Source organism: Plantibacter sp. CFBP 8798, from assembly GCF_014841195.1.
GTDB lineage: Bacteria > Actinomycetota > Actinomycetes > Actinomycetales > Microbacteriaceae > Plantibacter > Plantibacter auratus.
The window spans coordinates 573,043-630,713 of sequence record NZ_JACYTS010000002.1 but is presented as its reverse complement, the minus strand read 5'-3'; the positions used below and the strand labels follow the sequence as shown (position 1 = coordinate 630,713).

Sequence of the window (57,671 nt, the reverse complement as noted above, 5' to 3'; positions counted from 1 at the left end):
CACACCATCGCGATGCCGGCACCCTTGTCGGGCTGGGCGAGGTGGTGGGCGAGCACGGGCACCTCGACGCCGAACACCGGCGTGGTCACGGTCGTGCCGAACAGCGGCTTGAAGCGCTCGTCGTCGGGGTGGGCGACGAGGGCGACGCAGGCGGGGAGGAGCTCCGGCCGTGTGGTCTCGATCTCGATGGTGCCGCCGTCTGGGCGGTGGAAGGAGAGCCGACGGTAGGTGCCCGGCTGCTCCTTGTCCTCGAGCTCCGCCTGGGCGACCGCCGTGCGGAAGGTGATGTCCCAGAGGGTCGGCGCCATGGCCTGGTAGGCCTCACCGCGGTCCAGGTTGCGCAGGAACGCGAGCTGGCTCGCCGTGATCGACTCGTCGCCGATGGTGCGGTAGCTCTGCGTCCAGTCCACGGAGAGGCCGAGCGCACGCCAGACGGCCTCGAACTGCTGCTCGTCCTCGACGGTGAGGCGCTCGCACAGCTCGATGAAGTTGCGACGCGAGATCGGGATCTGGTCGGCGGCCTTGGTGCTCTTGTTGTCGCCACCCTCGAACGGCGGGGTGAAGTCGGCGTCGTAGGGGAGCGTCGGGTCGCACCGGACGCCGTAGTAGTTCTGGACGCGGCGTTCGGTCGGGAGACCGTTGTCGTCCCAGCCCATGGGGTAGAAGACGCGCTTGCCGGTCATCCGCTGGTAGCGGGCGATGACGTCGGTGTGCGTGTAGCTGAAGACGTGACCGATGTGCAGGGAGCCGGATGCGGTCGGCGGCGGGGTGTCGATCGAGTAGATGCACTCACGCGTCGCGCCGTCGCGCTCGAACCGGTATGTCCCCGCGGACTCCCAGGAGGAGCCCCACTTCTGCTCGAGACCTTCGAGGGCCGGCTTGTCCGGGATGCTGGCAGCGGTCATGAGGCGATCTCCTGCTGATATGTGCGGCACCGTGTCTGCGTGCCTGAGTGTGTGGGAACATCCCATGCTATCGCAGGGGAGCGGGAGGACGCCGGACCGCAGGCCGTCATCCTCCGCCGATAGCATCGGACCGTGTCGACCAGAGCCGCCTCCGGCCCCGTGAGAGCCGACCTCCAAGGCCTTCGCGCCGTGGCGGTCTCGCTCGTCGTGGTGTTCCATCTCTGGCCGGGGCTCGTGCCGGGCGGGTTCGTCGGCGTCGACGTGTTCTTCGCGATCTCCGGGTTCCTCATCACGGCGCACCTCCTCGCCGAGGTCGAGCGGTCCGGTTCGGTCCGACTCGGGCGGTTCTGGGCGCGGCGCGCACGACGGCTGCTCCCCGCTGCGCTCACCGTCCTCACCGCGACCCTCGTCGCGAGCTGGTACCTCGCGCCACTCGGGGACCTGCCCCGGTTCCTGCGCGAGATCGCGTGGTCGGGCCTGTACATCGAGAACTGGGCGCTGGCCGGATCCGCGGTCGACTACCTCGCGGCGGCGGATGCTCCGTCGCCCGTGCAGCACTTCTGGTCGCTGTCGGTCGAGGAGCAGTTCTACCTCATCTGGCCGATCCTGGTCCTCGTCGCCGGCTGGCTCGCCGTGCGGTTCGCCCGACGCTCGGCTCCGCCGACGGTACGGCGTCGGGGCGTCGCGATCGCGATCGGACTCGTCTGCATCGCGTCGGCCGCGTGGTCGGTCGTCTTCACCGCGCAGGACCCGTCTCCGGCCTACTTCGCGACGACGACGAGGGCCTGGGAGTTCGCCGCCGGGGGACTGACGGCGATCCTGGTGGCCGAGGGAGCCCGGCGCGGGTGGGCGCTGCGGGCGGGTGCGCGCACGGTCATCGCCTGGCTCGGGTTCGCCGCGATCGGGGCGGCTGCCGTCTGGTATTCGGGGGAGACGCCCTTCCCGGCGTTGACCGCGGCGCTGCCGGTGGGCGGGACGATCGCCGTGATGGCGGCCTGGGCCCCGGACGTCCGGTGGTCGCCGACCGCGCTGCTCGCCCGGGCGCCGATCCAGTGGCTCGGCGACCGCTCCTACGCGGTCTACCTCTGGCACTGGCCCCTCATCGTGTTCGGCGGGATCGTGCTCGCTCGGTCGGCCACCGTCCCCGAGCAGCTCGTCCTCCTCGTCATCACCGGCGTCCTGGCGGAGGTGACGACGCGGTTCGTGGAGCGCCCGATCCGGTTCGGGCACATCGCCGGTTGGCGGCCCCGACGGGTCATCGGCGCGACCGCCCTCGCGATGAGCGTCCTGTTGGCCGCCTCGATCGGGGTACTCCCCGGTGCCGAGGCGCGCATCGCGGCCGAACAGCAGCGCATCGAGACCCTGGTCGCGACCCCGTCGAACTGCCTCGGTGCCGCGGAGCTCGTCGATGCTGCGGCGTGCCCGCGAAGCGGCGGAGCGCCATCGGACGGTACGGACGGTTCTGGTGGCGAGACCTCGCGCGACGGTTCCTCGGCGTCGCCCGGGGACGAGACCCGCGGGGTCGTCATTCCCGACGCGTCGCTCGCCGACCTCCCGCCGGACCGCTGCATCACCGACATCCGGGCTGCAGCGTTCGAGGTCTGCGCTTACGGCGCCAGCGCGGAGCGGGCGACGAGGACGGTCGCGCTCATCGGGGACTCCCACGCCGAGCAGTGGTTGCCGGCGTTCGCGACTGCTGCCGAGACGAACGGGTGGCGGCTCCTCGTCGCGGCGAAGAGTTCCTGCCCGTTCAGCGACGCCGAGCGCACCGAGCCCGGGACCAGCGCGGCGGTGCTCGCCGAGATGCGCGCCGGGTGCCTGAGCTGGAACCGCGACGCCCTCGAGCTGCTGCAGGACGAACCGGAGATCGACACGCTCGTCGTCTCGGCGCGCGCTCGGAACCCGGTCGTCGCCGAGGGGGACCGCGACTGGCGGGAGGTGGCCGCGGAAGCCTATGCGGAGCGCTGGGCGCTCGTGCCCGCGACGATCGAGCAGATCGTCGTGCTGCGCGACACCCCGACGATGTCGGACGACGTTCTGGAGTGCGTCCGCGACGACGCTGACCCGGAGGATGGGTGCGCCCGGAACCGGAGCGACGCGCTCACGGAGGATCCGCAGTACGAGGCCGCCCTCGCGAGCACCGACCCACGGGTCCGACCCGTCGACCTCTCGGACGCCCTGTGCGCGTCCGATCGGTGCTCGCCGGTGATCGGCGGTGTCCTCGCGTACCGCGACCACCACCACCTGAGCTGGGTGTACGCCGAGACCCTCGCGCCCGTCGTCCAGGCGGTGCTGGATCGGATCCCGACGCCGGAGTCAGACGGCGTCGCGCCCTGACGCCGCACCGGGCGCGATGAGGCGCGGAGCGTCGGCTGCGAGTCGGGCGGTGTAGGGGTGGGCCGGGGCGGTGAACACCTGCTCGGCGTCGCCATGCTCGACCACCCGTCCGTGCTGCATCACGGCGACCCGGTCGCTCATGTGCCGGATGACGCCGAGGTCGTGGGAGATCAGCAGGTAGCTCAGGCCGTGGCGTCGCTGCAGCTCGTCGAGGAGGTCCAGGATCCTGGCCTGGACGGTGACGTCGAGCGCGGAGACGGGTTCGTCGAGGATAAGCGTCGACGGTCGACTCGCGAGTGCCCGGGCGATCGCCACGCGTTGCCGCTGCCCGCCAGAGAGCGTCCGCGGGCGCGCGCGAGCCAGCGAGGGATCGAGGCCGACGTCCGCGAGGAGACGGGTGATGTCGCGAGGTGCGGCTTCGCGTCCACGAACGGCGTCGGCGAGGATGGCCTCGACGCGCCAGCGTGGGTCGAACGAGCTCAGCGGATCCTGCGAGACCCAGCCCAGACGGTTCCGTCGTGGACGACGCGCTTGCTCGGGGAGCTCCGACCACGGTTCGCCCTCGAAGAGCACGGCTCCCGACTGCGGCGCCGTGAGGCCGAGTGCGATGCGGGCGAGGGTGGTCTTGCCCGAACCGGACTCGCCGACCACGCCCAGGGTCGTCCCCGGGTCCAGGCGGAGCGAGACGTCGTCGACCGCGAGGATCGCCGAGGCGCCGCGGCCGCGTTCGAAGCTCCGGGTGACGGATCGGAACTCGAGCGCGGGTGCGTCCGATCGGTCCTGCGTCGTCGGGCGGGTGCCCGTCGCCGGCTGTTCTGCCATCGGGGCCGAGTCGACCGCCGGGTCCGCGCTGAGGCGCGTCCCTCGAGCGCGGTCGGTGGGGACCGCGGCGATGAGGGCTCGGGTGTACGGGTGTGTCGGCCCGGTCAGCACCTGCTCGGCCGGCCCCTGCTCGACGACGACACCGTGCTGCATCACGACGAGGTGGTCGGCGATCGACGAGACGACGGCGAGGTCGTGGCTGATCAGGAGGAGGCCCGCGCCGCGCCGCTTGACGTCGTCGAGGAGGCCGATGATGCGAGCTTGGACGGTGACGTCGAGCGCGGTCGTCGGTTCGTCGGCGATGAGGAGGTCGGGGTCCAGTGCGATCGCCGACGCGATGAGCGCGCGCTGGCGGAGCCCGCCGGAGAGTTCACCGGAACGTTGGCCGATGCGGGAAGCCGGGTCGGGCATGCCGACGGATTCGAGGAGTTCGAGCACCCGCCGGGTGCGGGCGGTCCGGTCGAGGTCGGTGCCGAGTCGGAGTGCGTCGTCGATCTCGCGCCCGATCGGTCGCAGGGGGTCGAGTGACACGAGGGCGTCCTGGAGGACGAGTCCGATGCGACGCCCGCGCAGGCGTCGCCAGGCCGATGCTCCGAGTCCGCGGAGGTCGATGCCGTCGAAGTCGAGTCGAGCGGCCGTCACCCGCGCCGATGCGCCGGCGAGGCCGAGGAGCGATCTGGCGGTCACGCTCTTGCCGGAGCCCGACTCGCCGACGATCGCGACGCAGGTGCCGCGCTCGACGTGGAAGGAGACGCCGGAGACGACGGCGTCCCCACTGCCGAATCCGACCGTCAGTGCTTCCACCTGGAGCAGTGGAGTGGAGTCGCTCATCGGCCGTCCTCCCGAGATCGGCGCTGGAGACCCCGGCCGAGGACCGTGGTGGACAGGGCGGTCGCGACGATCATCAGACCGGGGAACGCCGTGAGCCACCACGCCGTCGCGAGATACGTGCGTGCTGCGGCGAGCATGGCACCCCACTCCGGCGCGGGTGGTTGCGCCCCGAGCCCGAGGTAGCTCAGGGCGGACGCCCAGACGACCGCCTGTCCGATGCCCAGGGTCGCGAGGACGAACAGCGGGGCGACGGCGTTCGGGAGGATGTGTCGGAACAGGATCCGGGCCGGCCCGTGCCCGAGCACTCGCGCGGCCTCGACGAAGTCGGAGGAGCGGACCTGGAGCAGTTGACCGCGGATGAGGCGCGCGTAGCCCGGCGCCGTCGACAGGCCGACCGCGATCGTCGCCGTGACGGGACCGGGCCCCGCGATGACGATCACGAGGAGCGCGAGCAGCAGGCCGGGGAACGCGAAGAGCACCTCGAGGACGCGTCCCACGGCGAAGTCCGCGATCCGGCCGCCGACTGCGGCGATCGTCGCGAGGACCGCTCCGAGGATCAGTCCGATGGCCGTCGCGGCGACGCCGATGAGGAGCGAGGTCCCCGCACCGTGCACGACCCGGCTCCAGACGTCGCGGCCGGACTCGTCCGTGCCGAACCAATGGGTGAGGGAGGGCGGCGAGAACGCGGCCCGCGGGTCGACCGCCGTCGGTGATGCTGTCGCGAACAGCTGGGGGACGAGCGCACAGCCGAGCAGGAACAGCACCACCGCGGCCGCGACGATCTCGGGTGCGCCGAATCCCGACGACCGGCGCCATCCGCGGCGGATCCGGGCGTCGGGGCTTCCGGATGCCGGGGTGATCGCGAGCCCGCTCATGAACCGGACCGCCGGATCCGGTCGCGTGGATCGAGCAGTTCCGCCGCGAGGTCCGCGAGGAACATGACGACGACGTAGGCCACCGCCGAGCTCAACACCACGCCGGTGACCACCGGGACGTCGCGCACGGTCACCGCTTGGAGCAGTGTCCGTCCGAGACCGGGCCGGGCGAAGATGGTCTCCACCACCACCGCACCGCTGATGAGGTACCCGAAGGCCCATCCCGACAGGTTCACCGCGGGCACGGCGGCGTGGCGTAGGCCGTGTCTGAGCAGCAGGCCGGTCGTCGATTCACCGCGGGCGGCCGCGGAGACGGCGAACGGCGCGCTCCCAGCGTCGAGCAACGGTTCCCGCATCACCTGGGCCAGGAACCCGGCGACCGGGATGGCCAGGGTCAGCACCGGGAGGATGAGACCGACCGCATCACCCGTGCTCACCGGAGGGAGCCATCCGAGCCAGGTGCTGAAGAGCGTGATGAGGACGGTCGCGAGCCAGAACTGGGGGAGCGACGCCGCCACGAGCTCGACGGCCGATCCGAGGGCCGCGGACACCCGCCCACCACGGGTCGACCAGACCGCGAGGCCGAGCGCGAGGAGCCAGGCGACGGCGAGCGACGCCGTCGCCAGTACCAGCGTCCCGCCGAGCTGTTCGGCGAGCACCTGGGCCACCGGCGTGCGGAGGGACGCCGACTCGCCGAGATCCCCCTGGACCAGTCGGACCAGTTGCGCGAGGTACTGCACGAGGAGCGGCTGGTCCAGGCCGTACTGATCGCGCACCCGCTCGAGCGCTTCAGCCGACGCCTGGGAGCCGGGGCCGCCGAGATAGGCCTGCGCCGGATCGCCGGGGATCAGCCGGACGGCGAAGAAGGTGACCGTCGCGACCGCCCAGAGCACGAACACCGCACCGGCCAGACGCGCCCCGATCCGCCCGGCCAGGCGGCGGAGGTCGCGTCCCGAGCTGCCGACGGACGTCACTCCACGAGCCAGGCGTCCCCGAAGACCGGCGTCGACACCGTCGGCAGCGCGCGGACGCCCTGCAGGGAGGTGCTCAGCAGGAAGTGGTTCTGCTGGTCGTAGAGCGGCAGGATGTAGTAGCCGTCGAGGATGATCTGCTGCGCCTGCTCGTAGAGGAACGCCCGCTCCTCGGGATCGAGGGTGTCGCTCGCCTGCTTCAGGATCTCGTCGAGTGCGGGGTCGTCCAGCTGGGCGTGGTTCGCGAAGTAGCCGCTCGGCGCCGGGACGATGCCCGAGGAGTCGTAGAGCACGCGGAGCACGTCCGGTCCCACCTTCGTGTACGGGGCGCTGACGGCCTCGTAGGCGTTGGATCCGAGCGCCTCGTACCAGCTCGAGAGGTCGAGCAGCTCGAGCTGCACGTCGAAGCCGGCGTCGCCGGCTCCGGCCTGGATCTGCTCGAAGAGCGACTGCTCGGCCGGGATCGACTGGTTCGTGCTGACGGGGAACCGGACGGTCAGCCGGACGCCGTCCTTCGTCCGCACGCCGTCCTCGTCCTTCTCGGTCCAGCCCGCCTCGTCCAGCAGCGTGTTCGCCGCATCGAGGTCGTAGCCGAACAGGCTCTCGTCCGAGTAGGCGGTGGCCTCGGCACTCGACAGCGGCGAGTAGGAACGCTTCGCCGTGCCGAAGAACAGTGACTCGATGCCGGCGTTCACGTCCGTCGACCGCACGAAGGCCTCACGCACGCGCTGGTCGTCGAACGGCGCCTGTCCTGCGTTCAGCTCGATCCGGTTCGAGGCACCGGGGCGCGGTGCGTCCAGGTCGACGATCGTCTTCGAGTCCTTCGCCTGCGCGATCGTGTCGGGCTGCGCGTTGTCGATGATGTCGACGTCGCCGCTCTGGAGTGCCGCGAAGCGCGACGCGGAGTCGGGGATGAAGCGCCACGTGATGCCGTCGAGGTACGCCGGCCCGTCGTTCGCGGCGTCGCCGGGTGCCGAGTCGTACGCATCGTTCCGGACGAGCGAGACGTGATCCTGCTTCACCCACTCGTCGACGACGAACGGTCCGGTACCGACCGGCGCATCGCAGTTCGCCGCTTCACCGCGGGCGATCCCCGTCGGGGACTCCATCGCCGTCCACGGCTGCGACAACGACTCCAGGAGCGCGCTGTCGGGAGCGGAGAGGATGAACCGGGCCGTCGTGGCGTCGACCGCCTCGACCGACGCGACCTTGCCCACCGCGAGGTAGCCCGTGGACGACTTCGTCGCCGGGTCCTGCAGGTGCTCGATGTTCGCCTTGACCGCCGCCGCGTCGAAGGGGGTGCCGTCGGTGAACGTCACGTCCGACCGCAGCGTGAACTCCCAGGTCAGACCGTCCTCCGACGTCGTCCAGGACTCGGCGAGCCACGGGATGATCTCACCCTTCGCGTCTCGGGAGACGAGCGGCTCGAGGAACTGTGCACTCAACAGGGCCTGTGGGTAGTTGCCGCCGACGTGCGGATCGAGACACGTGGGCTCGGCGTCCCCGCTGGCGTAGACGAGGGTCCCACCGGCCTTCGGCGTGCTCGACGCGGCCGGCGTCCCCGGTGCACACGCTGCGAGCAGGACCGCGAGCGGAACGAGCGCCGCGGCGACGCGCAACGGACGACGCGAGGACGCAGGGCGTCGACGGGCAGGGGAGGGGGATGCGGGCACAGGGACTCCAGAAGGCGATCGACCGGGTGCTGAGGGCCCGGTGGCGGCGTCGGACGAATTATTGGACGCCGTCTCGGAACCAGCATAGAGCCTCGGCACCACGCCCCGACCCCTCGCACGACGGCTAGGCTCACAGGCGGCGGAAGGAGCCCCCATGGCGAGACCACCGGCACGGAACGCCGTCGGCAGACCCCGACGATCCTCCCGACGCGTCCTCGAGGAGGCGGCCGCCGAACTCTTCCTCGAACAGGGATACCCCGGCACCACCGTCGATCAGATCGCGAGCCGCGCCGGCGTCAGCCGCAACACCTTCTTCAACTACTTCGGCTCCAAGAGCGACGTCCTCTGGGTCGACGTCGACGCTGCGCTCGCCGGACTCGAACGGGCGCTCGCCGCAGCCGGGGACGCCCCCGCGACGGATGTCGCCGACGCCATGCCGTCACTGCAAGCCGCGCTCCTGGGCATCGCCGAGGAGCGCTCGAACGGCGCCGTGCCCTGGGCGCTCACGCAGATCGAGTTGATGGACACCGCGTGGGAGCTGCAGGCGTCCGGCCTCGAACGTCTGCTGCGTCTCCAAGCCGTGCTCCGGGTCTCGCTCGCGCGCCTCGCCGTCCGCGCCGACGAGCTGACCATCCGGTCCGCCGCAGCGGCGCTCGCCGGCGCGATCGTCGCCGGCGCCGGGGCCTGGGCGGCCGCAGGTGTCGGCCGGGGCGAGCTCGGCGACTACCTCCGCCGCGCGATCGCTCCGGTGGTGGACGGGTACGGCCGCGCGCTCGCCCGGATCGACGGGCCGAGTTCCTCGTAGCCGACCCTCCTCGGAGCCGCTCCGCAGGCTGTACGATGGGACCATCGACATCGATCCGGCCATCACCGGGGAGTCCTCGGCAGAACAGCGACCGCTCAGCGGGAGCCCAGTAGAACCGAGCGGGTCAGGCCCGTCACAGCCGATGCAGAGCGGCCGTTCCAGTGGAGCGGCAAGCGGGGTGGTACCGCGTCGGCAACGCCGGCGTCCTCGCAGGACCCACGAGACCTGCCAGGAGAACGATGAGCTACCCGAAGTCCCAGGAACCGACCCCAGCCGAGTCGGCGTCGAACGGCGCGGCGTTCGGCGTGACGCCGTCGCCCAGCTTCCCCTCGATCGAGGAGGGGGTGCTCGCCCGATGGGCCGCCGACGGCACCTTCCAGGCCTCCATCGATCAGCGCGAGGGCGCTCCGGAGTGGGTGTTCTACGACGGCCCACCCTTCGCGAACGGACTCCCGCACTACGGCCACCTCCTCACGGGCTACGCCAAGGACCTCTTCCCCCGGTTCCAGACGATGCGCGGCAAGCAGGTGCACCGCCGGTTCGGCTGGGACACCCACGGCCTCCCCGCCGAGCTTGAGGCGGAGCGCCAGCTCGGCATCACCGACAAGCGCCAGATCGACGAGATGGGGCTCGCCGCGTTCAACCAGGTCGCACGTGACTCCGTCCTCCGCTACACGGAGGAGTGGCAGGACTACGTGACGCGCCAGGCGCGCTGGGTCGACTTCGAGCACGACTACAAGACCCTCGACGTGACCTACATGGAGTCGGTCATCTGGGCCTTCAAGCAGCTCCACGACAAGGGCCTCGCCTACGAGGGCTACCGGGTGCTGCCCTACTGCTGGCGCGACCAGACGCCGCTCTCCAACCACGAGCTGCGGATGGACGACGACGTCTACCGCTCCCGCCAGGACCAGACCGTCACGGTCACCTTCCCGCTGGTCGGTCCGAAGGCCGAGAGCCTCGGGCTCACCGCCGTCCGCGCGCTCGCCTGGACGACCACGCCCTGGACCCTGCCGACGAACGCCGCGCTCGCCGTCGGGCCCGACATCGAGTACGCGGTCGTCCCGGCCGGTCCGAACGGCACCCCCGACGCCACGGTGCTCCGCGAGGAGGGCTCCTCCCACGCCGACACCGAGGTCCTCGGCGGCGAGTACCTCATCGCCTCGGCGCTGCTCGGCAACTACGCGAAGGACCTCGGCTACGACTCCGCGGCCGAGGCGCAGGCCGCCGTCTCCCGGACGATCGTCGGGCGCGAGCTCGAAGGCGTCTCCTACGACCGCCTCTGGGACTACTACGCCGACGCCGAGTGGGGCATGGAGCAGGCCTGGCGCATCCTCGTCGCCGACTACGTGTCGACCGAGGACGGCACCGGCATCGTGCACCAGGCCCCCGCCTACGGTGAAGAGGACCAGAAGGTGTGCGAGGCCGCCGGCATCCCGGTGATCGTCTCCGTCGACGACGGCGGGAAGTTCCTCCCCGAGGTGTCCGACGTCGCCGGTCTCCAGGTCTTCGACGCCAACAAGCCGCTCACCCAGCTGTTGAAGGCACAGGGACGCCTCCTGCGTCAGGCGAGCTACGAGCACTCCTACCCGCACTGCTGGCGCTGCAAGCAGCCGCTCATCTACAAGGCGGTGTCGAGCTGGTTCGTCCGCGTGCCCGAGTTCCGCGACCGCATGGAGGAGCTCAACCAGGAGATCACCTGGGTGCCGGAGAACGTGAAGGACGGACAGTTCGGCAAGTGGCTCGCAGGTGCGCGCGACTGGTCGATCAGCCGCAACCGGTACTGGGGTTCACCGATCCCCGTGTGGAAGAGCGACGACCCGGCCTACCCGCGCATCGACGTGTACGGCTCGCTGGACGAGCTCGAGGCCGACTTCGGTGTGCGCCCGACCGATCTGCACCGCCCGTACATCGACGAGCTCACGCGGCCGAACCCCGACGACCCGACCGGCCGGTCGACGATGCGCCGCATCACCGACGTCCTCGACGTCTGGTTCGACTCCGGATCGATGCCGTTCGCCCAGGTGCACTACCCGTTCGAGAACCGCGAGTGGTTCGACTCGCACAGCCCCGCGGACTTCATCGTCGAGTACATCGGCCAGACGCGTGGGTGGTTCTACCTCCTGCACGTGCTGTCGACCGCGCTGTTCGACCGCCCGGCGTTCACGAGCGTCGTGAGCCACGGCATCGTCCTCGGCAGCGACGGCCAGAAGATGTCGAAGTCGCTGCGCAACTACCCCGACGTCAACGAGGTCTTCGACCGCGACGGTTCCGACGCCATGCGCTGGTTCCTCATGTCGAGCTCGGTGCTGCGCGGCGGCAACCTCGTCGTGACCGAGGAGGGCATCCGTGAGGGCGTCCGTCAGGTGATGCTGCCGCTGTGGAACACCTGGTACTTCTTCTCGCTGTACGCCAACACGGCGGTGCCTGGTGGCTACGACGCCGAGTGGCGCACGGACTCCACCGACGTCCTCGACCGCTACATCCTCGCCAAGACGCGTGAGCTCGTCGTCACGGTGACCGACCACCTCGAGGCGTTCGACGCGACCCTCGCAGCGGCCTCGCTGCGGGACTTCGCGGACGTCTTGACCAACTGGTACGTGCGTCGCTCCCGCGACCGCTTCTGGTCGACCGACGGTGGCGTCTTCGACCGCGACGCCTTCGACACGCTCTACACCGTCCTCGAGACGTACTGCCGGGTCGCCGCTCCACTCCTGCCGCTCATCACGGAGCAGATCTGGACCGGCCTGACGGGCGAGCGCAGCGTGCACCTCACCGACTGGCCTGAGCCCGAGGCGTTCCCGGAGGACTCAGCACTCGTCGAGGCGATGGACCGGGTCCGCGAGGTCTCCGGTGTCACCCTCGCCCTCCGCAAGCAGGCCGGTCTCCGTGTCCGGTTGCCGCTCGCATCGCTCACCGTGGTCACGCCCGACCCCGCGTCGCTCGCACCGTTCGAGGCGATCCTCCGCGAGGAGCTCAACCTCAAGACCGTCTCCTTCGCCGAGTTGACCGACACCAGCGGCACCGAGTTCGGCGTCACCTCGCGCCTCTCGATCAACGCCCGCGCGGCGGGCCCGCGCCTCGGCAAGACGGTGCAGCAGGCGATCAAGGGCGCTCGGAGCGGCGACTGGTCCGAGGTCGACGGCACGGTCACGGCCGGCGGCATCGAGCTCGTCGACGGCGAGTACGAGCTCGTCATGGAGGCGTCCTCGGGCGCCGCCGGTGGCGTTGCGCTCGCGCTCCTGCCCTCGGGTGGCTTCGCCCTGCTCGAGACCACGCTGACGCCCGAGCTCGAAGCGGAGGGACTCGCCCGCGACGTCATCCGTGCTGTGCAGGACACCCGGAAGGCGGCGGACCTGCAGGTGAGCGACCGGATCCGGCTGCAGCTCCGATTCGAGGACGACGCCGACGAACGCTCGGTGCGCAGTGCTCTCGACGTGGTCGACCTCGCCGGCGACACCCTGGCGACGTCCCTGACCTGGTCCAACGACGAGGCCCAGGCTGGAGCGTCGGGCTTCGCCCAGTCGTTCGCGGCCGGGAAGTTCGGCAACGCCGGAGCCTTCACCGTGACCGTCGCGCGTGCAGAGGAGACCGCCGATGTCCGATGACCTGATCCCCGGAGACGAGTTGTCCGCGGCCGATGCCGCCGACGCCGTGTACCGCGAGCTCCTGGAACGGCTGGGGGAGGCCCAGCCGCAGCCGCGTCTCGGTGCCACCAAGCGGGCGCTCGAGCTCCTCGGCAACCCGGAGTCGTCCTTCGCGATCATCCAGATCGCCGGAACGAACGGCAAGACGAGCACGGCGCGCATGATCGAGAGCATCCTCCGCGCCCACGGGCTCCGCACCGGTCTCTTCACGAGTCCGCACCTCGTCCGGTTCACCGAGCGCATCGGGATCGACGGCGAGCGGATCTCGGACGAGGCCGTCGCCAGGAACTGGGACGACATCAAGCCGTATCTGGCGATGGTCGACGCCGAGCTCACGGCGGCCGGTGAGCCCGCGCTGACCTTCTTCGAGGCGCTCACCGTCCTGGGATTCGCCTGCTTCGGCGACGCCCCCGTCGACGTCGCCGTCGTCGAGGTGGGGATGGGCGGTGCCTGGGACTCGACGAACGCCGCTGATGCCGAGGTCGCCGTCTTCACGCCCATCGACCTCGACCACGTGCAGCGTCTCGGCAAGACGATCGCCGAGATCGCGCGCACCAAGGCCGGGATCATCAAGCCCGGGGCGCAGGTGGTCTCGGCCGCGCAGCACCCCGACGCGCGTCAGGCGATCGTCGACGCCGCCGCGGCGGTCGACGACCCGGCCGTGTTCGAAGGTGAGGAGTTCGCCCTCGTGCAGGGCGCCGTGGCGGTGGGCGGACAGCTCATCACCGTCCGAGGGCGCGCCGGCACCTACCCGGAGCTGTACCTCCCGCTCTACGGGGACCACCAGGGACGGAACGCGACGCTCGCGATCGCCGCGGTCGAGGCGTTCCTCGGCGGAGCGACCCAGCCGATCGCGGAGGACGTCCTCGCGGAGGGCCTCACCGAGGTCGCCTCCCCGGGGCGTCTGCAGCTCATCGGCACCGAGCCGACCGTGCTCGTCGACGCTGCGCACAACCCGCACGGTGCCGCGTCCTTGGTCGCCGCACTCGGCAGCTACTTCGACGTCGACGAGATCGCCTTCGTGGTCGGCATCCTCCAGGACAAGGACGCCGCCGGTATCCTGACGACCCTGGCGCCCGCCGCATCCGGCTTCTTCTTCACCCAGTCGGAGTCGGAGCGGGCGATCCCCGCCGAGGAGCTCTCGCGCCTCGCCGCGTCGCTCGACCTGCCGGCGTCGACCTTCGCCGACACGCTCGACGAGGCCGCTGAGGACGCACGGCGCTGGGCCGAGGAGGCGCCGCGCCGGTTGGTGGTGATCACCGGCTCGATCACCCTCGTGGGCGAGGCGATCGAGGTCGCCGACGACCGGGAATGGAAGGCGACCGCATGAGCGGCATGGCACGGAGTCGGGCTCCACGGAGCATCAAGCAGACCCTCGGATCGATCATCCTCGGCTTCGAGATGATCGTCATGTTCCTCGGCGCGCTCGTCATCTTCGGGCTGAAGGCCCTCCCGGCCCCGGTCGCGTTGATCGGCGGAGCGGTGCTGTGTCTGATCATCGTCGCGACGATCCCGCTCCTGCGATTCCGCTGGGGGTATTGGCTGGGCTGGGCGGTGCAAGCCGCTATCGTGGCTACCGGCCTGCTCGTGCCGATGATGTTCCTCGTCGGCGGGATGGCCGCAGCCGTCTGGACCTATGCGATGGTCCAAGGCGACAAGATCGAGCGTCAGCAGGCGCTCTACCGAGAAGCGAAGGATTGACCGTGGCTGTTGAAGAAACCCTGGTACTCGTGAAGCCTGACGGCGTCGCACGCAACCTGACCGGCGAGATCCTCCGTCGGATCGAGGCGAAGGGCTATTCGCTCGTGGACCTGCGCATGGTCGAGCCGGACCGCGAGCTCCTTGCCGCGCACTACGCCGAGCACGAGGGCAAGCCGTTCTACGAGCCCCTCGTCGAGTTCATGCTGAGCGGTCCCGTCGTCGCGATCCGCGTCGCCGGCAACCGCGTCATCGAGGGCTTCCGCTCGCTCGCCGGCACGACCGACCCGACCACCGCTGCGCCCGGAACCATCCGCGGCGACTTCGGCCGCGACTGGGGTCTCAAGGTCCAGCAGAACCTCGTCCACGGCTCGGACAGCGCCGAGTCCGCCTCCCGTGAGCTCGCGCTCTGGTTCGCCTGACGCCCCGACTCCGCACGACGAAGCCCGCCTCCGATTCCGGGGGCGGGCTTCGTCGTACGCGTCAGGCGGCCCTTCGGGCCGCCACCGGCTACAGGTAGGACAGGACGTCGAGGCGGAGCTGGGCGATGACCGCCACCACGAGGTAGCACCCGAGCGTCACCACCACGATCCACGAGGACACGACCCCGGCGACGCGGCGGACGGCGGGGGACGCCGGGATGATGCCGTTCCGCAGGGTGAACGAGGTCACCGCGATGAACGAGGGGATCGTCACCGACCAGGTGACCATGCACCACGGGCACAGCGTGCCGAGGACGAAGATGCTCTGCGAGATCAGCCAGATGACGAATCCCAGCGCACCGAGGAACCCGATGTTGAAGGCAATCCAGAACCACCGCGCGAACTGCGCACCGGCGAGGACCGCGACGCCGACGGCGATCGGGGCGATCCAGGCGGCGAGACCGATGATCGGGTTCGGGAACCCGAGGATGGCACCCTGCCAGGAGTTCAGGTTGACCCCGCACTGCACGAGGATGCTCAGATTGCAGCCGAGCTGGGCGTTCGGGTCCTGCAGGAGCTGGAACTTGTCGAGGGTGAGCGCGAACGCCGCGATCCACCCGATGACACCTGCGACGATGAGGAAGATGGCGAGGCCCTTGGGGCGCGCGTCGATGACCGGAGTTGACACGCCCTGATTCTCGCACGCCCGCCTGAACGGCGGCGGGACATGCCCGGGTGGTCCGTACTCAGGACCGTCGGCCCTGTTCGTGCGATAATCGTGGGGTGGTGCCCGAGCCGCGCTCGACCGCACGACACAACAGGCTTGTTGGGCAATGAGAGCCCAGGACCCGCCGGCACGTGCCGGCACGATCGTGAGAGCTCCGAGAGCCAGCGATCACACAGGATTTGCGAACGGCTGCACCCGCGGCCGCACGCACGAGACGAAGAACCGGAGGGTGGCGCGGCCACCGACCCGGCATAGGGGAGTACACCAGGAATGGTGAAAGAGCACACCGAGGATCCGGCCACGCCGGGGACCGAGCACGAACCGACCGACCAGCACCTCACGACGCCCGAGACGGCGGACGAGTCGACCAGCACCGAGACGGACGCCCAGGCGGCCGGGCCCGACGAGCAGTCGGCACCTGCCGCACCGGTGCGTCCACCGACCACCATGCTGCTGTTCCAGGCGCCCGACCTGCCGCCGATCGTCCACCGCGATGACGAACCGCTCGAGGCGGAGCTCAGCTCGTCGAGGCGTCGCACGCGTCGTCGTGCCGGCGAGGACGGACCGGAGCAGGGCGAGCGGGGTGGCGACTCGCGCCCCGACACCCGCAACGTGGTCAAGGTCCGCACGCCGCGTGAGCCGGAACTCATCACCGAACCGCAGAAGGTGCGCGGCTCGACGAGGCTCGAGGCCAAGAAGCAGCGTCGCCGTGACGGACGCGACGCCGGTCGTCGTCGTCCGGTCGTCACCGAGGCCGAGTTCCTCGCCCGCCGCGAATCGGTCGACCGTGTCATGGTCGTCCGCTCCAAGAACGGTAAGACGCAGATCGGCGTGCTGGAGGACGGCGTGCTCGTGGAGCACTACGTCGCCAGGAGCCAGGAGGCGTCGCTCATCGGCAACGTCTACCTCGGCCGCGTGCAGAACGTCCTGCCCAGCATGGAGGCGGCGTTTGTCGACATCGGTCGCGGACGCAACGCGGTGCTCTACTCCGGCGAGGTCGACTGGGACTCCGTGGAGACGGGCAACCAGCCTCGCCGGATCGAGCTCGCGCTCAAGGGTGGCGACAAGGTCCTCGTCCAGGTCACGAAGGACCCGGTCGGGCACAAGGGTGCGCGCCTGACGAGTCAGGTCTCGCTCCCCGGTCGGTACCTCGTCTACGTGCCGAACGGCTCGATGAACGGCATCTCGCGCAAGCTGCCCGACACGGAGCGCGCCCGCCTGAAGAAGATCCTCAAGGAGGTCCTCCCGGAGAACGTCGGCGTCATCGTCCGCACGGCCGCCGAGGGCGCGACCGAGGAGCAGCTCACGCTCGATGTCACGCGGCTGAAGTCGCAGTGGTCGGAGATCTCCCGTCAGATCGAGACGGTCCAGTCGCCGGCACTGCTGCACAGCGAGCCCGACCTGCTCATCAAGATCATCCGCGACGTCTTCAACGAGGACTTCCACAAGCTCGTCATCCAGGGCTCGGATGCGCTGCAGGACATCCAGAGCTACCTGCGCGGCGTCGCCCCCGACCTGCTCGAGCGGGTCGAGCCGTACGACGGTACGGGCGACTCCTTCGTGGACTACCGCATCGCCGAGCAGATCGAGAAGGCGCTCGACCGCAAGGTCTGGCTGCCGTCCGGCGGATCCCTCGTGATCGACCGCACCGAGGCCATGACGGTCGTCGACGTCAACACGGGGAAGTTCGTCGGTTCCGGCGGCAACCTCGAGGAGACGGTCACCAAGAACAACCTCGAGGCCGCCGAGGAGGTCGTGCGTCAGCTGCGGCTGCGCGACATCGGCGGGATCATCGTCGTCGACTTCATCGACATGGTGCTCGAGTCGAACCGCGACCTCGTGCTGCGCCGCCTCGTGGAGTGCCTCAGCCGCGACCGCACGAAGCACCAGGTCGCCGAGGTCACCTCGCTCGGTCTCGTGCAGATGACGCGCAAGAAGCTCGGTCTCGGCCTGCTCGAGACGTTCAGCGAGCCCTGCGAGGTCTGCGCCGGACGCGGCGTCGTCGTGCACCACGACCCCGTCGTGAAGCACCGCCAGACGCCGCAGCCGGAGCAGCAGCGCCGGCGCGGCAAGGGCGGGTCCCAGGGCGGGCAGCCGTCCTCGAACGGCCAGAGCGCCCAGCAGAAGCCGGCCGGACAGACGCACGGGATCACCGACGACGCGAAGAACGCGCTCGCCCTGATCGCGGCGCGCACGCTGCACCACGAGGAGCTCGCCGCCGCCGAGGCCGTGGCCGACGCCGTCGTGGCCGAGGCGCAGCACACGCAGTCGCAGCACACCGAGGCGCAGGGTTCCGAGGAGTCGGTCTCGGACGAGTCCACGACGTCACCGGAGGATCAGTCCGGGTCGCACGACGGTCGTCGGAGCCGGCGCGAGAAACGAGAACCGCGCCGTCGCGGCGGTGACGGGTCCCGCCGGGGTGCTTCGGAGGAACGCCCCTCCGAGGCGCCGAGCGAATCCGCCTCCCCGGCGCTGGCCTTGCTCGACCTGCCGATCGCACCGGTCGCCGACAAGCCACGTCGCGCAGCCGTCGCGGACCCCGAGCACCTGCTCGAGTCCGTCCTCGACGCGCTCCCCGAGCCGAAGCAGCCGGGTCAGGGTCGCGGCCGCAGCCGCCGGGTGTCGACAGCTTCACTCGCGGGCGGACAGGCCGTCGGTTCGGACGGCGCGCAGCGTCAGGCCGAATAGTCCGGTCGCATCAGGACGGCGCGTCTCCTCGGGAGGCGCGCCGTTCGCGTGCGGTGATGCGCAAGCCGCTGGCGATGAGTCGACGGACGAGTTCGCCGCCGCTCACCGCGACGGCGCCGGCCGCCACGAGCGACGCATGGCGTTCGGCGGGGACGTCGTAATGGTCGAGGTCGAACGATCGCGGCGGAAGCCCAGTGCGTCCGGCGAAGGCGTGCAACTCCTCCAGGGAGCTGTCGCTCACCACGTGGGACCAGAGCGTGCCGTGCGCCGGCCACAGCGGGGGATCGATGAGCACCGTCATGCCTCCATCCAACCATCGAGCATCTCGCGCGATTCCCGTCCGTGGTCGGACGCGCCGGGCACCCGGCCGGCGTTCAGGAGCCCCCGGGGTACACTGGTCGAGTGCGTCCGGTGTGGGAGCCGTGAGGAACAGCCTCGGTCACGAGGTTCTGTGCCCACTGGTTTGACCTGGACTGCACGATGAAGTAAACTCGACCGTTGGTGTGCATTGAGTTTTCAATGCCACGCCCAACGGTTTTCTGCCATCAAGGTGTCCCACGTGTTCGAGCCTTTCCGAGCAGTAACTTCCAGCAACAGTCAGTCGGAGCGTTTCGCTCCCCAAAGAACGGGTACGTAGTGGTTTACGCAGTTGTGCGCGCCGGAGGACGGCAGGAGAAGGTCGAGATCGGAACCATCGTCACGATGGACCGGGTCAAGGCCGACAAGGATGGCAACATCGAGCTTCCCGCGGTGCTCCACGTCGACGGTGAGAAGATCATCTCCGACGCGAAGTCGCTCGCGAAGATCACGGTGACGGCCGAGGTGCTCGAGAACCTCCGCGGTCCGAAGATCATCATCCAGAAGTTCAAGAACAAGACCGGTTACAAGAAGCGTCAGGGGCACCGTCAGGAGCTCACGCGCGTCAAGATCACCGGCATCAAGTAAGGCATCGAGGAGAAGAAGAGATGGCACACAAGAAGGGTGCGAGTTCCACTCGCAACGGTCGTGACTCCAACGCACAGCGTCTCGGTGTGAAGCGCTTCGGCGGCCAGGTCGTCCTCGCGGGCGAGATCCTCGTCCGTCAGCGCGGCACGCACTTCCACCCCGGCGCAAACGTCGGTCGTGGCGGCGACGACACGCTGTTCGCCCTCGAGGCCGGCTCCGTGCAGTTCGGCAACAAGGGCGGCCGCAAGGTCGTCAACATCGTCGCTGCTGCAGAGTAGCAACAACGTCTTTCCAGCAGGGGGCGGGCTTCGGCCCGCCCCCTGCTGTCGTACAACCGAGTTCCATGATCCAGAGAGGGGCTGAGCGTCCATGGTCACATTCGTCGACCGGGTCACACTGCACCTGCGAGCGGGCGGCGGCGGCAACGGCTGCGTCTCCGTGAAGCGCGAGAAGTTCAAGCCGCTGGCCGGCCCCGATGGCGGCAACGGCGGACACGGTGGTGACATCGTGCTCGTGTCCGATCCTCAGATCACGACGCTGCTCGGATACCACCGGTCACCGCACCGGAGCTCCGACACCGGCGGCTTCGGCATGGGCGACCACCGCAACGGGTTCCAGGGCGAGACGCTCATCCTGCCCGTGCCCGTCGGGACGGTCGTCAAGGACGTCGACGGCGTCGAACTCGTCGACTTCGTCGAGCCCGGCATGGAGTTCGTCGTCGCCCCCGGCGGCCAGGGCGGCCTCGGGAACGCGGCACTCTCCTCGACCAAGCGCAAGGCCCCCGGGTTCGCGCTGCTCGGCACACCCGGCTGGGAAGGCGACGTCCTCCTCGAGCTGAAGACCGTCGCCGACGTCGCGCTCGTCGGGTACCCCTCCGCCGGCAAGTCCAGCCTCATCGCGGCGATGTCCGCGGCGAAGCCCAAGATCGCGGACTACCCGTTCACCACGCTCCACCCGAACCTCGGCGTCGTCGAGGCCGGCGAGGTCCGCTACACCATGGCGGACGTCCCCGGGCTCATCGAGGGCGCCAGTGAGGGCAAGGGCCTCGGTCTCGAGTTCCTGCGTCACGTCGAGCGCTGCTCCGCGCTCCTGCACGTGCTGGACTGCGCGACGCTCGAACCGGGACGCGACCCGATCAGCGACCTCGACATCATCCTGGCCGAGCTCGCCGCCTACCCGGTGCCGGAAGGGCAGACGCCGCTGGTCGAGCGTCCGCAGCTCATCGCGCTCAACAAGATCGACGTCCCGGAGGCGAGGGAGCTCGCCGAGTTCCTGCGTCCCGACCTCGAGGCGCGCGGCTACAAGGTCTTCGAGATCTCGACGGTTTCGCGCGAAGGCCTCCGACAGCTCTCGTTCGCGTTGAGCGAGCTCGTCGAGGAGAGCCGCGCCCGCGCAGCCCTCGAGGCCGCCAAGCCCCGGATCGTGCTGCGCCCGAAGCCGGTCGACGACTCCAAGTTCACCGTCACGGTCGAGGGTGGCACCTACGGCAACCTCTACCGCATCCTCGGCGCGAAGCCGGAACGCTGGGTGCAGCAGACGGACTTCAACAACGAGGAGGCCGTCGGGTTCCTCGCGGACCGCCTGGCGAAGCTCGGCGTCGAAGAGGCGCTCTTCAAGGCCGGTGCCGTCGCCGGCGCGACCGTGATGATCGGCGCGGGTGGCGGTGTGGTCTTCGACTGGGAGCCCACACTCACGAGCACCGCGGAACTGCTGACGCAGCCGCGTGGGACGGACCCGCGTCTCGACGCAAGCCACCGCCCGACGCGCAACCAGCGTCGCGACGAGTACTTCGAGCGCATGGATGCCAAGGCCGAGGCCCGTGCCGAGCTGCTCCGCGAACGTGCGGCCGGTCTCTGGAACGACGACGAGGGCTTCGAGGTCGGCTCCGTGCCGGCCGACGCACAGCCGGACGAGGGCGTCACGACGGAGGACGACGACCGGTGACCATCCACCAGCGCAGTGGCATCCCGTCGGCGCGACGCATCGTCGTGAAGGTCGGGTCCTCCTCGATCAGTGGCGACAATGCCGGGCAGATCACTGCGCTGGTCGAGGCTCTGGCCGAGGCGCACGCCCGAGGCACCGAGGTCATCCTCGTTTCCTCGGGCGCCATCGCGACCGGGATGCCCTACCTCCGCCTCGACGCCCGTCCGAGCGACTTGGCGACGCAGCAGGCGGCTGCCGCCGTCGGGCAGAACGTGCTGATCTACCGGTACCAGGACAGCCTCGACCGGTTCGGCATCGTCGCGGGCCAGGTACTGCTCACCGCCGGCGACCTCGAGAACCCCAGTCACCGGAGCAATGCCCAGCGGGCGATGGAACGCCTCCTCGGGTTGCGCATCCTGCCGATCGTGAACGAGAACGACACCGTCGCGACGCACGAGATCCGGTTCGGCGACAACGACCGCCTTGCCGCCCTCGTGTCGGTCCTCGTCGCGGCCGACGTCCTCGTCCTGCTGAGTGACGTCGATGCGCTGTACACCCGCCCTCCGCACGAAGCGGGTGCCGAGCGGATCGAGGAGGTCCCGTTCGGAGACACCCTCTCGGGCGTCACCTTCGGCGACATCGGCTCCGCGGGCGTCGGCACCGGGGGAGCGGGCACGAAGGTGTCGGCCGCCCGGTTGGCCGCCGAGGCGGGGACGTCCGTCCTCGTGACGTCGACCACGAACGTCGCGTCCGCCCTCCGCGGTGAGCACCTCGGCACCTGGTTCCAACCAGCGTGACGCGGAGAGCGTCCACCAGACGCCGCTGAGTAGAATCGACGCATGTCGTCGCCAATCACCACCGTGCTGCCACTCGCGGATCGTCTCACCGCTGCGAAGCGTGCCTCCCGGGTCCTCGCCCAGGCGACCACCGCGCAGAAGAACCGGGCCCTCGAGGCCATCGCCGTCGCGATCGTCGAGGGCGCGGATGCAGTCATCGCCGCCAACGAGCGCGACCTCGTCGCGGGACGCGAGCAGGGCATCAGTGTCGGCCTGCAAGATCGTCTTCGCCTCGACCGGGGCCGCATCGACGGGCTCGCGGTGGCGGTCCGCGACGTCGTCGCGATCGTCGACCCGGTCGGCCAGGTGGTCCGCGGGAGCAACACTCCGGACGGGGTGAAGCTCGAGCAGGTACGCGTCCCGTTCGGCGTGGTCGGCGCGATCTACGAGGCGCGCCCGAACGTGACTGTCGACATCGCCGCCCTCGCGATCAAGAGCGGCAACGCCGTGGTGCTCCGCGGCGGGTCCGCGGCGGAACACTCGAACGCGGTCCTCGTGGGGCTGCTGCGATCGGCACTCGAGTCCGTCGGTCTTCCCGGGGACGCGGTACAGACCATCGACGAGTTCGGTCGCGACGGTGCGAAGCAGCTCATGAACGCCAGAGGCCTGATCGACGTCCTCATCCCGAGGGGGAGCGCGTCACTCATCGAGACGGTCGTCCGGGAGTCGACGGTCCCCGTGATCGAGACCGGCGCAGGCGTCGTCCACGTGTTCCTCGACGAGAGTGCCGAACTCGACTGGGCCGTCGACATCGTGCGCAACGCCAAGGTGCAGCGCCCATCGGTCTGCAACGCGCTGGAGACGATCCTCGTCCACCGCGCTGCGGCCGCGCGCCTGCTGCCCGCCGTGCTCGGCGACCTGCGCGAGCACGGGGTGCTCATCCACGCCGACGCACGTGCCAGCGAGTTCTTCGCCGACGTCGTGCCCGCCGTGGAAGAGGACTGGTCCACCGAACACATGTCGCTCGAGCTCTCGGTGCGCGTGGTCGACGACCTCGACGCCGCGCTCGAGCACATCGACCGATACTCCACCGGACACACCGACGCGATCATCACGAACGACGTGGTGAACGCCGACCGGTTCCTCGCCGAGGTCGATTCGGCCGTCGTCATGGTCAACGCCTCGACCCGCTTCACCGACGGCGCCGAGTTCGGATTCGGCGCCGAGGTCGGCATCTCGACGCAGAAGCTCCATGCCCGGGGACCGATGGGACTGCCGGAACTCACGAGTACGAAGTGGCTCGTGCGTGGTTCGGGCCACACCCGTCGGTAGTCGCTAGACTGGTACGGGCGTCACGAGGCGTCGCATAGAAGGAGAGATCATGTCGATTGCCGCGTCCGTCTTGGCCACCGCCGTCCTGGCTGAATCGGAGCACGCCGTCGAACTCGCCGCACCGACCTGGGTGTTCGGCGCGGTCGCCCTCGTGCTGTTCGCCATCCTCGGCGCCGTGACCTTCAGCTACCGCGACGTCGCCAACCGCCATGCCGACAAGGGCGAGTCGGCCGCCGCTCACGGCGAGCACGGCCACTAAGCTGTCCGGCGTGAGCGCGCCCGTCACCGAGACGACCACCCGTCGTCCTCGGATCGGGGTCATGGGCGGGACGTTCGACCCGATCCACCACGGGCACCTCGTCGCCGCCTCGGAGGTCGCGCAGCACTTCGATCTCGATGAGGTCGTCTTCGTCCCGACCGGCATGCCGTACCGGAAGTCGGGCGTGAGCGACAGCGAGCACCGCTATCTCATGACCGTGATCGCCACCGCAGCGAACCCCCGCTTCACCGTCAGCCGGGTCGACATCGACCGAGCCGGACCGACGTACACGATCGACACGCTGCGCGATCTGCGCCGCAAACGTCCCGATGCCGAGCTGTTCTTCATCACGGGTGCCGACGCGATCGCCCAGATCCTCAGTTGGAAAGACGTCAGAGAGGTCTGGGACCTCGCTCACTTCGTCGCTGTGAGTAGACCGGGACACGATTTGAACGTTTCCGGATTACCACAGCACGACGTAAGCTTGTTGGAAGTTCCGGCCCTAGCGATATCGTCGACGGATTGCCGGAGCCGGGTGAGCAAAGGCTTTCCGGTCTGGTATCTGGTTCCCGACGGTGTCGTGCAGTACATCACCAAGCACCACCTGTATCGGAGTGAAGCCACATGACCGCGTTGCCAGAGGATGCGCCCCTGACCAGGCGACAGGCTCGAGCGAGCCAGCAGCCGTCGACGTCCGCTGACGAAACGACGCCCGACGCTGCTGCGCCACGGACACGACGCGCGTCGACATCCGAACCCGTCGCCGGGGGAGCGATTCCCGAGCAGGCCACGTCGCGCGACGAGAGTGTTCCAACGCCTTCGTCCACGTCACCAGCGCCGTCGTCGAGCGCTCAGGCATCCGGTGCACCTGCTCCGGCTCCGACCGGTGGACTCACGCGCCGTCAGTTGCGAGAACTCGAGCGCACCGGCTCGATCGAGCAGGTGGGCTCCCCGGCAGCGCCGGTCGCTCCTCCGGTCGAGCAGCCGGTCCCTTCGGTCGCCCTGCCGCCGCGGACGCCAGACCAGGTGGTCGCTCCGCCCCAGAAGCAGAACAAGGCGGCCCGTCAGCAGGCCGCGAAGCTCGCGCAGCAGGAAGCGAACGCCAAGGCTGCCGCTGCAGCTGAGCAGGAACGTCGCGAAGCCGAGGCCACCAAGCAGGCCGAGCAGCGCCAGGCCGCCGAGCGCAAGGCCGCTGAACGCAAGGCCGAAGAACAGCAGGCCGCAGAACGCAAGGCAGCCGAACGCAAGGCCGCTGAGCGGGCCGCCGCCGACGAGCGCGCAGCCAAGGCCCGGTCCGCCGAGGCGCCGACGCCTCCCGCGACCCCCGCCGCCACGACACCGGTGGCCACTGGTTCACTCTTCGACGTCTCGGACCGCGACGACATCTCCGAGGACCCCGCGTCGACCCTGTCGAAGGGGTTCGGGCGCGACTCCATGCTCGTCGCGGCACTCGAAGCGGAGAAGGCTTCGCAGGCCGACAACGAGGTCGCGTTCGAAGACCTCCTCGGAAGCGGCATGACGAGCACGGGGCAGATCACCACGAGCTCGCTCATCATCCCCGTCGCTCCGGCGCAGGCCGAGGCGGGCGCCACGTCCAACTCCACGGGCGAGATCCTCATCACCGGAACCATCGATCTGCCCCGCGGACTGGGCTCCGCCGGTCAAGACCCGAACCACTTCGACGGTGCAGGGATCGACCGACTCATCGAGGGCGACGAGCTGCCGGCCTCGGTCACCGCAGCGTCCCCGGTCGCGGCCAGCCGCGCGGTCAGCAGCCACGGTTCCACCCGCGACGTCGTCCCGGCCACCACCAACCAGAGCAACAAGCTGCTGATGACGCTCGCGATCGCCGCCGCGGTACTCGCCGCCGGCGTGATCGCGGTGCTCATCATCGGTTTCTTCGGCGGAGCGTTCTAGCCCTGCCGGCATTCATCCGATCGCGCACCATGCGATCGCCAGAGGAGTACACCACATGACCCTGTCCGACACCACACTGGACGCCGTCCAGCTCGCAGCGACCGCAGCCGAGTCCAAAGGCGGCGAGGATCTCGTCGCGCTCGATGTCTCCGGTCCGTTGCCGTTCGTCGACGCCTTCCTCCTCGTCACCGGTCGGAGTGAGCGCAACGTCGTCGCCATCGCCGGCGAGGTCGAAGACCGCCTGAACGCGAGCGGCGTGAAGACGCTGCGACGCGAAGGCAAGTCCGAGGGGCGGTGGATCCTGCTCGACTTCGGCGAGGTCGTCGTCCACGTCTTCCACGAGGAGGAGCGGATGTACTACTCGCTGGAGCGTCTGTGGAAGGACTGCCCGGTGATTCCGCTGGTCTCGTCCGCACCGCAGCCCGCGAACTGACCATCCCGTCGGTGCCGAGCACCGAAAGTGGTCACAACCGCTCTCAAGATGTAGTAACCTATTCAAGTTGCTTCCGCTGAAACAGCAGGGGCAAGCAAGTTGAATACGGGTCTGTGGCGCAGCTGGTAGCGCACCTGCATGGCATGCAGGGGGTCAGGGGTTCGAGTCCCCTCAGATCCACCCGAACACCGAGAAGTCCCCGTCAGCCGAACAGCTGACGGGGACTTCTGCGTTGTTGAGACTCTAGGTTGGGCGAGGCCGTGAGGTCAGTTCACCTCGTCGGGGTGGCTGCCGACGCGCTTGCCCGAGTCGAGGGCGTCGATGGACGCGATCTCGTCGGCGGACAGCTCGAAGCCGAAGACGTCGAAGTTCTGGGCGATGCGCTCGCGCGAGTTCGACTTCGGGAAGACGATGAGCCCGTTCTGCAGGTGCCACCGGATGACGACCTGCGCCGGAGTGACGCCGTGCGCCTCGGCTGCAGCGGAGACGGCCTGCTCGCCGAAGAGGTCGTACTTGCCCTGACCGAGCGGGCCCCAGGACTCGATGTGGATGCCGTGCTCGGCACCGAAGGCGCGCAGCTCGCGCTGGGCGAACGCCGGGTGGAGTTCGATCTGGTTGACCGCAGGGACCGTCTCGGAACCCGCGATCAGCTTCTCGAGGTGCTCGACCTGGTGGTTCGACACGCCGATCGAACGCGCCTTGCCGGCCGCCTTGATCTCCTCGAGGGCGAGCCACGCTTCGAGGTAGTCGTCCTTGGCCGGGGTCGGCCAGTGGGTCAGGTACAGGTCGACGTGGTCGAGCCCAAGCTTGTCGAGGCTCTCGTCGATGGCGGTGTGCGCGGACGCCTTCTGGTGGCGGTCGTTCCAGAGCTTCGTGGTGATGAAGAGTTCGTCGCGGGGGATGCCCGACTTCGCGATGGCGGCGCCGACGCCCTCCTCGTTCTTGTAGATGGCAGCGGTGTCGATGTGGCGGTAGCCGACCTCGAGCGCGTCCGAGACGATGCGCTCAGCCTCCTGCGGGTCGACGAGGAAGACGCCGAAGCCGAGCTGAGGGATGGTGTGGCCGTCGTTCAGGGTGATGGTGGGAACTGTCATGTCCTCATGCTGGCACCGGAACCGTCCGTCCGGAACGGGTCTTCGCCCTGCGCGTAACCGGTCGACACGCATGGGAATACCCGCGGCGACACGGCGCTTGTCTTTCGAGAGGGCAGGCGTTTGCCCGTACGACGGCCGAGGCCTGAGAAGGATGACACCGCTATGACGACTGAAACCGTGCCGAATCCGACCGGTTCCGTCCCGACGACCGGGAAGCCCTCGGACGACCGCCTTCCACCCGGGTCCAAGCTCCTGATCGGGCTGCTCCTCGTGTCGGCGTTCGTCGTCATCCTCAACGAGACGATCATGAGCGTCGCCCTACCGCGGCTCATGGAGGACCTCGACATCACGGCGAGTTCCGCGCAGTGGCTGACCACCGGTTTCATGCTCACCATGGCCGTCGTGATCCCCGCAACCGGGTTCCTCCTGGAGCGGTTCTCCCTCCGGACGATGTTCATCACCGCGATGGTGCTGTTCAGCCTCGGCACGCTCATCGCCGCGCTGTCCCCGGGGTTCGGCACCCTCCTGCTCGGTCGTGTCGTCCAGGCCAGCGGCACCGCCATCATGATGCCGCTGCTCATGACGACCGTGCTCAACGTCGTGCCGGTCTCAGCACGTGGCCGGACGATGGGTGCGATCTCGATCGTCATCTCGGTCGCGCCGGCCGTCGGGCCGACCGTCTCCGGGCTCATCCTCAGCGTGCTCGACTGGCGCTGGATGTTCTGGATCGTCCTCCCCATCGCCGTCGCCTCGCTGGTCCTCGGCGCCATCCTCGTGCGGAACGTGACGGAGCCGCGTCGGGTCCGCTTCGACGTGCTGTCGCTCGTCCTCTCCGCCTTCGCGTTCGGTGGCCTCATCTTCGGTCTCAGCAGCATCGGCGAGTCCGCCGAGGGACACGCGCTCATGCCCGTCTGGATCCCGCTCGCGGTGGGCGTCCTCGCCCTCCTGGGGTTCGTCCTCCGGCAGCGCGGGCTGGCGCGCGACGATCGAGCGTTCATGGACCTGCGCACGTTCGCGAACCGTTCGTTCACCGTCTCGATCATCCTCGTGGCCATCGTGATGATGGCGTTGTTCGGCTCGCTGATCATCCTGCCGATCTACCTGCAGACCGTCCTCCAGGTCGACACCCTGACCACGGGCCTCATGCTGCTGCCGGGCGGCCTGACGATGGCCGCTCTGGCGCCGCTGGTCGGGTCGCTGTTCGACCGGTTCGGTCCGCGTCCGCTGGTGATCCCCGGGGCCTTCGCCGTGAGTGCTGCGCTCTGGCTGCTGACGATGCTCGGCGTCGACAGCGCCATCATCATGATCATCGCCGTGCACGTGCTGCTGAGCGCCGGTCTCGCGTTCATGTTCACACCGCTCCTCACCTCGGCGCTCGGTTCACTGCGGCCCGAGCTCTACCCGCACGGCAGCGCCATCGTCGGCACGGTCCAGCAACTGGCCGGTGCAGCGGGGACGGCGTTGTTCATCACCATGATGTCGACCACCGCGGCGGCTCGTGCGGCGGTCGGGAGTTCCGCGGTCGACGCGACGGCAGTCGGCGTGCAGGCTGCGTTCATGTGCGGCGCCGTGCTCTCGCTGCTCGCGATCGGTGCGTCGTTCCTCATCCGGCGGACGGACCAGGCTGCGGTGGGCGTGCACGTCGGTCACTGAGACGCACGGCCTCGGACGGCGTCAGCGCAGCCAGCGCATCGTGTAGGCGTCGGCGAGGATCGGCATCGCGGGACCGTTGAGCGCGGTTCGCAGCGCGAGGTCCCGGATCCCGACGAGCGGGCCCGGCAACGGACGCCCCAAGCGCATGTTGAGCTCCGCCTGCCATGAGGCCCGACGGATCGCGCGCTGTTGGCGGGAGACGGCCGCGGCCACGTCGTGCTGTGTCGAGAGATGCCCGGTGGTCATGCGGGCGATCAGTGGCGCGAAGACCCGTGCGTCGGACCAGCCGAGGTTCATGCCCTGGCCGCCGATCGGGCTGATCTCGTGGGCGGCGTCGCCCAGATAGACGACCCGACCGTCGACGACGCGCTTTCGTCGTCGACGAAGCACGCCGAACGCGCTGAGCATGGTGTTCGTCGCCGGATCGACGTCGTCGCCGGTCCGGTCGGCGACGAGGGCCTCGAGGTCGGACGCGGTGGGTTCCGGGCGGGCGGCGTCCTGATCGTCCGAGTACCCGGTGTGCACGACGTATCGTCGCATGCCATGGGGGAGCGGGAAGGACTCCACGACCCCTCGGTGGTGCAGGTGCACCCTGGCGATGGAACCTGCCCCACTCCGATCCGCGACGTCGCCCATGAGGTACCGGTCCCGGTATCGATGCAGGGGGCCTGGAGCCTGCATCCCGTCGACGGTGGCGCGTCCTCCTGCTGCGACGACCACGACGGCTGCGCGGGTGCTCACCGTTCCATCGGCGTCACTGCCGGACACGAGGACGCCGTCCTCGGCCGGCGTCAACCGCGTACAGCTCGTCCCCGTCCGGAGCGATCCCGGCGCGACGGCTTCGAGTCGAGCACGGAGGATCCGTTCGGTCCGCCATTGCTCGAGCGCGGCGACGTAGGGGTGCGGGACGGGCCGATCACGGAACACGACCGCCCCGAGGCGTCGTCCGGCGTTCCAGGCTTCGCCCTGGTCGATCCGGACCGCGTCGCGGCGGATCTCGTCGAGGACACCGAGATGCTCGAACAGGTCGAGCGACGGCGGGTGGATCCCGATCGCCCGGGTGCCGGAGGGGGAGCCCGGCCGTCGCTCCCAGACGGTCACGTCGACGCCGGCCTGAGCGAGCAGGATCGCCGACACGAGGCCGACCGGTCCGCCACCGATGACGAGCACCTCGGTCATCGTGGGCCGTCCGCTGCCGACGAGACGGTCTGCGAGAGCAGGAGTCGCATGGGGAAGCTGCGCTCGACGGTCCAGTCGTCGGGCACGACGCGCTGCAGCTCCTCCTGGCGATAGCTGCGACGGATCGAGCGGAGCCCGTCGACGTGCAGGAAGGAACGCCTTCGTCCTGCACGGGTGGCGACTCCGTAGACCGCGTACGCGAGACGGTTGCGCTCGAGGTCGCTGTGCAGGACGAGTCGTCTGGCGATCCGTGAACTGTCGGCGAGCAGGCTCGACAGGCCCGCGGGATCGAGGTGGTGGAGCACGTGGTTGGACAGGACGATGTCGGCCTCCTCGCCAGCGGCGACGAGGTCACTGCTGTGCGCCGGACGGAAGGCGACGGGGCCATCCGGGTACCGGCGACGGGCGAAGGCCACGGACCGCTCGTCGGGATCGATCCCGACCACCTGCACGGGGAGGTGGTCGGCGTGCGCCCAGTCGGCGATGGCCACGGCGACATCGCCACCACCGAAGCCGATGTCGAGGATCGTCGTGGTCCGGGACGGGTGGAGGAGTGGACGGATGCGCGACCGGTACAGACCACGCCAGCCCGAGACAAGCCGGTTCACCGTCGCGAACCTGGCGTAGGTGGCGTCCAGCAGCGCGGGATCGCAGTCGGGATCGTCCATCAGTTCGAGGAGATCCGTCGCACGGCGGCCGAGGTCGGGCAGCATCAGGCTCGGCCGGCCCGGAGCCGGAGCAGCGCGCTCTCGATCGTCAGTCCCGGACCGAAGGCGAGGGCGCACACCCGTTCATCGGCATCGGTCGGCGCGCCGTCGAGCAGGCGCTGGAGGATGAAGAGCACGGTCGCGCTCGACATGTTGCCGTACTCGCGGAGCACCGTGCGCGACGGAGCCAGCAGTTCGTCGTCGAGCCCGAATCCGCGCTGGACCCGGTCGAGGATGCTCCGGCCACCGGGATGGATCGCCCACCGGTCGATCGATGAGACCGGGGCGTCGTCGGCTGCGGCGAGGAGTGGGCGGAGGGCGATCTCGAGGTGCTCGCCGATCAGCTTGGGCACCGCGCCGCTCAGGACCATCTCGAACCCGTGATCGCCGATCGTCCAGGCCATCTCCGTCTCGCCGTCCGGCACGAGCGCGGTGGACCAGCCGTCGAACTCGAGCGCGGGCGCGGAGGATCCGGTGTCCCGACCGGTCACGACGGCGGCCGCAGCACCGTCGGCGAACACCGAGGAACCGAGGATCACATCGGGGTCGTCGGAGGAACGGAGGTGGATGGAGCAGAGCTCGATGCAGACCACGAGGACGACGGCGTCGCGGTCGGCTGTACAGAACGCCTCTGCGGCGCGAAGGGCGGGGAACGCGGCGAAACACCCCTGGAACCCCAGGTGGTAGCGCTCCGTGCCCGGGTCCAGCCCGAGGTCGCGCACGAGGAGGTATTCCGGGCCGGGCGCGAAGAACCCGGTGCAGGACGCGGTCACGACGTGGGTGACGTCCGCCGCCGACAGGCCGGGGGCGGCGTCCAATGCCCGCCGTGCGGCCTCGAGGAGCAGCGGGGGAGCGTGCTCGATGTAGGCGTCGTTCCGCACGCCGGTGGGTGGGGAGAGCACCTGCCGCTGCGCCGCGTCGTAGAAGGCGGCCGTGGTCGTCTCGACCTCATGGTCGAAGGCGTCGATGACGGTGTGCCTGGTGTCGATCGCGGACGCGTCGAAGGCGGCGCCGATGAGACGCTGGGCGAGCCGGGTCCGCCCGGGTTGGTCGCGGAACACATCCCTGATCTCGTCTTGATGGAGGATGGTCTGAGGAACGGCCACGCCGATCGCCCTCACGGAGACGGTCATGCTCCAGTGTACCGCCGTGGCCCAGGTGTCACCCTAAGCTGAGGCGGTGTTCTCCATGGTCCGTCGTCTGTTCGCGTCCTCGCATCCCGGGCCGACCGTCGCGGTGACCGTTCTCGCGGTCGTGCTCGGATCGGCCGTCGGCCTGCCACCCCTCCGGACGGCCCTGCTCGGCGTGGTGGTGTTCGTCGGGCAACTCTCGATCGGCTGGTCCAACGACTGGCTCGACGCCAGGCGGGATCGTCGCTCGGGACGACAGGACAAGCCGGTCGCGCGCGGCGACCTCAGCGTCTCGGCAGTCCGGGCGGCGGCGCTGCTGGCCGGTGCGGCGAGCATTCCGCTCTCGGCATCACTCGGCTGGGCGTCGGCGGCCTCGCACCTGCTGTTCCTCGTCTGCGGATGGGCCTACAACCTGGGTCTCAAGGCGACGGCCTGGTCGGTCGTCCCGTTCATCGTGGGGTTCGGCGCACTGCCCGCCGTGGTCACCTTCGCTGCCGTCCCGCCGATCGTGCCGGCCGTGTGGACGCTCGCCGTCGGTGGTCTGTTCGGTGTGGCGATCCACTTCACGAACGCCCTGCCCGATCTCGAGGACGACCTGCGGACCGGCGTCCGTGGTCTGCCGCACCGTCTCGGCGCGCGGACCGCCGGTCGGACGGCCTTCGTCGCCCTCGGCGTCTCAGGCGTGGTCGCCGTCCTCGGACAGAGCGGGATCTTCGTCGGCAGGCCGACCGCACCGCCGATCGTCGGGGTGCTGGGCGCCGTCGGTGTCCTCGCGCTCGTCGTATGGGGGCTCGTGCTCGTCGGAACCCGAGCGCCGGACCGTCTGCTGTTCCGGCTCATCATCGGGGCCGCCCTGCTCGTCACCGTGGTGCTGGCGGTGGCCGGGACGAATCTCGGTGCGGCCGAGGCCGGTTGAGACGGGGCGTCAGTACCAGTTGGTCGCTTCCGAGTGCGCCCACGCGCCGCAGGGGGAGCCGTACCGGCTGTCGATGTAGTTCAGGCCCCAGTTGATCTGCGTCGCCGCATTGGTGCGCCAGTCGTCGCCGGAGCTGGCCATCTTGCTCCCGGGCAGGGACTGCGGGATGCCGTAGGCGCCGCTGGACTCGTTGTAGGCGTTGACGCGCCAGCTCGACTCCCGGGTCCAGAGCTGCAGCAGGCACTGGAATTCTCCGCTGCCCCAGCCGTAGGCGCCGATCGCGGACTGCGCGTACGCCTTCGCGCCAGCCGGGTCGGCTGCGAGGTCCGGCGGCGGGGCGCTCGTGGATCCCTCGCCACCGGACGCCTCGTTGCGTCGCTGCTCTTCTGCGGCGATCGCCTCCTGGCTCTGCGCGTAGGCCTGTTCGACCGCCGCGGTGGTGTTCTTGAGGACGGCGAGCTGCTGGTACAACCGGTCGCGGTTGGCCTGCTGCTCGGCGACCGCCGCATCGGCGGCGTCGCTCGCGGACTGCGCCGTCTCGTAGCTGGCGTCCGCCGCCTCCGAGAGTCGCTGACGTTCGGTCTCGGCCGCAGTCGCCTGCTCGGCGAGCGCGGTCGCCGTGTTGCTCGCGGCGGTCGCGGACGCGAGGTCTTGAGCCGAGGTCTCGCTCAGCTTGCTGATCGCGCTGAGCTTGGAGAGGAGGTCGTCGTCGGCCGCGCCGGAGAGGACGAGGGAGAGCGTCGGGTCGACACCGCCGGTGCGGGTCATCTGGGCGATGACCGCTCCGGCCTGACGCTTGCTCGATGCCGCTGCCGAAGCTGCTGCGGTCGCCTGCGCACTGATCGTGTCGGCGACGGCGGCCTGCGCGTCGAACGCCGCCTTGGCCTCACCTGCCGCCGCACCCTGGCGGACGGCTTCATCGCCGAGCCGGGCGGATTCGTCGCGCAGTCCGTCGAGGAGGGACACGATCCGGTCGGCTTCTGCCTGCGCGGTCGATTCGTTCGCCTTGGCCGCCTGGACGTCGTCCCAGCTCGGGTAGTCGGCGGTCCGGAACGAGGTGGGGGTCACGGCGGCCGCCGGGCTTGCGACCGACACCGCGATGACGAGCGCGGCGCCGAGGGCGGCGGCTCGCGAGACGCCCCTCGAGCGGGGCGAGAGGGCTGTCAGCGGCTTGCGCATGCGTCCATCCTGGCGGTCACCCACGCAAGTGTAGCCGCCGATGTCACATTCGTCACTCCTGCCACACCGGGAGCGACGCCCAGCCTGCGTGGAAGATCCGAGCCTAGAGTGGGCCGGTGCAGCTGGGACGACGAGGGTTTCTCGCAATCGGCGCCTCGATGGCGGCGGGTGCCGTCCTCGGCCTGTCCGGGTGCACGGAGCCCGGATCCCCGAAGCCGTCGAGCCGTCCCACCAGCACGACTCCGGCTGTCGCCGACCAGCGTGCGGCCGCTGAACTCGCCGCGATGACCCTCGAGCAGCGGATCGCATCCATGTTGATGCTCCATGCCCCGGGCACCGACCCGGGCACGCTCCGGGCGTTCGTCGAGCGGTATCAGCCGGGCGGGTTCATCATCATGGGCGACAACGTGCCGGGTCTCGCGGGGCTGCCCGCGGTGACGAGCGCCCTCAGCCCCGACCCGACCATGCCGCTGCTCATCGGCATCGACCAGGAGGGCGGCGATGTCCGGCGCATCGACGAGGACGTCTTCGCCGCTGCCGACACCCTGAAGTCGCAACCGGCCGCTGCGAGCGAGGAGGCGTTCCGCCAACGCGCTGTGATGCTCGCCGGTGCCGGCTGCACCGTGAACTTCGGCATCGTCGCGGACGAGACCGCCGATCCGAGCTCCTTCATCTACGACCGTGCCCTCGGGACGACGCCGGACGCCTCGGCGGAGCGGGTTGCCGCGGCCGTCCGTGGTGAGCGGGGTGCGGTGCTCAGCACGCTGAAACACTTCCCCGGCCATGGCCAGGCGCCGGGAGACTCGCACTCGACGGTCCCGACGACCGCCATCGGTGCCGCGGACTGGGCTGCGACCGATGCCCTGCCGTTCGTCGCCGGTATCGACGCCGGGGCCGAGGTCGTGATGTTCGGCCATCTGATCTACTCGGCGGTCGACGCCGTACCGGCGACGCTGTCGGCGGCCTGGCACGAGCGCCTCCGGAACGACCTCGGCTTCACCGGTGTCACGATCACCGACGACATGCTCATGCTGCAGCACACGGGTCTGCCGGAGTACCAGAACCCCTCGGAGAACGCGATCCGCGCCGTGGCCGCCGGCAACACGATGCTGCTCTACGTCCTCGGGGCGGAGCCGTCGTCGACCGGTGTCGATCCGGCCGTGCTCGTCGCCGACATCGCCGCCGCGGTCAGGTCCGGGAGGATTCCGGAGTCGACGGTCGCCGACGCGGCGCACCGACTGCTGCGCGTCCGGCTCGGCCTGCCGTCGCTCCGGCCGATGTCGCGCTGATGTCGGTGAGGAGAATTTCTCGGGGATGCGGGAATAGCTCCCAGGTCCGTGCGTTTGAATAGAACGTGGCGCGAGCGCGCCGCACATCGACGCAAGGAGTACCGCATGACCGACACCCTGACGATTCCCGGCTACAAGGTTGGCACCTGGGAGGTCGACGCCACGCACAGCGAGGTCGGCTTCAGCATCCGCCACATCATGGTCTCGAAGGTCAAGGGCAAGTTCGAGCGCTTCAACGCGACGTTCGTCACGCCGGAGAACCCCCTCGAGACGAAGATCACCGCGTCCGCCGAGGTCGCATCGATCAACACGAACCAGGCCGACCGCGACGGTCACCTCCGCACCGGCGACTTCTTCGACGCCGAGACCTACCCGACGATCGACTTCGTCTCGACCGGCGCCCGCGCCAAGGGCGACGACTTCCTGGTGGACGGCGACCTCACGATCAAGGGCGTGACCAAGCCCGTCACCTTCACCGTCGAGTTCGGCGGCTTCGCGACCGACCCCTACGGCAACTACAAGTTCGGCGCCACGGCGACCACCAAGATCAACCGCGAGGACTTCGGCCTCACCTACAACGCGGCACTCGAGACCGGCGGCGTGCTGCTCGGCAACGACGTCACGATCACCATCGAACTGCAGGCCGCGCACCAGGCGTAGCCCAGGACGTCGAAGGGCCGGTGGAGCATCGCTCCACCGGCCCTTCGTGTATCCGGCCGGCTCAGGTCGGCTCGCCGACGATCTCGTCGCGCACGCGACGGAGGTCCTCCATGAGTGATCCGATGAGGATCCAGTGCTGGGGGTGCGGGCGGGCGATCACGAGGGGAGCGGTCAGCGCCGGGATCTCCGCGGTCTCGGTCGGCGGCTCGTCGGACGCGGAACGCCCGTTCACCAGCAGCCTGAGATCGTGGGCCGCCCGGGTCAGTTCGACGGCGATGTCCGCCACCGTCGGCTCCTCATGCAGGGTCGGGTCGTCGTGATCGTGCACCGAGCGCGCCATGCCCAGCGTCCTCGTGACGACCGGCTCCAGTCGACGCAGCAGCAGGCGCTGACGGTCGAGCTCGTCACGGTGCCTCGATCGACGAGGGTTGAGCAGCAGGCTGTCATCGCCTTCCTTCACCGCGGCGATCGCCCGGTCTCGCAGGGGCTTCAACGCCCGGGCCTCCTGGAGCAGCGCCACCAGCTCCGCGTCCGAGTTCGCACGCGTGAGTGAGGTGGCGAGATGGTCCAGGGTGTCGGCGCACGCGAGCGCGAGGGTGGTCACCGCCTCCTTCGCGGGAGCGAGGAGGACCGGTGCGACGAGGACGACGTTGACGAGGAGTCCGATGCCCGCGCCGAGCACGGTCTCGACGATCCGCGCGACCGCGTAGTCCGGGGTCGCAGCGCCGATCGACAGCACCAGCATCGCGCTGATCGGGATCTGGTTGGCGGATCCGGGCCCGAGGCGGAGGACCCATCCGAGCAGGATGGAGATGACGATGGCCAGGAGCACGATCCAGGCGGAGTGTCCGAAGATGATCCCAATGGCCGTCGCGAGGATGACGCCCGTGATGACCCCGAGGCTGCGCTCGAGCGCCTTCCCGAACGACTGGTTGACGCTCGGCTGCACCACGAGGATCGCCGCGATGGCGGCGAAGACCGGGAGCTGGCCCGGGATGATCGTGATCGCGACGATCCAGGACGCGACGGCGGCCAGCGCCGTCTTCAGCACCTGGAGCAGGGGCAGCCGCGATCTGATGCGCAGGACGGGGACGACGGACATCGGTGCCGTCAGAGCTTGTCGTGGAGCTGGTCGAGCAGTTCTGCGCCGTTCCCCGCGTAGACCCAGGGGGCGCCCTCGTGCTGGGCACCGACCTTCGAGCGCCCACCGGCGAGGACCGCCTCACCGGGGGAGAGCTGACGGATCGCCACGGCGGCGACGCGGTCGGGGTGGCGTTCCTCGAAGCTCCGGTAGAGGGCTTCGTCGTGCTGTCCGTCGTCGCCGACGAGCAGCCACCGCAGACGCGGGAAGTCCTCGGCGAACCGGTCGAGGTTGTTGCGCTTGTGCTCGCGACCGCTGCGGAAGAACCGGTCGTGCGTCGGACCCCAGTCGGTGAGGAGGAGGGCGCCGGCGGGGTAGAGGTTGCGGGAGAGGAACCGGGTGAGCGTCGGCGCGACGTTCCAGGCGCCGGTGGAGAGGTAGATGATCGGCGAACCGGGGTGCTCGCGCGCCGTGCGCTCGAGGAAGACCGCCATGCCGGGCACCGGTGTCCTGGCGTGCTCGTCGAGGACGAAGGTGTTCCAGGCCGCGACGAGTGGGCGGGGGAGCGCCGTCACCATCACCGTGTCGTCGATGTCGGACACGATGCCGAACTCGATGTCGTCGGCGACGATGAAGACCGGGGCTTCGACCGGGTCGCTGCCCTCCGAGCTCAGTCGGAGGGTGTGCCAGCCGGGGGTGAGCGAGACCTGGACCACCGCGTCGACCACGCCACCCCGGTCGCCCGTGACCGTGTGACGCTGCCCGTCGACCTCCACCTCGACCGTCGGGTCGGCGATGCTCAGCGCGAAGAAGCTCTTCCAGCCGCGCACCTTCTGCTGCGGTTGGACGGTGGTCTTGCCCGGTTCCGCCAGGACGACCCTGGCCAGGACACGGATCCAGGACGTCGATCCGTAGCCGGTGAAGGGGATGACCGCCGCCTCGCGTCCGTGCCGCCTCGCACGACGCTGGCGGCGCAACTGGACGGCGTCCTCCATCCGTGCGGCGAAGTGCCGGATCTGCTCGGCGGCGTCGGAGGAGGCCGTTGGACGATCGTCGGATGCCTTCACGCGTTCAGTCTGTCATGCCGGTGCGTCCGGCCCGCCGTCTCGCGTCGATGACGGTCGTGTGCTACTGGGGCGTCGAGCCGTCGTCGGGTGGTGTCGCGTCCTCCTGGGCCAGCATGTGTCGCTCCTCGCTCCGCTGGAGGAGTCGCTTCACGACGAGGACCACGACGGCGAAGACGACGATGATGCCGACGAAGACGTAGCCCGCCCAGTGGAGGCGGTCCGACAGCTCGCGATAGCTGCCCGCGGCCAGTGCTCCGACGGAGACGTAGGCCGAGGACCAGATGACGCAGGCGGGCAGCGTCCAGGAGATGAAGCGTCGGTAGCTCATCGTGCTCATCCCGACCGTGAGGGGGATGAGTGAGTGCAGGATCGGGAGGAACCGCGAGATGAAGACGGCGATGCCGCCCCGCCGGTCGAGATAGCGCTCAGCACGGGCCCAGTGCCGCTCGCCGATGCGGCGGCCGAGTCTGCTGGCACGGATGCGCGGGCCGAACCAGCGGCCGAGCGCGAACCCGACGGACTCGCCGATGAGCGCTCCGGTGATGACGACGAGGATCATCGAGATCCACTGGACGGGTCCGACGACGGCGGTGCTGGCGACGATGACGACCGTGTCGCCCGGGACGACGAGGCCGACGAGGACCGAGGTCTCGAGCATGATGCCGACGCCGGCGAGGATCGTGCGCGTCACGGGGTCGACACTCTGCACCAGGTCGAGGAGCCAGCCGAGCACGTCGTTCACGGATCGAAGCCTAGTGCGGCAGGTGTGGGACGGGCTCCGATACCCCTGTTAGGACACCCTTGGATGTGTGGTCTGACCACAGGCGCGAATTCGGGTACGATTGGTGTCGACGACATGGATCGAAGCCACGGGGATGACCACCCCGATCGGGCCGCACCTGCGCCGCCTTCCCTGGATGCCGCGAAAAATGGAGTGTTCATCGTGAACGACCTACTCGACCCGCTACTGCTGTCCCGCTGGCAGTTCGGCCTCACCACCGTCTACCACTTCATCTTCGTGCCGCTGACCATCGGCATGGCCGTGACGGTCGCCGGGTTCCAGACCGCCTGGGTCCGGACCGGCAAGCTGCACTACCTGCAGCTCACGCGGTTCTTCGGGAAGATCTTCCTCATCAACTTCGCCATGGGCGTCGTGACGGGCATCGTCCAGGAGTTCCAGTTCGGCATGAACTGGTCCACCTACTCCAGGTTCGTCGGCGACGTCTTCGGCGCGCCGCTCGCACTCGAAGGCCTGCTCGCGTTCTTCCTCGAGGCGACGTTCATCGGACTCTGGATCTTCGGCTGGGACAAGCTGTCACCGAAGCTGCACCTCGCCACCATCTGGATCGTGGCACTCGGCACCGTGCTGTCGGCCTACTTCATCATCGCGGCGAACGCCTTCATGCAGAACCCGGTCGCCTTCCGGATCAACGAGGAGCGAGGCCGCGCCGAGCTCACGAACATCTGGGAGCTGCTGACCAACAAGGTCGCCCTGGCCGCCTTCCCGCACACGATCTTCGCGTGCTTCATGGTCTCCGCAGCCGTCATCATCACCGCTGCGGCCTGGCACCTCGCCCGGGGCCAGCACGTCGAGGCGATGCGCCCGGCGCTCAAGGTCGGTGCGTGGAGCATGCTCCTCGCGGGTGGTGCCACGATGCTCGCCGGCGACCAGCTCAGCCTCGCCATGGTCGAGACCCAGCCGATGAAGATGGCGGCTGCGGAGGCGATGTACAACACGGCGAGCGGTGCCGACGCCTCGTTCTCGATCTTCACCCTCGGCACACCCGACGGTGTCCACGAGCTCTTCTCGATCCGCATCCCGTACCTCCTGTCGTTCCTCTCGACCCACACCTTCGACGGCACGGTGGAGGGCATCAACGACCTGCAGGCGCAGTACACCCAGCTCTACGGTCCGGGCGACTACTCGCCCGTCATCTGGGTCACCTACTGGGCGTTCCGCTGGATGATCGGCCTCGGCCTCGCCTCGATGCTCGTCGCGGCAGCCGGTCTCTGGTTCACCCGCAAGGGCCGCGAGCCGAAGCGCTGGATGTGGCGCGTCGCGGTCTGGGCCGTCCCGATGCCGTTCCTCGCCATGACCATGGGCTGGGTCTTCACCGAGATGGGCCGCCAGCCGTGGATCGTCTTCAGCCTGTTGAAGACGGAGGACGCGGTCTCGCCGAACACCACCGGCCTCGATGTCCTGATCTCGTTGATCGCCTTCACCGTCGTCTACGGATCGCTGCTCGTCGTCGAGTTCGGTCTCCTGAAGAAGACGATCAAGGCCGGGCCCGACCCGATCGAGCTGTCCGAACCCGACGAGGACGGCGTGCAGAAGCCCGCCGCCCCCGCGACCACGGTCTACTAGGAGCACATCATGGACCTCACGATTCTCTGGTTCTGGATCATCGCCGCACTGTTCGTCGGCTACTTCGTCCTGGACGGCTTCGACTTCGGCGTCGGCATGACGATCCCCTTCCTCGGGAAGGACGAGACCGACCGCCGGATGCTCATCAACACCATCGGGCCGGTCTGGGACCTCAACGAGACCTGGCTGATCGTCGCCGGTGCGAGCCTCTTCGCCGCCTTCCCCGAGTGGTACGCGACCCTGTTCAGCGGCTTCTACCTCCCGCTGTTGTTCATCCTCCTCGCGCTCATCATCAGAGGGGTGTCGTTCGAGTACCGGCACCAGCGGCCGGAAGCCTCCTGGAAACGGCGCTTCGACCTCATGATCATCGTGGGCTCCGCCCTGCCGGCCTTCCTCTGGGGCGTCGCCTTCGCGAACATCGTCCAGGGCGTCCCGCTCGATGCCGACCACAACTTCACCGGCACGCTCTTCACCCTGCTCAACCCGTACGGCATCCTCGGCGGTCTCACGACGCTCGTGCTCTTCTTCGCCCACGGAGCCGTGTTCGCCTCGCTGAAGACCGAGGGCGACATCCGCGAGCGTGCCCGCCGCCTCGCGAGCCGCGCCGGGCTCGTCGCCATCCTGCTCGCCGCGTCGTTCCTCGGGTGGACCGTCCTGGCGCACTTCTCGCTCCCGGTGTTGATCCTCGCGGCCATCGCAGCGGTCTCGCTCATCAGCGCCTGGTTCGCGAACAGCCGTGGGCTGGAAGGCCGTGCGTTCGCGCTCATGGCCGTGACCGTCGCGGCGGCCGTGCTCACCCTGTTCACCGCGCTCTTCCCAGCGGTGATGCCGGCGAGCAACGACCCGGCGAACAGCCTGACGATCGCGAACGCCTCCTCGACGGAGTACACCCTCACGGTGATGTCGTGGACCGCCCTGATCTTCCTGCCGCTGATCCTCGCCTACCAGGGATGGACGTACTGGGTGTTCCGCAAGCGCATCACGCGGAAGCACATCGAAGCCGCCGCGCACTAACCTGTCATCGTGCGCCCCCTCGATCCGCGACTGCTCCGCTATGCCCGCGGAGCCCGGTCGGTCCTCGGACTCGGCGCGGTCATCGCGCTCGTCCAGACCGCCTGCACGCTCGGGTTCGCCTGGTTCGTGGCCCAGCTCGTGTCCCGGTCGATCGCGGGGGATCCGGTCGAGGAACTCCTGCCGTCGCTCTGGCTGCTGATCGGCATCGTGGTGCTGCGTGCCGGGACCGTCCTGGCATCCGACTCGGTGAACGCCCGTGGCTCCGCGATCGTCCGCAGTCAGTTGCGGCGGGCCCTCGCGGGCGCGTTCGAGACGCTCGGGCCGGGTTGGGTCTCGCGTCGGAGCTCTGCCGCCCTGACGACCGTGGCTGGCCGCGGGCTCGACGCCCTGGACGCGTACTTCGGTCGCTATGTCCCGCAGCTCATCCTCACGGCGATCGCCATGCCGATCATCGCTGCGGTGATCTTCATCCAGGACCCGCTCAGCGGCATCACGGTGATCGTGACACTCCCGCTGATCCCCGTCTTCATGATCCTCATCGGATTCGCGACCCAGGCGGTGCAGCGGCGCCAGTGGGAGACCCTGGCCCATCTGTCGCGCGGGTTCCTCGAGCTCGTCGCGGGCATGGCGACCCTCAAGCTGTTCGGTCGGCAGCACCGGCAGGTACAGCGGGTCCGAACCGTCACCGAGGAGTACCGCGTCGAGACCATGAAGGTCCTGCGGTTCTCGTTCGTGAGCGGCTTCGCCCTCGAACTGCTGTCGAGTCTCGCCGTCGCCGTGGTCGCGGTCGGCATCGGCCTCCGGCTCCTCGACGGCTCGCTCCTCCTCGGAACGGGGCTCTTCGTCCTGATCCTGGCCCCGGAGGCCTTCCTGCCACTGCGGAACGTCGGCGCGAACTACCACGCTGCCGCGGAGGGGGTCACCGCCGCCGACGAGGTCTTCGAGATCCTCGATGAGGCGAAGGCCGTCCGCGAATCCCCGTCCGTTCCTGATCAGCTCGGCGCACCGGCGACAGCAGGCGACTCCGTTCGCCGGACGTCTGGCCTGGTGCTCGACGGTCTCGGGGTGCAATACGACGAGCTGCGGGTGTTGGACGACCTCGACGCGACGTTCCCGGCCGGCGTGGTGACGGCTGTCGTCGGCGCCAGCGGAGCCGGGAAGACGAGCATGGCGTCGGCGATCCTCGGATTCGTGGACGCCACCGGATCGATCCTGCACGACGGAGGACGCATGTCGCCCACGCCTGGTGGACGACGCTGGCTGTCGTGGGCGCCGCAGCGTCCGGTCCTCATCGCGGGGACGGTCGGCAGCAACGTCGCGCTGGGCGATGACGCACCCGACGAGGTGCTCATCGTCGAGGCGTTGTCGGCACTCGGGCTGTCCGCGCTGCCACTCGGACACCCCATCGGCGCGGTCGGCGACGGCGTGAGCGGTGGGCAGGCGCAACGGATCGCGATCGCGAGGGCCCTCTACCGGCTGCGGCGCACCCCGGCGGATGCCGGAACGCCGGTGCTGCTGCTCGACGAACCGAGTTCGGCGCTCGACGCCGCGTCCGAGGCGCTCGTCATCGACGCCGCGCGCGACGCCGCTCGGGCCGGGGCGGCCGTCATCGTCATCACCCATCGACCGTCGATCGTCGAACACGCGGATGCCGTGCTCGAGATCCGCGTGCGGTCGGAACGCGTCCAGGACGACGAGGTGATGCTCCATGGATGAGCGCGTCCGACTGATCATCCGACTGGCGCAGCCGCCGGCGCGCCGCTTCGTCCCTGGACTCCTGGCCGGGATCCTCTCCGCGGGGGCCGCCGTCGCCCTCCTCGCTTCGAGCGCGTTCCTCATCACGAAGGCCGCCGAGCAGCCCTCGATCGTCGAGCTGGGTGTCGCCGTCGTCGGGGTGCGCGCGTTCGCGCTGGCCCGGGCGTCCTTCCGGTACCTCGAACGCATCCTCAGCCACGATGCTGCATTCCGTCAATTGGCGCAGCTGCGCGCCGGCATGATCGAACGCGTCATCCCGGTGGCTCCCGACGGACTGCAGCTGACCGGCCGGGGCGACCTCCTCACCCGCCTGGTGACCGATGTGGACGAGCTGCAGAACGTGCCGTTGCGGGTCGTCCAACCACTGGTGGTGTCGGGTGTCGTCGCCGGAGCCTCCGTCATCCTCACGACCGCGCTGCTCCCGGCCGCCGGGATCGCGCTCGCGGTCTGCCTCGTCGCGGCGTTCCTCGTCTCGTGGTTGCTCGTGAGTCGGGTGGCGGCGCGCGCCGAACGCGAACTCGCGCCGCTGCGCGGTGCGCTGTCGGAAGCCCTGCTCGAACTCGTGACCGGGCTCGACGTGCTGACCGCTTACGGCGCGGTCGGCGCCGCACGGGCACGGATCGAACATGCCGACGCGGCACTCACACGTGCGATGGTGCGGCGGGCCGCGGGCGCCGGGGTTGCCGGCGCCGTCCTCTCCCTGGCTTCCGGGGCGTCCGTCGTCGCGGCGCTGTGGGCAGGCATGCCGGCGCTGGGAACGATCGGCGGCCCCGCGCTCACCGTGATCGTCCTCGTCCCGCTCGCCGTGTTCGAGGTCTGCGCGATGGTGCCCCTCGCGTTCGGGGCTTGGCGGGAGGCGGTCGCGAGCGCCGAGCGCGTGGCGGACGCGGTCCCGAGCGATCGACCCGACGAGATCCCGGACGAGGACACCGGCAGCATCCTCACGCCGACCTTCGACGGCGTCATGCTCGAGGCGGAGCACCTCAGCGCGCGGTGGCCCGGGAGTACGACGGCGGCGCTCGCACCGATCAGCTTCCGGCTGTCGGCCGGCGACCGGCTGCTCGTCGAAGGCGACAGCGGAGCCGGAAAGACCACCCTTGCGCACGCCCTCGTCCGCTTCCTCGAGTACGAGGGTGGGTACCGCGTCGGCGGCGTCGAGGCACGCGACCTCCGCCCGGACACGCTGCGCGAGTCGGTCGGGCTCGTCGAGCAGCGTCCGTTCCTCTTCGACGCCGACATCCGCCAGAACCTCCTCTTCGCCAGGGACACGGCCGACGACGCTGAACTCGAGGCCGTGCTGGAGCGGGTCGGGCTCTCGTCCTGGCTCGCTGAGCGCGGCGGACTCGACCGCCCGGTGGGGGAGCACGGCGCGCTCGTCTCCGGAGGGCAGGCGCAACGCATCGCCCTCGCCCGTGCGCTCCTCCGCGAGTTCCCCGTGCTCGTGCTCGACGAGCCGACCGCCAACGTCGATCCCGAGCGCGCGACCGCCCTGCTCGAGGACCTGCTCGGTGTCGCGGGATCCGAGGGTCGTGCGGTCATCGTGATCTCCCACACGCCGGTTCCCGACAGCCTCGTGACCGGTCGCCTCCGGATCGTCGCGCCGCCGATCGCGGCCGTCGGCTGATGCGATCCACCGGAGCACGCCGGCAGGTCGTCCTCCCGGCCTGGTCCGAGCCCGAGGACGTCTACCGACGCGTGTTCGCTGACGAACCCTGGGCGGCCTGGTTGGATTCGGGCCAGGGCTCCCGGACCGGCGTCAGTCTCATCGGACGCGGGACCGAACGCCTCGTCGCGGACGTCCGGCTCGGCACGGTGGAGCGCATCACCCCGGTGTCCGCCTCGGTCGACCGGACGACGATCCTCGACGCCCTCCGTACCGTGCGTGCGGAGGGCGACCCGGGCGATTGGGTCGGGTGGTTCGGCTACGAGTCGGGGGCAGGGCTCGTCGGGGTTCCGTCGCACGCGGCGGCCTCCCCGGACGCGCTCTTCCTGCGCCTCGACGACCAGGTGCGGTTCGACCATGCGGCGCGGACGGTGACGATCTCGTCGGACGATCCCGACTGGATCGCGACGACCGTCGAGCGATTGAGTAGGGCGACCGAGCCTCCTCCCGTGGCCGAGGCGGCCGGCGGGGTCTGCGCGCCCCGTCACAGCGATGCCGCATACGTGCGGCTCGTCGAGCGGTGCCAGGAGCACATCACCCGTGGGGACGCCTACCAGCTGTGCCTGACGAACCACCTGCGCGTCGACGGGGTCCACGACCCGTTCGCGACCTATCTGCGGCTGCGCAGGACGAGCCCCACGCACCACGGCGGCTTCCTCCGGTTCGGTTCGATCAGTGTCGCGAGCGCGTCACCGGAGCAGTTCCTCGAGGTCTGGCCCGACGGCCGCGTCCGGACGAAGCCGATCAAGGGGACCCGGCCGAGAGGTGCCGATCCCGAGGAGGACGCCCGCCGGCGCGCCGATCTGCTGGCGAGTCCCAAGGAGCGCGCGGAGAACCTCATGATCGTCGATCTGATGCGGAACGACCTCTCCAGAGTCTGCGAGCTGGGTTCCGTGGCGGTCACGGCTCTCCATCACGTCGAGAGCTACCCGCAGGTGCACCAACTCGTCAGCACCGTCGAAGGACGGTTGCGCGCAGGGCTGGGCGCGCTCGACGTCGTCGAGGTCGCATTCCCGGCCGGATCGATGACCGGGGCCCCGAAACGTCGGGCGATGGAACTGCTGTACGACCTCGAAGCGGGCCCGCGCGGGGTGTACGCCGGCGCCTTCGGCCTGCTGTCCGCGGACGGATCGATGGACCTCGCCATGGTCATCCGCTCGATCGTGATCGATCCGCACGGTGCGTCGATCGGCACGGGTGGTGGCATCACGGCGCTGTCCGACGCCCGGGAGGAGCTCGAGGAGACGTGGACCAAGGCGGCGGCCCCGCTGGCGGCACTCGGCGTCGGACGTCCGCCTGCCGAATCCCGGTAGGCTTGACCGTTGGACGGAGCGCCGTCGTGCGCTCCAGCCCGTCCATCCTGCGGCCGAGCGCCGTGCGAGCAGCCCACGGGCTTCCACCCCCAGCACCTGCAGTGATTGAGAGTGACGTGTCAGACGAGCGCAACACCGACGACCGCCGAGACGGCGAGCGGTACGACTTCCAGGCGATCCAGGAGAAGTGGCTTCCCGTCTGGGACGAGCTGAAGCCCTTCGCAGCAGGCGACCCTGCCGACAAACGTCCGCGCAAGTACGTGCTCGACATGTTCCCGTACCCCTCGGGCGACCTGCACATGGGTCACGCCGAGGCGTTCGGCTTCGGCGACATCGTCGCGCGGTACTGGCGTCACCAGGGTTTCAACGTCCTGCACCCGATCGGCTGGGACTCGTTCGGTCTCCCCGCCGAGAACGCTGCCATCCAGCGCGGCGTCGACCCGCGCGAGTGGACCTACGCGAACATCGCGCAGCAGAAGGCCAGCTTCCGCCAGTACGGTCCCTCGTTCGACTGGGACCGCGAGCTCCACACGAGCGACCCCGAGTACTACCGGTGGAACCAGTGGCTGTTCCTCCAGCTGTTCGAGAAGGGCCTCGCGTACCGTAAGGCGAGCCCCGTCAACTGGTGCCCGAACGACCAGACCGTGCTCGCGAACGAGCAGGTCGTCGACGGACACTGCGAGCGCTGCGGCGCCGAGGTGACGAAGAAGAAGCTCACCCAGTGGTACTTCCGCATCACCGACTACGCCGACCGCCTGATCGACGACCTCAACCAGCTCGAGGGCACCTGGCCGGCCAAGGTCCTCAGCATGCAGCGGAACTGGATCGGTCGATCCAACGGTGCGGACGTCTCGTTCTCGATAGAGGGTCGTGCCGAGCCGGTCTCCGTGTACACGACCCGCCCCGACACGCTGTACGGCGTGACGTTCATGGTCGTGGCGCCCGACTCGGAGCTCGCAGCCGAGCTCGTCGCCGACACCTCCGACGAGGTCAAGGGGCGCTTCCAGGCCTACCTCGACAGCGTCAAGGGTGAGAGCGAGATCGCGCGGCTCGCGACCGACCGCCAGAAGACCGGCGTCTTCCTCGAGCGCTACGCGATCAACCCGCTGAGTGGCGAGCGCCTGCCGATCTGGGCGGCCGACTACGTCCTGGCCGACTACGGTCACGGGGCGATCATGGCGGTCCCTGCGCACGACCAGCGCGACCTCGACTTCGCGCGGGCGTTCGACCTGCCCGTGCGCGTCGTGGTGGACACCACCCAGCCCGTCACCGGTGCCATCCCGATCATCGTCGACGGTGAGCTGCCGGAGGACCTCCCGTCGATCGATCCCGCCAAGACGGGTGTCGCGCTGACTGGCGACGGTCGCCTGACGAACTCCGGCCCCTTCGACGGCCTGAGCAAGGCGAACGCGATCCCGAAGGTCACGGCTGCACTCGCGTCGAGCGGCCTCGGCGCGAAGACGAAGAACTACCGCCTCCGCGACTGGCTCATCTCGCGACAGCGCTACTGGGGCACGCCGATCCCGATCATCCACTGCGACGCCTGTGGCGAGGTGCCGGTCCCCGAGGACCAGCTCCCCGTGCGGCTGCCGGACGCCGCGGGTCTCGACCTGCGTCCGAAGGGCATGAGCCCGCTCGCTGCGGCAGAGGACTGGATCAACGTGGACTGCCCGTCGTGCGGGAAGCCTGCGAAGCGCGACTCCGACACGATGGACACCTTCGTCGACAGCTCGTGGTATTTCCTCCGGTTCCTGAACCCGACCTCCGACGAGATCGCGTTCGACCCGAAGGAGGCCGACAAGTGGGCGCCGGTCGACCAGTACGTCGGCGGTGTCGAGCACGCGATCCTGCACCTGCTCTACTCGCGGTTCATCACGAAGGTCCTGTTCGACCTCGGCAAGGTCGGCTTCACCGAGCCCTTCAGCGCACTCCTCAACCAGGGCATGGTCATCCTCGACGGTTCGAAGATGAGCAAGAGCAAGGGCAACCTGGTGGAGTTCGCCCAGGAGCTGCGGTCGTACGGCGCCGACGCCCTGCGCGTCACGATGGCATTCGCCGGTCCTCCGGAGGACGACATCGACTGGGCGGACGTCTCGCCGGCCGGGTCGGCCAAGTTCCTGGCACGCGCCTGGCGGGTCGCGCACGACGTCACCAGCTCGCCCGACGTCGCCTGGAAGGACGGCGACGAGAAGCTGCGGAAGGTCACGCATCACTTCCTCGCGGAAGCTCCCGGGCTCATCGAGGCGGGCAAGTTCAACGTCGTCGTGGCACGGCTCATGGAGCTCGTCAACGCGACGCGGAAGGCGATCGACGCCGGGCCCGGCGCGGGCGACCCCGCCGTGCGTGAGTCCGCCGAGGTGACGGCCATGGCGCTCGACCTCTTCGCGCCGTTCACCGCCGAGGACATGTGGGCCAAGCTCGGCTACCAGCCGTCGATCTCGCTGGTGCCGTGGCGGAAGGCCGACCGGTCGCTGTTGGTCGAGGACCAGGTGACCGCGGTGGTGCAGGTCGACGGCAAGGTCCGCGACCGGCTCGAGGTGTCGCCGAAGATCTCCGGCGAGGAACTCGAGCAGCTCGCACGCGCGAGTGCGGCTGTGCAGCGTTCCGTGGGCGACCGCGAGATCGTTAACGTCGTGGTGCGTGCCCCGCGCGTGGTGAGCATCGCCACGAAGGGCTGATGCGGTTCGGGGCGGGCCCCGCGGCCCGTCCCGAACACGCGCGTAGCGCTCGGGCACGATCATCGAGTCGGACTCCGTGTCCCATCCGACGGCAGGGTGTTCTCGGATCGCGTCCCGCCCGGTTGCCTGTGCTTCCTCGGTAGCATGACCGGGTGCCCGCTCTCGCCCCATCAGTACGAACGCTCCGCGTCTTCCAGATCCTGTGGGTGATCGGCTTCCTGATCGGAACGACCACGCACACCGCGGATCTGATCCTCGGCGGGTTGGACGTCTACGGCGGCTTCCCGCCCGGCGTCCGGCTGTTCTGGGTGACGCTCACGGTCTTGGACCCCATCACCGCTGTGCTGATCATCCTTCGACGGCGCGCCGGAATCGTGCTCGGAATCACGGTGATCGTCGCCGACATCGCCGTGAACTGGACCGTCTTCGTTCTGCTCGGCGGACTCTCGTGGTTCGGCGTCATCAATCAGAGCCTGTTCGCGGTGCTCATCCTCGCCACGGCTCGGCCCCTGTGGATCTGGTTCGGGCGATCTTCGACACGAGAGCGTGCCGACGCGGCCAGAGCGGCCTGATCGCCTCGGTCGGAAGACGACCGGTCGACGCCGAGGCGGTCGGCGAGCTGGCTGAATCCTGCATCTCAGGCGAACGCGCTCCACAGGGGTGGTCGCGGTGCGTTCGGTGCCCGCGGCGGCGGTGAGCGTGTGGTTCGGGGCGTCCGGGCTCGTAGCGTTCGAGGATGACCATCGAACCGGAACCCATGTCCCACCCGGTGCCGTCCAGTCGTTCGGCTACACGCCGCCTGCTGCGTGAGCTACCGCGCCCAGAGTTCCGTGCCGGGGCGGTCGTCGTGCTGGTGATCGTGGCCCTCGTCGTCGCCATCCTCGTCTCGTTGTTCACCTCAGGCGGGGCGGTCAGGACGATCGGTGGGGCGGAGCTGTCGGCGGATGCGAGCCCCGTTCCCGGAGCGACTCCCGGAGCGACCGCGCCCGCCGGCTCGGCGACGGGGGAGCTGTTCATCCATGTCCTCGGAGCGGTCGCGGCCCCTGGTGTCTACCGGCTGCCGGACGGATCACGTGCGTTCGATGCGGTAGCGTCCGCCGGCGGCCTCCTACCGGAAGCGGACACCGGTGCCGTGAACCTCGCACGGTTCGTGAACGACGGCGAGCAACTGTACGTCCCAGTGGTCGGCGAGGTGCCACCCGGCGGAGGCGCGAACGGGTCGGCTGCCGGGAGTCCGTCCGGCTCGCAGCTCGTCAACGTGAACACGGCATCCGCGGCCGAACTCACCGCACTCCCGCGGATCGGAGAGGCCCTGGCCGCACGCATCGTCGCCTGGCGGGAGGCGAACGGACCGTTCGCCACCCTCGACGACCTGAGCGCGGTCGAAGGCATCGGCGCGAAGACCCTCGAGGGGCTTCGCGCGGCGGCGACGGTGTGACCGCAGACGCGGCCACCGGACCGACATCCGGGCGAGGTGAGAGCGCGATGCGGTTCCCGCGCCTGCTCATCCCGGCGGCGGTCTCCTGGGTCGGTGCGGCCGTCTGCAGTGCGGCTCCAACGCTGGCCTGGGGTGGGGTACTGGTCGCGTTCCTCGTCGCCTCCGCCTGCCTCGGGTGCAGCACGGTCGTCCGGTGTCGCCATGCGGAGTATCGCCCGGGGGAGCGTCGGACAGCGTCTGTCGTCATCACGACACTCCTGCTCTGCGCGTGCGCCGCGGCACTGTTCGGCATGGTCGCGGCCTCGATCGCCGCACGCGCGCCCGACCGGCAGCCGGAGGCGCTGCAAGCGCTCGGAAACGCTCCAGTGGATGCCGAGGTCGCGGTGACCGGCGACGCCGTGCCCACCGGTTCGGTCACGACGGGGTCCGGCATCCGCTTCGCGGCCGACCTCATGACGGCCAGTGGAGACCAAAGGATCCTGGAGCGTCTCTCGGTCCCGGTCCTCGTCTTCGCGCCGGTGCCGGCGGATCGGGCGCCGAGGATCGGCGAGCGCTGGCGCGTCGACGGCTCGCTCCGATGGAACGCGCCGGGTGATGCGCGGGCAGCGCTGCTCTTCGCACGGGAGGAACCCGAGCTGCTGGGGGAGCCGCCGGCGATCCTCGACTGGTCGGCGTCGTTCCGTTCCGGCCTCGTCGGGCTCGCGTCCACCTTGCCCGGCCCGGGTGGGGAACTGCTGCCCGGCCTCGCGATCGGCGATGTGAGTCAGGTGAGTGACGCGGTCACGGAGTCGATGCAGCGCAGTTCACTCTCGCATCTGACGGCCGTGTCCGGAGCGAACTGTGCGGTCATCGTGTGGCTCGTCAGCACCGCGGTCGCGGCACTCGGCGGCGGGCGGAAGCTCAGGATCTCGTGTGCCCTGCTGTGCCTCGTCGCCTTCGTGGTCCTCGTGACGCCCCAACCGAGCGTGCAGCGGGCGGCTCTCATGGCTGCCTTCGTCCTGGTGATGGGCGGCTTCGGGCGGCCGATCAGGGGCCTCGCCGCGCTGTCGTTGGCGGTGGTCGTCCTCCTCGTCGCCGACCCTTGGCTGGCCGGGCAGTACGGGTTCGGGCTCTCGGTGCTCGCCACCAGTGGTCTGCTGCTCCTGAGCGGACCCCTCACGGACCTGCTGGGCAGGTGGCTGCCGCGAGGGATCGCGGCCCTCATCGCGATCCCGGCAGCCGCCCAGCTCGCCTGCCAGCCGATGCTCGTCCTCCTCGACCCCGCGATCCAGCTCGGCGGTGTCCCCGCGAACCTGCTCGCGGGCCCGGCCGCAGCGCCCGCGACCATGCTCGGGCTGCTCGCCTGCCTGCTGGTCCCGTTCGCACCACCACTCGCATGGCTCGTCGCGTGGCTCGGGTGGGTGCCGGCGACCTGGATCGCAGCGGTGGCCCGGTGGTTCGAGGGCGTCCCTGCTGCGCGGGTGCCGTGGCCGGAGGGGCCGCTGGGCGTCGTGCTCGTCACCGTGCCGACCGTCTTGATCGCCACGCTCCTGCTGTTCCGTCGGGACCTGCCCCCGAGGTGGTCGAGGACGATCGGGGTGGCGGTTGTCGTGGCGCTCGTGGCACTGTGCGGTCGGGCGGTCGGGGACGGACTCGGGCCGGCCCTGCACCGGCCGGGCGACTGGATCGTCGCCGCCTGCGACGTCGGTCAGGGAGACGCGGTCCTCCTGCGACAGGGCGGCGCCACCGCCCTGGTCGACGTCGGGCCTGACCCCGAACCGCTCCGCGCGTGCTTGGACGAACTCGGGGTGTCCCGCATCGAACTGCTCGTCCTCACCCATTACGACCTCGACCACGTCGGAGGCCTCGACGCGGTCGTCGGCAGGGTCGACGAGGTGCTGCTCGGGCCGGTCGACGACCCGGAGGACGAGCGCATCGCACGAGTGCTCCGAGCGGCCGGTGCGGAGGTGCGACAGGCCAGCGCCGGGGACCAGGGGGTGCTGGGGGTCCCGGAGAGCGCGGCGCCGTGGCGCGTCCTGTGGCCGGACCCCGCGGCAGGTGGCGTCGAACCGGGGAACGACGCGAGCGTGGTGGTCCGGTTCGACCTCCTCGCCGCATCGGTGCTGCTGCTCGGCGACCTCGGTGAGGAAGCGCAGGACGGGCTGCTCCGCCGGCACGCGCTCGGGGACGCGGTCGACATCGTCAAGGTGTCGCATCACGGTTCCGCCGATCAGAGTGACCGCCTGGCGCGCCGGGTCGGTGCGACCGTTGCGCTCGTCTCCGTCGGGGCCGACAACGGCTACGGGCATCCGACGCGCTCGGCGCTCGAGCTGTACGAGGCCACCGGGGCCGAGGTCCTCCGCACGGACGAGTCGGGCATCATCGTCCTCGGCCCGGGCGACGACGGCGGGTTCCGCGTGTGGTCGGAGCGCGGCGGGTGAGCCGCGGACCGCCCCGCCTAGCGTCGGCGGTCGCCGGTAGACTCGGACGGTCGAGAGGAGCCGCTGTGGCTGCACCACGTTCCGCCGGTCGCGGCAAGGCCAAGACGGCGGCCAAGGCCTCGGCGGCGATCCCGCAGCTCGGCTGGTCCGAGATCCGCCCGGCTCCGATCGTGTTGGTGTCCGGCACGGAGTCCTTCCTCGCCGATCGGGCGATCCGCCGGCTGCGCGACTTCCTCGTCTCCGAAGACCCCTCGCTCGAGGTCAACGACGTCGCAGCCGACAGCTACGCCCCGGGCGAGCTGCTCACGGTCGCGAGCCCGTCGCTCTTCGGTGAGCCCCGGCTCGTCCGCGTCAGCCAGGTCGAGAAGTGCTCCGATCAGTTCCTCACCGAAGCCATCCGGTATCTCGAAGCACCGCCGGAGGGCGCCTACCTCGTGCTGCGGCACAACGGAGGCGTGCGCGGCAAGAAGCTGCTCGACGCCATCCGCTCAGGCACCGGTGGCGGTGTCGAGATCGTCTGCACCGAACTCAAGCGGGACAGCGACAAGGCCGACTTCGCCGCGGCGGAGTTCAAGACGGCGGGTCGTCGCATCACGCCCCAGGCGCTCCGTGCACTCGTCGGCGCCTTCTCCGACGACCTCGCCGAGCTCGCAGCCGCGTGCAGTCAGCTCATGGCCGACGCGTCCGACGAGATCACCGAGCAGACGGTCAACAAGTACTACGGCGGTCGACTCGAGACGAGCGCGTTCGACGTCGCCGACGCCGCGATCGCCGGACGACACGGGGAAGCGCTGCTCGCCCTGCGGCAGGCGCTCGACTCGGGTGCCGACCCCGTGCCGATCGTCGCCGCGTTCGCCATGAAGATCCGCACGATGGCCAAGGTGTCGTCGGCACGCGGCGGGTCCGGGCAGATCGCTCAGCAGTTCGGCCTCGCACCGTGGCAGGTCGACCGCGCCCGTCGGGACCTGTCCGGTTGGACGGACGCCGGCATCGGCCGCGTGGTGCAGATGCTCGCAGAGACCGACGCCGGCGTGAAGGGCGCGAGCCGCGACCCGGTGTTCGCACTCGAGCGGCTCGTCGGCGTCATCGCGGCACGCGGGGTCGATCTGTCGGAGCGGTAGCCCGTCGAGCTGGCCGTGGCGGCGGGCGGGATGCCCTTCGACAAGCTCAGGGACCCGTTTGCGCTCAGGGACCCGTGTGCGCTCAGGGACCCGTGTGCGCTCAGGGAACGGAATGCCCCGGGAACGCGAAAGGCCCCGCACGTTCCGAGGAACGCCGGGGCCTTGCAGCTGGTGTCGCTTAGAGCGCGTTGACCTGCTTGGCGATGGCCGACTTGCGGTTCGCTGCCTGGTTCTCGTGGATGACGCCCTTGCTCACGGCCTTGTCGAGCTTCTTCGAGGCGAGCTTGAGTGCGGACTCAGCCTGAGCCTTGTCGCCGGCGACGACGGCCTCACGGGTTGCGCGGATGGCGGTCTTCAGCTGGCTCTTGACGGCCTTGTTGCGCTCGTTGGCCTTCTTGTTGGTGCCGATGCGCTTGATCTGCGACTTGATGTTTGCCACGTTGGGTCAACTTTCGGTTCGAGGAAATGATGTTCGGTGCCGTCGGACGGAAGAGGGCGTCTTCGAGCGAGTTCTCGTGTGGTCTCAACTCACACGCAAGCCAACAGGCAACATTACCAGTCGGGCTGAGTTCTGGCAATCCAGGGTACCGCAGCACGGGTGCTCCCCGCCGTGGGACAATGAGGGTTGCCCGATTCCACCCCTGACCCCGAGGAACGCGTGAGCCCCCAAGCAGTGAAGGCCCTCGAGCCGGCATCGACCGACCCGGCGTTCATCCGGAACTTCTGCATCATCGCCCACATCGACCACGGCAAGTCGACCCTGGCGGACCGCATGTTGCAGATCACCGGCGTCGTCTCGGACCGCGACATGAGGGCGCAGTACCTCGACCGCATGGACATCGAGCGCGAGCGCGGCATCACCATCAAGAGCCAGGCCGTGCGCATGCCGTGGTCGCTCAATGGCGAGACCTTCGCGCTCAACATGATCGACACCCCCGGGCACGTCGACTTCACCTACGAGGTCTCGCGGTCGCTCGCCGCCTGCGAGGGCGCGATCCTCCTCGTCGACGCGGCACAGGGTATCGAGGCGCAGACGCTCGCGAACCTCTACCTCGCCCTCGAGAACGACCTCGAGATCATCCCGGTGCTCAACAAGATCGACCTCCCGGCGGCAGACCCCGACAAGTACGCGAAGGAGCTCGCGAGCCTCATCGGCGGCAAGCCCGAAGACGTCCTGCGGGTGTCCGGCAAGACCGGTATGGGCGTCGAGGAACTCCTCGACCGCGTCGTGGGGCGCATCCCGAACCCCGTGGGCGACCCGGACGCACCCACGCGCGCCATGATCTTCGACTCCGTCTACGACACCTACCGTGGCGTCGTCACCTACGTCCGCATGATCGACGGCCAGCTGAGTCCGCGCGAGCGCATCCAGATGATGTCGACGCGCGCGGTGCACGACCTCCTCGAGATCGGCGTCAGCTCGCCGGAACCGACGCCCACGAAGGGCCTCGGCGTCGGTGAGGTGGGCTACCTCATCACGGGCGTGAAGGACGTCCGGCAGTCGAAGGTCGGCGACACCGTCACGACCGCGGTGAAGCCGGCGACCGACGCCCTCCCGGGCTACACCGACCCGAAGCCGATGGTCTTCTCCGGTCTGTACCCGATCGACGGCAGCGACTACCCGATCCTCCGCGACGCGCTCGACAAGCTGAAGCTCTCCGACGCCTCGCTCAACTACGAGCCGGAGACCTCCGTCGCCCTCGGATTCGGCTTCCGCGTCGGCTTCCTCGGCCTGCTCCACCTCGAGATCGTGACCGAGCGGTTGCAGCGCGAGTTCGACCTCGACCTCATCGCCACCGCGCCGTCGGTCACCTACGAGGTGAAGACGGAGGACAAGCAGGTCGTCACCGTCACGAACCCCAGCGAGTTCCCCTCCGGCAAGATCCTCGAGGTGTCGGAGCCGATGGTCAAGGTGGGCATCCTCGCCCCCAAGGACTACGTGGGCACCATCATGGAGCTCTGCCAGAGCCGTCGAGGTGCGCTGCTCGGCATGGAGTACCTCGGCGAGGACCGCGTCGAGCTGCGGTACACGATGCCGCTCGGTGAGATCGTCTTCGACTTCTTCGACCACCTGAAGAGCCGCACGCAGGGGTACGCGTCGCTCGACTACGAGCCCTCCGGTCAGCAGGCCGCCGATCTCGTGAAGGTCGACATCCTGCTGCAGGGCGACCAGGTCGACGCGTTCAGCGCCATCGTCCACCGCGAGAAGGCGTACGCCTACGGCGTGCTCATGACCGAGCGCCTGAAGAAGCTCATCCCGCGCCAGCAGTTCGAGGTGCCGATCCAGGCCGCCATCGGTGCGCGGATCATCGCCCGCGAGTCGGTCCGTGCCATGCGCAAGGACGTCCTGGCCAAGTGCTACGGCGGTGACATCACCCGCAAGCGCAAGCTCCTCGAGAAGCAGAAGGAGGGCAAGAAGCGGATGAAGATGGTCGGCAAGGTCGAGGTGCCTCAGGAAGCGTTCATCGCAGCGCTCTCCGGGGACGTGGAGACGAAGGACAAGAAGTGAACGCACGACGCAGTTCGTTCGAGGACGAGGCGGTCGACTACGCGGCCGTCGGTGCCACCCAGCGGACCGACCTCCTGCAGTACCCGCCGGAGGGTTACGTGCCGTCGGAGGACGAGTTCCGCCTCGGGAGCGGCGAGGAGCGGTTCGCCCTCGCGAGCAGCGCCCTCCTCACCTGGGGGCTGCATCGCTCGAGTGGCGTGGAGATCTCCGAGGTGCACCCCGGCACGGGCGTGCAGTACGGCGGCATCGCCTTCGCCGAGGACGGTACGCCGCTGGAACCCATCGAGACGCACGAGGAGCAACGCTTCGCCGAGGACGGCACGCCGTTCATCACGCCGGGCACGACGGTCGTCTTCGCCGGCACCGTCGGCGGGGAACCGCTCGTCGGGCCGCATCGCGTCATCTCCGTCACCGAGGAGCCGGGTCACGTGAGCCTGGCCATCGGCACGATGGAGGGCGATCCGGAGAGCGGCGAGCAGTCCTTCACGATCGAGCAGCGCGAGGACGACTCCGTCTGGATCGTCGTGCGCTCGTTCTTCCGCCCGACGAAGGGTGCAGCGAAGCTCGTCGGCTCCAAGCGCCGCCGCAAGACCATGAACGACGCCTACCTCCGCGCACTCCTGCCGTCGCGCGGCGTCTGAGCGACGGACCGTGCCGAGCGCCCTCCCACTCGCCGATCCGGCCCCGTCCGACGGACTCCTCCCGGAGACGGCGGCCGTCGGTGCCCACGAACGCAACTTCGGGGTCTACCTGCACGTCCCGTTCTGCCGGGTCCGATGCGGCTACTGCGACTTCAACACCTACACGGCGACCGAGCTCCGCGGCGCGAAGCAGTCTGACTACGCCGACGAGGCGGTCGCGGAACTCCGCTTCGGCAAGTCCGTCCTGGCGTCATCGACCGTCCCCGATCGTCCGGTCTCGACCGTGTTCTTCGGTGGCGGGACGCCGACCCTCCTCCCCGCTGACGACCTGGTCCGCATGCTCCGAGGCGTGACGGACAACTTCGACCTCGCTCCCGGCGCTGAAGTGACGACCGAGGCCAACCCCGACTCCGTCGACGCCACCTACCTCCGCACGCTCGCCGAAGCCGGATTCACCCGGGTGTCCTTCGGGATGCAGTCCGCCGTGCCGAGCGTGCTCGCCACCCTCGAGCGCACGCACGATCCGGCTCGGGTGCCGCTCGTCGTGCAGTGGGCTCGCGAGGCCGGCCTCGGCGTCAGCCTGGACCTCATCTACGGGACGCCGGGGGAGACCCTGGCCGACTGGCGCGTCTCACTCGAGACGGCGATCGCCTGCGCTCCGGACCACGTGTCGGCTTATTCGCTCATCGTCGAACCCGGAACGAAACTCGCGCGCCAGATCCGCTCGGGCGTGGTGGGGACCCCCGACGAAGACCTGCAGGCCGATATGTACGAGCTCGCCGACGATCTCCTCACCGAGGCCGGCTACGGCTG

49 protein-coding genes and 1 tRNA gene (2 of these 50 only partly in view) are annotated in these 57,671 nt (G+C 69.6%); 34 read left to right on the top strand and 16 right to left on the bottom strand.

Going from position 1 to position 57,671, the window contains the following annotated elements; genetic code table 11:
- On the bottom strand, positions 1-905 hold the beginning of the coding sequence (gene valS, locus IFU30_RS09950) for a valine--tRNA ligase (RefSeq protein ID WP_192005082.1). It extends 1,693 nt beyond the left edge of the window; the window shows 905 of its 2,598 coding nt (coding positions 1-905); it begins with the start codon at positions 903-905; the stop codon falls past the left edge of the window.
- Between the two features lie 132 nt (positions 906-1,037).
- Between valS and IFU30_RS20885 the strand changes: the two genes are divergently transcribed.
- Complete coding sequence (locus tag IFU30_RS20885; RefSeq protein ID WP_192005081.1) at positions 1,038-3,242, top strand: SGNH hydrolase domain-containing protein; 2,205 nt, start codon at positions 1,038-1,040, stop codon at positions 3,240-3,242.
- Here IFU30_RS20885 and IFU30_RS09940 read toward each other — a convergent pair.
- The 4 genes from IFU30_RS09940 to IFU30_RS09925 are packed head-to-tail and all read right to left on the bottom strand — an operon-like array spanning position 3,222 to position 8,360.
- Positions 3,222-4,895, bottom strand: a complete 1,674-nt coding sequence (locus IFU30_RS09940) for a dipeptide ABC transporter ATP-binding protein (RefSeq protein ID WP_192005080.1) — start codon at positions 4,893-4,895, stop codon at positions 3,222-3,224. The two genes, IFU30_RS20885 and IFU30_RS09940, sit on opposite strands and share 21 nt — an antisense overlap.
- Entirely contained in the window at positions 4,892-5,770 is an 879-nt protein-coding gene (locus IFU30_RS09935; protein WP_192005079.1) for an ABC transporter permease, read from the bottom strand. The genes IFU30_RS09940 and IFU30_RS09935 overlap by 4 nt, the downstream gene beginning before the upstream one ends.
- A complete protein-coding gene (locus tag IFU30_RS09930; protein WP_192005078.1) occupies positions 5,767-6,744 on the bottom strand; it encodes an ABC transporter permease subunit in 978 nt (325 codons plus the stop codon). The genes IFU30_RS09935 and IFU30_RS09930 overlap by 4 nt, the downstream gene beginning before the upstream one ends.
- Positions 6,741-8,360 carry an ABC transporter substrate-binding protein gene (locus IFU30_RS09925; protein WP_249404749.1) on the bottom strand — a complete coding sequence of 540 codons (1,620 nt, stop codon included), beginning with the start codon at positions 8,358-8,360 and terminating at the stop codon, positions 6,741-6,743. Before IFU30_RS09925 ends, IFU30_RS09930 begins: the two co-directional genes overlap by 4 nt.
- A 208-nt stretch (positions 8,361-8,568) precedes the next feature.
- Here IFU30_RS09925 and IFU30_RS09920 point away from each other — a divergent pair, with 208 nt between their 5' ends.
- The 5 genes from IFU30_RS09920 to ndk all read left to right on the top strand — a co-directional run bounded on the left by IFU30_RS09920 (position 8,569) and on the right by ndk (position 14,986).
- Complete coding sequence (locus IFU30_RS09920; RefSeq protein ID WP_079705719.1) at positions 8,569-9,219, top strand: TetR/AcrR family transcriptional regulator; 651 nt, start codon at positions 8,569-8,571, stop codon at positions 9,217-9,219.
- Positions 9,220-9,458: 239 nt separating this feature from the next.
- The gene (ileS, locus tag IFU30_RS09915) at positions 9,459-12,827 is read left to right on the top strand and encodes an isoleucine--tRNA ligase (protein ID WP_192005076.1); all 3,369 of its coding nucleotides are present in this window, start codon (positions 9,459-9,461) and stop codon (positions 12,825-12,827) included.
- Positions 12,817-14,196, top strand: a complete 1,380-nt coding sequence (locus IFU30_RS09910; protein ID WP_192005075.1) for a bifunctional folylpolyglutamate synthase/dihydrofolate synthase — start codon at positions 12,817-12,819, stop codon at positions 14,194-14,196. Before ileS ends, IFU30_RS09910 begins: the two co-directional genes overlap by 11 nt.
- Positions 14,193-14,567, top strand: a complete 375-nt coding sequence (locus IFU30_RS09905; protein ID WP_064295611.1) for a DUF4233 domain-containing protein — start codon at positions 14,193-14,195, stop codon at positions 14,565-14,567. The genes IFU30_RS09910 and IFU30_RS09905 overlap by 4 nt, the downstream gene beginning before the upstream one ends.
- A 2-nt stretch (positions 14,568-14,569) precedes the next feature.
- Entirely contained in the window at positions 14,570-14,986 is a 417-nt protein-coding gene (gene ndk, locus IFU30_RS09900; protein WP_079705723.1) for a nucleoside-diphosphate kinase, read from the top strand.
- A gap of 88 nt (positions 14,987-15,074) precedes the next feature.
- On the opposite strand, the gene IFU30_RS09895 is transcribed toward ndk, so the two are convergent.
- On the bottom strand, positions 15,075-15,674 hold the full coding sequence (locus tag IFU30_RS09895) for a vitamin K epoxide reductase family protein (protein ID WP_192005074.1): 600 nt from the start codon (positions 15,672-15,674) through the stop codon (positions 15,075-15,077).
- Positions 15,675-15,986: 312 nt separating this feature from the next.
- On the opposite strand from IFU30_RS09895, the gene IFU30_RS09890 reads away from it, so the two are divergent.
- Positions 15,987-18,401: an Rne/Rng family ribonuclease gene (locus IFU30_RS09890; protein WP_342450845.1), complete on the top strand. Its 2,415-nt coding sequence runs from the start codon at positions 15,987-15,989 to the stop codon at positions 18,399-18,401.
- 10 nt (positions 18,402-18,411) lie between these two features.
- On the opposite strand, the gene IFU30_RS09885 is transcribed toward IFU30_RS09890, so the two are convergent.
- Positions 18,412-18,702 (bottom strand): DUF4031 domain-containing protein, encoded by a 291-nt coding sequence (locus IFU30_RS09885; protein ID WP_192005072.1) that lies wholly within the window; start codon positions 18,700-18,702, stop codon positions 18,412-18,414.
- 335 nt (positions 18,703-19,037) lie between these two features.
- On the opposite strand from IFU30_RS09885, the gene rplU reads away from it, so the two are divergent.
- The 10 genes from rplU (at position 19,038) to IFU30_RS09835 (ending at position 26,166) form a co-directional block, all read left to right on the top strand.
- Entirely contained in the window at positions 19,038-19,346 is a 309-nt protein-coding gene (gene rplU / locus IFU30_RS09880) for a 50S ribosomal protein L21 (RefSeq protein WP_079002324.1), read from the top strand.
- A 20-nt stretch (positions 19,347-19,366) separates the two neighbouring features.
- A complete protein-coding gene (rpmA, locus tag IFU30_RS09875; RefSeq protein WP_056006626.1) occupies positions 19,367-19,624 on the top strand; it encodes a 50S ribosomal protein L27 in 258 nt (85 codons plus the stop codon).
- A gap of 91 nt (positions 19,625-19,715) precedes the next feature.
- Positions 19,716-21,290, top strand: a complete 1,575-nt coding sequence (obgE, locus tag IFU30_RS09870) for a GTPase ObgE (protein ID WP_192005071.1) — start codon at positions 19,716-19,718, stop codon at positions 21,288-21,290.
- Positions 21,287-22,066: a glutamate 5-kinase gene (gene proB / locus IFU30_RS09865; RefSeq protein ID WP_079002325.1), complete on the top strand. Its 780-nt coding sequence runs from the start codon at positions 21,287-21,289 to the stop codon at positions 22,064-22,066. The genes obgE and proB overlap by 4 nt, the downstream gene beginning before the upstream one ends.
- 42 nt (positions 22,067-22,108) lie before the next feature.
- Positions 22,109-23,377, top strand: coding sequence for a glutamate-5-semialdehyde dehydrogenase (locus IFU30_RS09860; protein WP_192005070.1), 1,269 nt, complete (start codon positions 22,109-22,111; stop codon positions 23,375-23,377).
- A gap of 49 nt (positions 23,378-23,426) precedes the next feature.
- Entirely contained in the window at positions 23,427-23,636 is a 210-nt protein-coding gene (locus IFU30_RS09855) for a hypothetical protein (protein ID WP_124769192.1), read from the top strand.
- Positions 23,587-24,264 carry a nicotinate-nucleotide adenylyltransferase gene (gene nadD / locus IFU30_RS09850; protein WP_079705729.1) on the top strand — a complete coding sequence of 226 codons (678 nt, stop codon included), beginning with the start codon at positions 23,587-23,589 and terminating at the stop codon, positions 24,262-24,264. The genes IFU30_RS09855 and nadD overlap by 50 nt, the downstream gene beginning before the upstream one ends.
- Positions 24,265-24,542: 278 nt before the next feature.
- Positions 24,543-25,553, top strand: coding sequence for a hypothetical protein (locus tag IFU30_RS09845; RefSeq protein WP_192005069.1), 1,011 nt, complete (start codon positions 24,543-24,545; stop codon positions 25,551-25,553).
- Positions 25,554-25,608: 55 nt separating this feature from the next.
- Positions 25,609-25,986, top strand: coding sequence for a ribosome silencing factor (gene rsfS, locus IFU30_RS09840; protein WP_079002329.1), 378 nt, complete (start codon positions 25,609-25,611; stop codon positions 25,984-25,986).
- A gap of 107 nt (positions 25,987-26,093) precedes the next feature.
- Positions 26,094-26,166: transfer RNA gene (locus IFU30_RS09835), tRNA-Ala, on the top strand.
- An 86-nt stretch (positions 26,167-26,252) separates the two neighbouring features.
- On the opposite strand, the gene IFU30_RS09830 is transcribed toward IFU30_RS09835, so the two are convergent.
- A complete protein-coding gene (locus IFU30_RS09830; protein ID WP_137241817.1) occupies positions 26,253-27,080 on the bottom strand; it encodes an aldo/keto reductase in 828 nt (275 codons plus the stop codon).
- A gap of 162 nt (positions 27,081-27,242) precedes the next feature.
- Between IFU30_RS09830 and IFU30_RS09825 the strand changes: the two genes are divergently transcribed.
- On the top strand, positions 27,243-28,733 hold the full coding sequence (locus tag IFU30_RS09825) for a DHA2 family efflux MFS transporter permease subunit (RefSeq protein WP_192005068.1): 1,491 nt from the start codon (positions 27,243-27,245) through the stop codon (positions 28,731-28,733).
- A gap of 21 nt (positions 28,734-28,754) precedes the next feature.
- Here IFU30_RS09825 and IFU30_RS09820 read toward each other — a convergent pair whose 3' ends face one another.
- Genes IFU30_RS09820 through IFU30_RS09810 form a run of 3 tightly spaced genes read right to left on the bottom strand, consistent with a single transcriptional unit; the run spans position 28,755 to position 31,752 of the window.
- Positions 28,755-29,912 (bottom strand): FAD-dependent oxidoreductase, encoded by a 1,158-nt coding sequence (locus IFU30_RS09820; RefSeq protein ID WP_192005067.1) that lies wholly within the window; start codon positions 29,910-29,912, stop codon positions 28,755-28,757.
- Positions 29,909-30,625, bottom strand: a complete 717-nt coding sequence (locus IFU30_RS09815; protein WP_192005066.1) for a class I SAM-dependent methyltransferase — start codon at positions 30,623-30,625, stop codon at positions 29,909-29,911. The genes IFU30_RS09820 and IFU30_RS09815 overlap by 4 nt, the downstream gene beginning before the upstream one ends.
- Positions 30,625-31,752 (bottom strand): type III polyketide synthase, encoded by a 1,128-nt coding sequence (locus tag IFU30_RS09810; RefSeq protein WP_192005065.1) that lies wholly within the window; start codon positions 31,750-31,752, stop codon positions 30,625-30,627. The genes IFU30_RS09815 and IFU30_RS09810 overlap by 1 nt, the downstream gene beginning before the upstream one ends.
- 55 nt (positions 31,753-31,807) lie before the next feature.
- Between IFU30_RS09810 and IFU30_RS09805 the strand changes: the two genes are divergently transcribed.
- Positions 31,808-32,665, top strand: coding sequence for a UbiA family prenyltransferase (locus IFU30_RS09805; protein WP_192005458.1), 858 nt, complete (start codon positions 31,808-31,810; stop codon positions 32,663-32,665).
- Between the two features lie 9 nt (positions 32,666-32,674).
- Here the strand turns inward: IFU30_RS09805 and IFU30_RS09800 are convergent, their stop codons facing one another.
- A complete protein-coding gene (locus IFU30_RS09800; protein WP_159878504.1) occupies positions 32,675-33,844 on the bottom strand; it encodes a hypothetical protein in 1,170 nt (389 codons plus the stop codon).
- Between the two features lie 116 nt (positions 33,845-33,960).
- On the opposite strand from IFU30_RS09800, the gene IFU30_RS09795 reads away from it, so the two are divergent.
- Both IFU30_RS09795 and IFU30_RS09790 read left to right on the top strand, forming a co-directional pair.
- Positions 33,961-35,133 (top strand): glycoside hydrolase family 3 N-terminal domain-containing protein, encoded by a 1,173-nt coding sequence (locus IFU30_RS09795; RefSeq protein WP_342450844.1) that lies wholly within the window; start codon positions 33,961-33,963, stop codon positions 35,131-35,133.
- 105 nt (positions 35,134-35,238) lie between these two features.
- Positions 35,239-35,793: a YceI family protein gene (locus IFU30_RS09790; protein WP_079705738.1), complete on the top strand. Its 555-nt coding sequence runs from the start codon at positions 35,239-35,241 to the stop codon at positions 35,791-35,793.
- A 61-nt stretch (positions 35,794-35,854) separates the two neighbouring features.
- Here the strand turns inward: IFU30_RS09790 and IFU30_RS09785 are convergent, their stop codons facing one another.
- From IFU30_RS09785 to IFU30_RS09775, 3 genes are all read right to left on the bottom strand, one after another.
- On the bottom strand, positions 35,855-36,895 hold the full coding sequence (locus IFU30_RS09785; RefSeq protein WP_192005064.1) for an FUSC family protein: 1,041 nt from the start codon (positions 36,893-36,895) through the stop codon (positions 35,855-35,857).
- Positions 36,896-36,903: 8 nt separating this feature from the next.
- On the bottom strand, positions 36,904-37,869 hold the full coding sequence (locus IFU30_RS09780) for an App1 family protein (RefSeq protein WP_079706285.1): 966 nt from the start codon (positions 37,867-37,869) through the stop codon (positions 36,904-36,906).
- A gap of 133 nt (positions 37,870-38,002) precedes the next feature.
- Positions 38,003-38,683 (bottom strand): VTT domain-containing protein, encoded by a 681-nt coding sequence (locus tag IFU30_RS09775; RefSeq protein WP_192005063.1) that lies wholly within the window; start codon positions 38,681-38,683, stop codon positions 38,003-38,005.
- 201 nt (positions 38,684-38,884) lie between these two features.
- Between IFU30_RS09775 and IFU30_RS09770 the strand changes: the two genes are divergently transcribed.
- The 10 genes from IFU30_RS09770 (at position 38,885) to holA (ending at position 53,708) form a co-directional block, all read left to right on the top strand.
- Positions 38,885-40,306: a cytochrome ubiquinol oxidase subunit I gene (locus tag IFU30_RS09770; RefSeq protein ID WP_079003899.1), complete on the top strand. Its 1,422-nt coding sequence runs from the start codon at positions 38,885-38,887 to the stop codon at positions 40,304-40,306.
- Positions 40,307-40,315: 9 nt separating this feature from the next.
- Entirely contained in the window at positions 40,316-41,320 is a 1,005-nt protein-coding gene (cydB, locus tag IFU30_RS09765) for a cytochrome d ubiquinol oxidase subunit II (protein ID WP_064295578.1), read from the top strand.
- Positions 41,321-41,329: 9 nt separating this feature from the next.
- Complete coding sequence (gene cydD, locus IFU30_RS09760) at positions 41,330-43,036, top strand: thiol reductant ABC exporter subunit CydD (protein WP_192005062.1); 1,707 nt, start codon at positions 41,330-41,332, stop codon at positions 43,034-43,036.
- Positions 43,029-44,699, top strand: a complete 1,671-nt coding sequence (cydC, locus tag IFU30_RS09755; RefSeq protein WP_192005061.1) for a thiol reductant ABC exporter subunit CydC — start codon at positions 43,029-43,031, stop codon at positions 44,697-44,699. The genes cydD and cydC overlap by 8 nt, the downstream gene beginning before the upstream one ends.
- A complete protein-coding gene (locus IFU30_RS09750; RefSeq protein WP_192005060.1) occupies positions 44,699-46,051 on the top strand; it encodes an anthranilate synthase component I family protein in 1,353 nt (450 codons plus the stop codon). Before cydC ends, IFU30_RS09750 begins: the two co-directional genes overlap by 1 nt.
- Before the next feature lie 116 nt (positions 46,052-46,167).
- The gene (gene leuS / locus IFU30_RS09745) at positions 46,168-48,729 is read left to right on the top strand and encodes a leucine--tRNA ligase (RefSeq protein ID WP_085510711.1); all 2,562 of its coding nucleotides are present in this window, start codon (positions 46,168-46,170) and stop codon (positions 48,727-48,729) included.
- A 152-nt stretch (positions 48,730-48,881) separates the two neighbouring features.
- Positions 48,882-49,301 (top strand): hypothetical protein, encoded by a 420-nt coding sequence (locus IFU30_RS09740; RefSeq protein WP_192005059.1) that lies wholly within the window; start codon positions 48,882-48,884, stop codon positions 49,299-49,301.
- Positions 49,302-49,465: 164 nt separating this feature from the next.
- Entirely contained in the window at positions 49,466-50,167 is a 702-nt protein-coding gene (locus IFU30_RS09735; RefSeq protein ID WP_249404747.1) for a helix-hairpin-helix domain-containing protein, read from the top strand.
- 47 nt (positions 50,168-50,214) lie between these two features.
- A complete protein-coding gene (locus tag IFU30_RS09730) occupies positions 50,215-52,587 on the top strand; it encodes a ComEC/Rec2 family competence protein (protein WP_192005058.1) in 2,373 nt (790 codons plus the stop codon).
- Positions 52,588-52,652: 65 nt separating this feature from the next.
- On the top strand, positions 52,653-53,708 hold the full coding sequence (holA, locus tag IFU30_RS09725; RefSeq protein WP_192005057.1) for a DNA polymerase III subunit delta: 1,056 nt from the start codon (positions 52,653-52,655) through the stop codon (positions 53,706-53,708).
- A 178-nt stretch (positions 53,709-53,886) separates the two neighbouring features.
- On the opposite strand, the gene rpsT is transcribed toward holA, so the two are convergent.
- Positions 53,887-54,147 (bottom strand): 30S ribosomal protein S20, encoded by a 261-nt coding sequence (rpsT, locus tag IFU30_RS09720; protein WP_064295571.1) that lies wholly within the window; start codon positions 54,145-54,147, stop codon positions 53,887-53,889.
- A 219-nt stretch (positions 54,148-54,366) separates the two neighbouring features.
- Between rpsT and lepA the strand changes: the two genes are divergently transcribed.
- The 3 genes in view from lepA to hemW are tightly spaced (at most 10 nt apart) and all read left to right on the top strand, a layout consistent with a single transcriptional unit that may run on beyond the window.
- On the top strand, positions 54,367-56,217 hold the full coding sequence (gene lepA, locus IFU30_RS09715; RefSeq protein WP_079705746.1) for a translation elongation factor 4: 1,851 nt from the start codon (positions 54,367-54,369) through the stop codon (positions 56,215-56,217).
- Entirely contained in the window at positions 56,214-56,858 is a 645-nt protein-coding gene (locus IFU30_RS20880; RefSeq protein WP_192005056.1) for a DUF1990 family protein, read from the top strand. The genes lepA and IFU30_RS20880 overlap by 4 nt, the downstream gene beginning before the upstream one ends.
- 10 nt (positions 56,859-56,868) lie before the next feature.
- A protein-coding gene (gene hemW, locus IFU30_RS09705) for a radical SAM family heme chaperone HemW (RefSeq protein WP_079705747.1) crosses the window boundary here: on the top strand, positions 56,869-57,671 show its 5' portion. It continues 424 nt past the right edge of the window; only the first 803 of its 1,227 coding nucleotides appear in the window; the start codon lies at positions 56,869-56,871; its stop codon lies off the right edge, out of view.

Bases quoted from the DNA above. Each gene is read 5' to 3' on its own strand.
- IFU30_RS09885 (WP_192005072.1), bottom strand. From the start codon at position 18,702: ATGACGGTGCTCATCGATCCCCCGCTGTGGCCGGCGCACGGCACGCTC.
- IFU30_RS09800 (WP_159878504.1), bottom strand. From the start codon at position 33,844: ATGCGCAAGCCGCTGACAGCCCTCTCGCCCCGCTCGAGGGGCGTCTCG.
- rpmA (WP_056006626.1), top strand. From the start codon at position 19,367: ATGGCACACAAGAAGGGTGCGAGTTCCACTCGCAACGGTCGTGACTCC.
- IFU30_RS09940 (WP_192005080.1), bottom strand. From the start codon at position 4,895: ATGAGCGACTCCACTCCACTGCTCCAGGTGGAAGCACTGACGGTCGGA.
- rsfS (WP_079002329.1), top strand. From the start codon at position 25,609: ATGACCCTGTCCGACACCACACTGGACGCCGTCCAGCTCGCAGCGACC.
- IFU30_RS09730 (WP_192005058.1), top strand. From the start codon at position 50,215: ATGCGGTTCCCGCGCCTGCTCATCCCGGCGGCGGTCTCCTGGGTCGGT.
- IFU30_RS09805 (WP_192005458.1), top strand. From the start codon at position 31,808: ATGGTCCGTCGTCTGTTCGCGTCCTCGCATCCCGGGCCGACCGTCGCG.
- IFU30_RS09830 (WP_137241817.1), bottom strand. From the start codon at position 27,080: ATGACAGTTCCCACCATCACCCTGAACGACGGCCACACCATCCCTCAG.
- ileS (WP_192005076.1), top strand. From the start codon at position 9,459: ATGAGCTACCCGAAGTCCCAGGAACCGACCCCAGCCGAGTCGGCGTCG.
- IFU30_RS09750 (WP_192005060.1), top strand. From the start codon at position 44,699: ATGCGATCCACCGGAGCACGCCGGCAGGTCGTCCTCCCGGCCTGGTCC.
- IFU30_RS09735 (WP_249404747.1), top strand. From the start codon at position 49,466: ATGACCATCGAACCGGAACCCATGTCCCACCCGGTGCCGTCCAGTCGT.
- IFU30_RS09785 (WP_192005064.1), bottom strand. From the start codon at position 36,895: ATGTCCGTCGTCCCCGTCCTGCGCATCAGATCGCGGCTGCCCCTGCTC.
- IFU30_RS09825 (WP_192005068.1), top strand. From the start codon at position 27,243: ATGACGACTGAAACCGTGCCGAATCCGACCGGTTCCGTCCCGACGACC.
- IFU30_RS09820 (WP_192005067.1), bottom strand. From the start codon at position 29,912: ATGACCGAGGTGCTCGTCATCGGTGGCGGACCGGTCGGCCTCGTGTCG.
- IFU30_RS09910 (WP_192005075.1), top strand. From the start codon at position 12,817: ATGTCCGATGACCTGATCCCCGGAGACGAGTTGTCCGCGGCCGATGCC.
- IFU30_RS09920 (WP_079705719.1), top strand. From the start codon at position 8,569: ATGGCGAGACCACCGGCACGGAACGCCGTCGGCAGACCCCGACGATCC.
- cydC (WP_192005061.1), top strand. From the start codon at position 43,029: ATGGATGAGCGCGTCCGACTGATCATCCGACTGGCGCAGCCGCCGGCG.
- IFU30_RS09860 (WP_192005070.1), top strand. From the start codon at position 22,109: ATGTCGTCGCCAATCACCACCGTGCTGCCACTCGCGGATCGTCTCACC.
- nadD (WP_079705729.1), top strand. From the start codon at position 23,587: ATGCCGACAAGGGCGAGTCGGCCGCCGCTCACGGCGAGCACGGCCACT.
- IFU30_RS09905 (WP_064295611.1), top strand. From the start codon at position 14,193: ATGAGCGGCATGGCACGGAGTCGGGCTCCACGGAGCATCAAGCAGACC.
- IFU30_RS09810 (WP_192005065.1), bottom strand. From the start codon at position 31,752: ATGACCGTCTCCGTGAGGGCGATCGGCGTGGCCGTTCCTCAGACCATC.
- cydB (WP_064295578.1), top strand. From the start codon at position 40,316: ATGGACCTCACGATTCTCTGGTTCTGGATCATCGCCGCACTGTTCGTC.
- IFU30_RS09780 (WP_079706285.1), bottom strand. From the start codon at position 37,869: ATGGAGGACGCCGTCCAGTTGCGCCGCCAGCGTCGTGCGAGGCGGCAC.
- IFU30_RS09855 (WP_124769192.1), top strand. From the start codon at position 23,427: ATGTCGATTGCCGCGTCCGTCTTGGCCACCGCCGTCCTGGCTGAATCG.
- obgE (WP_192005071.1), top strand. From the start codon at position 19,716: ATGGTCACATTCGTCGACCGGGTCACACTGCACCTGCGAGCGGGCGGC.
- IFU30_RS09815 (WP_192005066.1), bottom strand. From the start codon at position 30,625: ATGCTGCCCGACCTCGGCCGCCGTGCGACGGATCTCCTCGAACTGATG.
- IFU30_RS09935 (WP_192005079.1), bottom strand. From the start codon at position 5,770: ATGAGCGGGCTCGCGATCACCCCGGCATCCGGAAGCCCCGACGCCCGG.
- IFU30_RS09790 (WP_079705738.1), top strand. From the start codon at position 35,239: ATGACCGACACCCTGACGATTCCCGGCTACAAGGTTGGCACCTGGGAG.